At 29.9% G+C, this 52,158-nt stretch carries 44 protein-coding genes and 10 tRNA genes (1 of these 54 cut by a window edge); 47 read left to right on the forward strand and 7 right to left on the reverse strand.

The annotated features are described in order from the left end of the window. Positions 1-96, reverse strand: partial view of a DegV family protein gene (locus MTX53_RS00600; RefSeq protein ID WP_244834258.1) — the beginning only. The gene continues 753 nt to the left of window position 1, outside the view; the window shows 96 of its 849 coding nt (coding positions 1-96); the start codon lies at positions 94-96; its stop codon lies beyond the left edge, outside the window. A 330-nt stretch (positions 97-426) separates the two neighbouring features. Between MTX53_RS00600 and MTX53_RS00605 the strand changes: the two genes are divergently transcribed. From MTX53_RS00605 to nrdG, 4 genes are all read left to right on the forward strand, one after another. Then, a complete protein-coding gene (locus MTX53_RS00605; RefSeq protein ID WP_244834259.1) occupies positions 427-2,538 on the forward strand; it encodes an anaerobic ribonucleoside triphosphate reductase in 2,112 nt (703 codons plus the stop codon). Between the two features lie 324 nt (positions 2,539-2,862). Beyond that, entirely contained in the window at positions 2,863-4,020 is a 1,158-nt protein-coding gene (gene nifV / locus MTX53_RS00610; protein ID WP_244834260.1) for a homocitrate synthase, read from the forward strand. 36 nt (positions 4,021-4,056) lie between these two features. After that, positions 4,057-5,982, forward strand: a complete 1,926-nt coding sequence (locus tag MTX53_RS00615; protein ID WP_244834261.1) for an aconitate hydratase — start codon at positions 4,057-4,059, stop codon at positions 5,980-5,982. Positions 5,983-6,139: 157 nt separating this feature from the next. After that, entirely contained in the window at positions 6,140-6,649 is a 510-nt protein-coding gene (gene nrdG, locus MTX53_RS00620) for an anaerobic ribonucleoside-triphosphate reductase activating protein (protein ID WP_244834262.1), read from the forward strand. 78 nt (positions 6,650-6,727) lie between these two features. On the opposite strand, the gene galE is transcribed toward nrdG, so the two are convergent. Further along, positions 6,728-7,720, reverse strand: coding sequence for a UDP-glucose 4-epimerase GalE (galE, locus tag MTX53_RS00625; RefSeq protein ID WP_244834263.1), 993 nt, complete (start codon positions 7,718-7,720; stop codon positions 6,728-6,730). Positions 7,721-7,898: 178 nt separating this feature from the next. Here galE and MTX53_RS00630 point away from each other — a divergent pair, with 178 nt between their 5' ends. From MTX53_RS00630 to MTX53_RS00640, 3 genes are all read left to right on the forward strand, one after another. Then, a complete protein-coding gene (locus tag MTX53_RS00630) occupies positions 7,899-8,540 on the forward strand; it encodes an NAD(P)H-dependent oxidoreductase (protein ID WP_244834264.1) in 642 nt (213 codons plus the stop codon). A 72-nt stretch (positions 8,541-8,612) separates the two neighbouring features. After that, positions 8,613-9,266: a hypothetical protein gene (locus MTX53_RS00635; protein WP_244834265.1), complete on the forward strand. Its 654-nt coding sequence runs from the start codon at positions 8,613-8,615 to the stop codon at positions 9,264-9,266. Positions 9,267-9,572: 306 nt separating this feature from the next. Beyond that, positions 9,573-9,875, forward strand: a complete 303-nt coding sequence (locus tag MTX53_RS00640; RefSeq protein WP_244834266.1) for an HIRAN domain-containing protein — start codon at positions 9,573-9,575, stop codon at positions 9,873-9,875. 126 nt (positions 9,876-10,001) lie between these two features. Here the strand turns inward: MTX53_RS00640 and asnS are convergent, their stop codons facing one another. Both asnS and MTX53_RS00650 read right to left on the reverse strand, forming a co-directional pair. Next, positions 10,002-11,396: an asparagine--tRNA ligase gene (gene asnS / locus MTX53_RS00645; protein WP_244834267.1), complete on the reverse strand. Its 1,395-nt coding sequence runs from the start codon at positions 11,394-11,396 to the stop codon at positions 10,002-10,004. Between the two features lie 154 nt (positions 11,397-11,550). After that, positions 11,551-12,249, reverse strand: coding sequence for a metallophosphoesterase family protein (locus tag MTX53_RS00650; protein ID WP_244834268.1), 699 nt, complete (start codon positions 12,247-12,249; stop codon positions 11,551-11,553). A 141-nt stretch (positions 12,250-12,390) separates the two neighbouring features. Between MTX53_RS00650 and MTX53_RS00655 the strand changes: the two genes are divergently transcribed. Beyond that, positions 12,391-13,467, forward strand: a complete 1,077-nt coding sequence (locus MTX53_RS00655) for a Xaa-Pro peptidase family protein (RefSeq protein WP_244834269.1) — start codon at positions 12,391-12,393, stop codon at positions 13,465-13,467. Between the two features lie 296 nt (positions 13,468-13,763). On the opposite strand, the gene murC is transcribed toward MTX53_RS00655, so the two are convergent. Next, entirely contained in the window at positions 13,764-15,137 is a 1,374-nt protein-coding gene (gene murC, locus MTX53_RS00660; protein WP_244834270.1) for a UDP-N-acetylmuramate--L-alanine ligase, read from the reverse strand. 191 nt (positions 15,138-15,328) lie between these two features. On the opposite strand from murC, the gene purR reads away from it, so the two are divergent. The 35 genes from purR (at position 15,329) to lysS (ending at position 46,635) form a co-directional block, all read left to right on the forward strand. Further along, positions 15,329-16,144 carry a pur operon repressor gene (gene purR / locus MTX53_RS00665; protein ID WP_244834271.1) on the forward strand — a complete coding sequence of 272 codons (816 nt, stop codon included), beginning with the start codon at positions 15,329-15,331 and terminating at the stop codon, positions 16,142-16,144. A gap of 102 nt (positions 16,145-16,246) precedes the next feature. Continuing rightward, entirely contained in the window at positions 16,247-16,522 is a 276-nt protein-coding gene (gene spoVG, locus MTX53_RS00670) for a septation regulator SpoVG (protein ID WP_244834272.1), read from the forward strand. A 137-nt stretch (positions 16,523-16,659) separates the two neighbouring features. Further along, positions 16,660-18,030, forward strand: coding sequence for a bifunctional UDP-N-acetylglucosamine diphosphorylase/glucosamine-1-phosphate N-acetyltransferase GlmU (glmU, locus tag MTX53_RS00675; protein ID WP_244834273.1), 1,371 nt, complete (start codon positions 16,660-16,662; stop codon positions 18,028-18,030). Between the two features lie 20 nt (positions 18,031-18,050). Continuing rightward, on the forward strand, positions 18,051-19,022 hold the full coding sequence (locus tag MTX53_RS00680; RefSeq protein ID WP_244834274.1) for a ribose-phosphate diphosphokinase: 972 nt from the start codon (positions 18,051-18,053) through the stop codon (positions 19,020-19,022). A 136-nt stretch (positions 19,023-19,158) separates the two neighbouring features. Then, on the forward strand, positions 19,159-19,854 hold the full coding sequence (locus MTX53_RS00685) for a response regulator transcription factor (RefSeq protein ID WP_244834275.1): 696 nt from the start codon (positions 19,159-19,161) through the stop codon (positions 19,852-19,854). Beyond that, positions 19,832-21,268 (forward strand): HAMP domain-containing sensor histidine kinase, encoded by a 1,437-nt coding sequence (locus MTX53_RS00690; RefSeq protein WP_244834276.1) that lies wholly within the window; start codon positions 19,832-19,834, stop codon positions 21,266-21,268. The genes MTX53_RS00685 and MTX53_RS00690 overlap by 23 nt, the downstream gene beginning before the upstream one ends. Positions 21,269-21,271: 3 nt before the next feature. After that, the gene (pth, locus tag MTX53_RS00695; protein ID WP_244834277.1) at positions 21,272-21,844 is read left to right on the forward strand and encodes an aminoacyl-tRNA hydrolase; all 573 of its coding nucleotides are present in this window, start codon (positions 21,272-21,274) and stop codon (positions 21,842-21,844) included. Between the two features lie 25 nt (positions 21,845-21,869). Then, positions 21,870-25,370, forward strand: a complete 3,501-nt coding sequence (mfd, locus tag MTX53_RS00700; RefSeq protein ID WP_244834278.1) for a transcription-repair coupling factor — start codon at positions 21,870-21,872, stop codon at positions 25,368-25,370. Positions 25,371-25,477: 107 nt separating this feature from the next. Next, positions 25,478-26,512, forward strand: coding sequence for a peptidylprolyl isomerase (locus tag MTX53_RS00705; RefSeq protein WP_348521789.1), 1,035 nt, complete (start codon positions 25,478-25,480; stop codon positions 26,510-26,512). Positions 26,513-26,808: 296 nt separating this feature from the next. Continuing rightward, positions 26,809-27,354, forward strand: coding sequence for a stage V sporulation protein T (spoVT, locus tag MTX53_RS00710; protein ID WP_244834280.1), 546 nt, complete (start codon positions 26,809-26,811; stop codon positions 27,352-27,354). A gap of 67 nt (positions 27,355-27,421) precedes the next feature. Next, entirely contained in the window at positions 27,422-28,957 is a 1,536-nt protein-coding gene (locus MTX53_RS00715) for a polysaccharide biosynthesis protein (RefSeq protein ID WP_244834281.1), read from the forward strand. A gap of 13 nt (positions 28,958-28,970) precedes the next feature. Further along, positions 28,971-30,419, forward strand: a complete 1,449-nt coding sequence (gene mazG, locus MTX53_RS00720) for a nucleoside triphosphate pyrophosphohydrolase (protein ID WP_244834282.1) — start codon at positions 28,971-28,973, stop codon at positions 30,417-30,419. Positions 30,420-30,630: 211 nt separating this feature from the next. Further along, the gene (locus MTX53_RS00725) at positions 30,631-30,906 is read left to right on the forward strand and encodes an HU family DNA-binding protein (RefSeq protein ID WP_244834283.1); all 276 of its coding nucleotides are present in this window, start codon (positions 30,631-30,633) and stop codon (positions 30,904-30,906) included. Between the two features lie 88 nt (positions 30,907-30,994). Continuing rightward, a complete protein-coding gene (locus MTX53_RS00730; protein ID WP_244834284.1) occupies positions 30,995-31,258 on the forward strand; it encodes an RNA-binding S4 domain-containing protein in 264 nt (87 codons plus the stop codon). A gap of 62 nt (positions 31,259-31,320) precedes the next feature. Continuing rightward, positions 31,321-31,611 (forward strand): sporulation protein YabP, encoded by a 291-nt coding sequence (gene yabP, locus MTX53_RS00735; protein WP_244834286.1) that lies wholly within the window; start codon positions 31,321-31,323, stop codon positions 31,609-31,611. A 6-nt stretch (positions 31,612-31,617) separates the two neighbouring features. Further along, the gene (yabQ, locus tag MTX53_RS00740) at positions 31,618-32,010 is read left to right on the forward strand and encodes a spore cortex biosynthesis protein YabQ (protein ID WP_244834287.1); all 393 of its coding nucleotides are present in this window, start codon (positions 31,618-31,620) and stop codon (positions 32,008-32,010) included. Between the two features lie 70 nt (positions 32,011-32,080). Further along, positions 32,081-32,371: a septum formation initiator family protein gene (locus MTX53_RS00745; RefSeq protein WP_244834289.1), complete on the forward strand. Its 291-nt coding sequence runs from the start codon at positions 32,081-32,083 to the stop codon at positions 32,369-32,371. An 88-nt stretch (positions 32,372-32,459) separates the two neighbouring features. After that, positions 32,460-32,861 (forward strand): S1 domain-containing RNA-binding protein, encoded by a 402-nt coding sequence (locus MTX53_RS00750; protein WP_244834291.1) that lies wholly within the window; start codon positions 32,460-32,462, stop codon positions 32,859-32,861. A 149-nt stretch (positions 32,862-33,010) separates the two neighbouring features. Further along, positions 33,011-33,099 (forward strand) — tRNA-Leu (locus MTX53_RS00755). Between the two features lie 25 nt (positions 33,100-33,124). Further along, a tRNA-Met gene (locus MTX53_RS00760) sits at positions 33,125-33,200 on the forward strand. Between the two features lie 55 nt (positions 33,201-33,255). Next, a tRNA-Met gene (locus MTX53_RS00765) sits at positions 33,256-33,331 on the forward strand. A 14-nt stretch (positions 33,332-33,345) separates the two neighbouring features. Further along, a tRNA-Met gene (locus tag MTX53_RS00770) sits at positions 33,346-33,422 on the forward strand. Positions 33,423-33,427: 5 nt separating this feature from the next. Next, positions 33,428-33,516 (forward strand) — tRNA-Leu (locus MTX53_RS00775). Positions 33,517-33,544: 28 nt separating this feature from the next. Next, positions 33,545-33,620 (forward strand) — tRNA-Met (locus MTX53_RS00780). 15 nt (positions 33,621-33,635) lie between these two features. Further along, a tRNA-Met gene (locus MTX53_RS00785) sits at positions 33,636-33,712 on the forward strand. 5 nt (positions 33,713-33,717) lie between these two features. Further along, positions 33,718-33,806: transfer RNA gene (locus MTX53_RS00790), tRNA-Leu, on the forward strand. 160 nt (positions 33,807-33,966) lie between these two features. Next, on the forward strand, positions 33,967-36,351 hold the full coding sequence (spoIIE, locus tag MTX53_RS00795) for a stage II sporulation protein E (protein ID WP_244834292.1): 2,385 nt from the start codon (positions 33,967-33,969) through the stop codon (positions 36,349-36,351). An 86-nt stretch (positions 36,352-36,437) separates the two neighbouring features. Continuing rightward, positions 36,438-37,844 carry a tRNA lysidine(34) synthetase TilS gene (gene tilS / locus MTX53_RS00800; RefSeq protein WP_244834294.1) on the forward strand — a complete coding sequence of 469 codons (1,407 nt, stop codon included), beginning with the start codon at positions 36,438-36,440 and terminating at the stop codon, positions 37,842-37,844. Position 37,845: 1 nt separating this feature from the next. Then, complete coding sequence (hpt, locus tag MTX53_RS00805) at positions 37,846-38,385, forward strand: hypoxanthine phosphoribosyltransferase (RefSeq protein WP_244835435.1); 540 nt, start codon at positions 37,846-37,848, stop codon at positions 38,383-38,385. 30 nt (positions 38,386-38,415) lie between these two features. Further along, a complete protein-coding gene (gene ftsH, locus MTX53_RS00810) occupies positions 38,416-40,215 on the forward strand; it encodes an ATP-dependent zinc metalloprotease FtsH (protein ID WP_244834295.1) in 1,800 nt (599 codons plus the stop codon). 702 nt (positions 40,216-40,917) lie between these two features. Continuing rightward, positions 40,918-42,588 carry a formate--tetrahydrofolate ligase gene (locus MTX53_RS00815; protein ID WP_244834296.1) on the forward strand — a complete coding sequence of 557 codons (1,671 nt, stop codon included), beginning with the start codon at positions 40,918-40,920 and terminating at the stop codon, positions 42,586-42,588. A 119-nt stretch (positions 42,589-42,707) separates the two neighbouring features. Further along, positions 42,708-43,487, forward strand: a complete 780-nt coding sequence (locus MTX53_RS00820) for a type III pantothenate kinase (RefSeq protein WP_244834297.1) — start codon at positions 42,708-42,710, stop codon at positions 43,485-43,487. Between the two features lie 6 nt (positions 43,488-43,493). Then, positions 43,494-44,465: a tRNA dihydrouridine synthase DusB gene (gene dusB, locus MTX53_RS00825; protein ID WP_244834299.1), complete on the forward strand. Its 972-nt coding sequence runs from the start codon at positions 43,494-43,496 to the stop codon at positions 44,463-44,465. A gap of 158 nt (positions 44,466-44,623) precedes the next feature. After that, a complete protein-coding gene (gene greA, locus MTX53_RS00830) occupies positions 44,624-45,103 on the forward strand; it encodes a transcription elongation factor GreA (protein WP_244834300.1) in 480 nt (159 codons plus the stop codon). A 20-nt stretch (positions 45,104-45,123) separates the two neighbouring features. Continuing rightward, complete coding sequence (lysS, locus tag MTX53_RS00835) at positions 45,124-46,635, forward strand: lysine--tRNA ligase (RefSeq protein WP_244834302.1); 1,512 nt, start codon at positions 45,124-45,126, stop codon at positions 46,633-46,635. 54 nt (positions 46,636-46,689) lie between these two features. Here the strand turns inward: lysS and MTX53_RS00840 are convergent, their stop codons facing one another. Continuing rightward, entirely contained in the window at positions 46,690-47,019 is a 330-nt protein-coding gene (locus MTX53_RS00840) for a single-stranded DNA-binding protein (RefSeq protein WP_244834303.1), read from the reverse strand. Positions 47,020-47,163: 144 nt separating this feature from the next. On the opposite strand from MTX53_RS00840, the gene MTX53_RS00845 reads away from it, so the two are divergent. The 4 genes from MTX53_RS00845 (at position 47,164) to murD (ending at position 50,691) form a co-directional block, all read left to right on the forward strand. Continuing rightward, positions 47,164-47,238, forward strand: a tRNA-Asn gene (locus MTX53_RS00845). Positions 47,239-47,442: 204 nt separating this feature from the next. Beyond that, a tRNA-Asn gene (locus MTX53_RS00850) sits at positions 47,443-47,517 on the forward strand. A gap of 329 nt (positions 47,518-47,846) precedes the next feature. Then, the gene (locus MTX53_RS00855) at positions 47,847-49,238 is read left to right on the forward strand and encodes a glycine--tRNA ligase (RefSeq protein ID WP_244834305.1); all 1,392 of its coding nucleotides are present in this window, start codon (positions 47,847-47,849) and stop codon (positions 49,236-49,238) included. A 76-nt stretch (positions 49,239-49,314) separates the two neighbouring features. Continuing rightward, a complete protein-coding gene (gene murD, locus MTX53_RS00860; protein WP_244834307.1) occupies positions 49,315-50,691 on the forward strand; it encodes a UDP-N-acetylmuramoyl-L-alanine--D-glutamate ligase in 1,377 nt (458 codons plus the stop codon). A 51-nt stretch (positions 50,692-50,742) separates the two neighbouring features. On the opposite strand, the gene MTX53_RS00865 is transcribed toward murD, so the two are convergent. Beyond that, on the reverse strand, positions 50,743-51,753 hold the full coding sequence (locus MTX53_RS00865) for a DUF5050 domain-containing protein (RefSeq protein ID WP_244834308.1): 1,011 nt from the start codon (positions 51,751-51,753) through the stop codon (positions 50,743-50,745). Positions 51,754-52,158: the final 405 nt, after the last annotated feature.

Raw genomic sequence — 52,158 nt, forward strand, 5'->3', positions numbered from 1 at the left:
TATTATTTTAAATGGTAATATCTCTATATTATGTTCATTTGCGTATTCTCTTTTTAAATCACAGGCACTATCTGTTATTAGTGCTATTTTTTCCATAATAGTATCCTCCTTAAATATTAATATAATAATTATATCATTACTGATAACTATATCAATAGTGATATGATTATTTTTTAAATCTATATTTACATAATTTAAAATATGTGGACAGTAGTATTTACCATACATTAAAAAAGGTGTATTATAGTCAAGCGGTAGAAACATATAAAAATCCGTCAAAAATGAAGAGAATTAGAGGATATAAGATTTAAATATAAAATTTGGCTTTATGCTCAAAAAATAAATTGTTGATTAGGTGAATATATTAAAGTATAATATGTTGGTAGTCAAAAACATACTATATATTGTGTTGTGGAGGTAGTAAGAATGCTATATGTTGTGAAAAGAGATGGCAGGAAAGTAAAATTTAATCCTGAAAAAATAGTTAATGCCATTAATGGTTCAGCGGTTGAAATCGGTTTGAATCTTAAAGAAAGTGAAGTGCTTGATACTGTACAGAAAGTAATTACTTATATAGAAGAAGAAGAAAAAAATGAGGTATCTGTTGAAGAAATTCAGAATCTTGTTGAAAGAGCACTAAAAAAGGAAGGGTATACTAATATTGCGAATGCATATTCCGCATACAGAAGAGAAAGAACAAAAATAAGAGATATAAAATCTGATCTTATGAGAACAATTCAGAAGATTGGAGTTGAAACAGATAGAGACAATGCTAATGTTGGAAATAACTTTAGTTCAAAACTTTTAAGAATTGCATCTGAATCAAATAAATGGCATAATTTAGCTTTAATGCCTAAAAAGCTTGCAAAAGCTCATGAAAATGGAGATTTATATTATCATGATTTAGATAGTTATAATTTAACAGTAAACTGTCTTCATATACCAACTAAAAAAATGCTTGTAAATGGATTTAATACTGGATATGGAACTATAAATAGACCAAGAAGAATAGAAACTGCTGCAGAGCTTTCATGTATTCTTCTTCAGTCAACACAGAATGATATGTTTGGCGGACAGTCTCATCCTGATTTTGATAATGATATGGGAACATTTGTAGAACCTACAAGACAGGAAGTAAGAAAGCAGCTTAAGGAAATTGGAGTTCCTGATGATAAATTAGAAGAACTTGTTTCTAAAAGACTTGTAGAGAGAGTTCATCAGGCTATGCAGGGCGTTGTATACAATTTAAATACAATGCATTCAAGAGCAGGTTCTCAGGTGCCATTTAGTTCTGTAAATATAGGTCTTCCAAAGAGCAAGGATGCAGCACTTGTATGTGAAGCATTTCTTGAAGAATATGAAAAAGGATTAGGAAAAGGTGAGCAGCCGATATTTCCTAATATAATTTTCAGAGTAAAAGATGGAATTAATAGAGAAGAAAATGATCCATATTATTATTTATTTAAGATAGCATGTAGAGTTGCATCTAAGAGAATGAATCCTACATTTATGAATATTGATGCAGACTTTAATAAGAAATATTACGATATGGGATACGTTCCAGCTACAATGGGATGTAGAACTTATATAATGAGCAATATAAATGGAGAGCCAGGATGTGAAGGAAGAGGAAATATAGCACCATCAACTATAAATCTTCCAAGAATAGGTCTTCAAGCTGGTAAGGATTTAGATAAATTCTTTGATATTTTAGATAAGAGATTAGAACTTGCTAAAGACTCATTATTAGATAGATATGATGTCCTTAAACATCTTAGAGTAAAAGACCTTCCATTCGTTGCAGGACAGGGACTTATGAAAGGCTCTGAAGGACTTAAACCAGACGATTCTATTGAACCTATATTAAAACAGGGAACATGGGGAGTTGGATTTATAGGTCTTGCAGAAACTCTAGTTGCACTTACAGGAAAGCATCATGGAGAAGATAAAGTTTCAAGAGAGCTTGGATTAAAGATAATAGGACATATAAGAGAATACTGCGATAAGCTTACAAAAGAACTTAAGCTTAACTGGAGCTGCTATGCTACTCCTGCAGAAGGATTATCTGGAAAGTTTATAAAACAAGATCAAAAAGTATTTGGAAAAATAGATGGAGTAACTGATAAGGAATATTATACAAATAGTTTCCATATACCAGTAGGATTCCCAATTTCAATAAAGGATAAGATTGATATTGAAGCACCATATCATAAGATTTGCAATGGTGGACATATAAGTTATCTTGAAGTTGATGATTGTCCTACAGAAGAAACAATAATGGATATTGTTAGGTATGCATATACTAAAACTAATATAAGCTATATGGGAATTAACTTCCATATAAAATATTGTAAAAACTGTGGAACTTATCTTACTAACAATGAAAGTAAATGCCCTAATTGTGGAAGCACAGACATTCAAGGAATATCAAGAGTTACTGGATATTTAAGTCTTGATGAAAGATTTGGAGCAGGAAAAGCTGCTGAAAGAGAAGATAGACTTACTAATACAAAGACTCATGTTCATAGATATGCTTAAACATTAGAGATAAAAAAGTAAATTAGAAACTGAATATAAAAGGACAGATATAGAAGATTTTAAATAATGGAAAATCTTCTATATCTGTCCTTTATTTTTTAAAAATTAAATATTAAGTAAAATTAGAAAAATGCAACAAGAGCAAAAAAACTTGCAGGAATAACAAAAAAGAGACTTAATTTTATAAAAAAAAGTGCTTTTAGTGAATTGAAAGGTCACTTTTATTGCAAAAACACTTGTATATGTATTATCAGTTATGATATTATATTTATATTGCATCAGAAGGAATAAAGCAAATATAAATATTTTGGGGGGAAGATTTTTATGTCAGTTTTTAATGAAAAAACAGGTCAAAAGGTAACAATTGTAGATACTACATTAAGAGATGGGGAACAGACAGCAGGAGTTGTATTTGCAAATCAAGAAAAAGTTATGATAGCAGAAATGCTGAGTGAACTTGGAGTAGATCAGCTCGAGGTTGGAATTCCAACAATGGGTGGAGATGAAAAACAGGCAATTAAAGAAATTGTAAAGAGAAATTTAAAATCAAGCATTATGGCTTGGAATAGAACAGTAATAGGTGATATAGAGCAGTCAATTGACTGTGGAGTTGATGCAGTTGCAGTTTCAGTTTCAGTTTCAGATATTCATATAAAACATAAACTTCAAAAATCCAGAGGATGGGTTCTTGAAAACATGGTAAAATCTGTAGAATTTGCAAAGAAAAATGGGCTATATGTTTCTGTTAATGGAGAGGATGCATCAAGAGCAGATAGAGATTTCTTAGTTGAATTTATAAATGCAGCTAAGAGTGCAGGAGCAGATAGATTTAGATATTGTGATACAGTTGGAATAATGGAGCCATTTAAATTATGTGAGGATATTAAATATATTCATGACAAAACTCATTTCGATATAGAAATGCATACACATAATGATTTTGGTATGGCAACAGCAAATGCACTTGCAGGAATAAAAGGCGGAGCATCTCATGTAGGAGTAACCGTTAATGGTCTTGGAGAAAGAGCTGGAAATGCTGCACTTGAAGAAGTTCTTATGGCACTTATGATAGTATGTGGATTTAAAGAAGATGGAATCAAGACACATATGTTTAAAGATTTATCTGAATATGTATCAAGAGCATCTGGAAGAGAACTTCCTAAATGGAAAGCTATAGTTGGTTCAAACATGTTTGCACATGAGTCTGGAATACATGCAGATGGTGCTATAAAAGATCCTCATAATTATGAAGCATTTGATCCAAGTATAATAGGACTTCAAAGACAGATTGTAATAGGAAAACATTCTGGAAGAGCCGCTATAAAGAACAAGTTTAAAGAATATAACATAGACCTAACAGATGAAGAATCTAAGGGAATATTAGAAATTGTAAGATCTACATCAGTAAGACTTAAGAGAAGCCTTTTTGATAAAGAACTTGCACAAATTTATAAAGAATATGAATCAAAGAAAAATAATTAAGCGAATGAATAAATAATTTACAGGGGTGATTATAAGTTGGGAGACAATTTAGTTTATAAGATATTAAAAAGTCATTTAGTAGAAGGAGAGCTTAAAATAGGTGAGCCTATAAGTTTAAAAATTGATAAAACTCTTACTCAGGATTCAACAGGAACTATGGCATATCTTCAGCTTGAAGCTATGGGAATTGATAGAGTAAAAACAAAGAAATCAGTTGCATTTATTGATCATAATATGCTTCAGCAAGGGTTTGAAAATGCTGATGATCACAAATTTATTCAGACAGTAGCATCAAAATACGGAGTATATTTTTCAAAACCTGGTAATGGAATATGTCATCAGATATTTCTTGAAAGATTTTCAACTCCAGCAGATACTTTAATAGGTTCAGACAGTCATACTCCAACAGCAGGAGGAGTAGGAATGCTTGCCATGGGAGCTGGTGGACTTGATGTTGCACTTGCCATGGGAGGTGGAGCATACAATATAAATACTCCAAAAGTAGTTAAAGTTAATTTAAAAGGAAAATTAAATAAGATGGTATCTGCAAAAGATATTATTCTTGAAGTATTAAGAAAATTAACAGTAAAAGGCGGAGTAGGGAAAGTATTTGAGTATGCAGGAGAAGGAGTTAAGACTCTTTCAGTTCCAGAAAGAGCCACAATTACAAACATGGGTGCAGAACTTGGAGCTACAACATCTATATTCCCAAGTGATGAAAGAACATTGGAATTCTTTAAAGCACAGAAAAGAGAAGAAGATTTTATAGAGTTTAAACCTGATGAAGATGCTATATATGATGAAGAAATAGAAGTAAATTTAGATGAACTTGAGCCTCTTACAGCAAAACCACATAGCCCTGATAATGTTGTTACAGTAAATGATGCTGGAAAGATTAAAGTTGATCAAGTATTTATAGGAAGCTGTACAAATTCTTCTTATATGGATCTTATGAAAGTTTCAAGAATATTAAAAGGAAAAAAAGTAAACCCTAATGTAAGTTTAGTTATTGGACCAGGTTCAAGACAGGTAATGGAAATGATAGCTAGAAATGGTGCGTTAGCTGATATCATAAGTGCAGGAGCAAGAATTCTTGAAAATTCATGTGGACCATGCATAGGAATGGGTCAGGCGCCAGGAACAAATGGAATTTCACTTAGAACTGTAAATAGAAATTTCTATGGAAGAAGTGGAACTTTATCAGGAAAAATATATATAGTAAGTCCTGAAACTGCAGCAGTTTCTGCAATTAATGGATATTTAACAGATCCAAGAGAAATGTTAGATGTAGATCTTGATATTAAAATGCCAGAGAGATTTATAATAGATGATTCTATGATAATTCCTCCAGCACCAACAAATGCTGAAGTTACAGTAGTAAGAGGACCTAATATAAAGCCATTCCCATTAAATTGTGAATTAACTGATGATATTTCTGGTAAAGTTGTGATTAAAGTAGAGGATAATATTACAACAGATCATATTATGCCTTCAAATTCAAAGCTATTACCATTTAGATCAAATATTCCATATCTTTCTGAATTCTGTTTTAGCACAATAGATAAAGATTTTCCAAAGAGAGCTAAGGAAAATAACGGAGGATTTATTGTTGCAGGAGAAAACTATGGTCAAGGATCAAGCAGAGAACATGCTGCTTTAGCACCACTTTATCTTGGAATAAAAGGTGTTATTGCTAAATCATTTGCAAGAATTCATAAGGCAAACTTAATTAACAATGGAATTGTTCCTATGGTTTTCTTAAAAGCTGAAGATTATGATAATATAAATCTTTTAGATGATTTTGAAATAGACGGAGTTAAAGATGCATTAGACAGTGGAAAAGTTACAGTTATTAATAAAACTAATGGATTGAAGTTTGAAGTCAAAGTTGAACTTACAGAAAAAGAAATAGCTGTAATAAAAGCTGGTGGAAGACTTAATTATGTTAAGAATAACAGATAAAATTATAAAGAAGATTTTCTTATAAAAAATACTTAAAAGAGTTTTTGCTTTATTGCAGAAGCTCTTTTTTAATAAATAATTTTTAGATAAGTGCTATAGTAATGATATAATTAGGTTATAGTTTTTACTAGAGTAGTTATAGAAAGAAGTTGGATACATGGATAAGAATATAAAACTTGCAGGGATAGAGCATGAGACCCTTGTTAATGGACCTGGAATGAGAAGAGCTTTTTTTGCTCAGGGCTGTAGACATAATTGCAAAGGCTGCTTTAATCCTGAAACTCATGATTTTAATGGCGGAGTAGAAAAAGATATGGATGAACTTATAAAAGATGTTTTAGAAAATCCTATGCTTAAAGGTGTTACATTTAGTGGTGGAGATCCTTTAGAGCAGGCAGATAAATTTAGTTATATGGCTAAAGCTTTTAAGAAAGCTAACTTAAATATCTGGAGCTACACAGGATATACTTTTGAATATATACTAGAGCATTTAGATGATAAAAAAGGCTGGAGAGATTTCATTAATATAATAGATGTACTTGTTGATGGAAAATTTCAGGAGGACAAAAAAGAAGAAGGACTTAAATTCAGAGGATCTTCTAATCAGAGAATTATAGATGTTAAAAAGAGTTTAAAAGAAGGAAAAGTTATAACTCTTGATTATTAATTAAAAAATAAACTTTCCACAGGTTATTATAAAAAATATAGATAACTTGTGGAAAGTTCTTTTTTATATGTGGATAACTTATTTTGTTTTATATCCTTCTGGATGATTTTTATGCCATGTCCATGCATCAGCAATAATTTTTTCAATGAAAGTCTTTTTAGGATTCCAATGAAGAATCTTTTTTGCCTTATCAGCACAAGCTATAAGCTTTGCAGGATCTCCACCTCTTCTTGGACCTATTTTAGATGGAATGTTGATTCCTGTTACTTTTCTTGCAGTTTCAACAATTTGTTTAACTGAGAAGCCTTCGCTGCTTCCTAAGTTAAATACATCACTTTTTCCACCGTTTAATAGATACTTCATTGCTAAAATATGTGCATCTATTAAATCTTCAATATGAACATAATCACGAACGCATGTACCATCGTCTGTAGGGTAATCTTCACCGCATATTGTTATACAGTCTCTTTTTCCCATAGCTGCTTGTAAAACTATAGGGATAAGATGTGTTTCAGGATTATGATCTTCTCCTATATTACCGCCTTCTTCAGCACCTGCAACGTTGAAATATCTAAGTGCTACATATTTTATGTCGTATGCCATATCGCACCATTTCATCATTTTTTCCATTATGAGTTTTGTTTCTCCATAAGGATTAGTTGGGCAAGTTTCCATATCTTCTGTTATTGGAATTTTTTTAGGTTCTCCATAAGTTGCAGCAGATGAAGAGAATACTATATTTTTAATTCCTGCTTCTTTCATTGCTTCAAGAACGATTTGAGTTCCGTAAATATTGTTATTAAAATATTTAAGAGGTGCTTTCATTGATTCAGGAACAATTGAATTAGCAGCAAAATGAATTATTCCGTCTATATCTTCTTTAGCAAAAACATCTAAAAGGAATTTCTTGTCTCTTATATCTCCTTCATAAAATTTAGCTTTAATATCTAAAGCTTCTCTATGTCCTGTTTGAAGATTATCAATAACGATAACTTTATTATTTTCTTTTATTAATTTAGATACAGCATGAGAGCCTATGTATCCAGCTCCGCCTAATACTAAAATATTCATAAGTATTCCTCCATTTAATTATTTTTAAAATAAAACCTTTACTTTATTATTATTATTATAGCACTAAGAAATTTAAATAACTACACAAAACAATATGTGAAGCCGTTATTTAAGAATAGATTGCATTAATTTATGACATACTAATTTAGAAAAGTTTAACTTAAGGAGAAATGAATTTATGAAAAAATTATTATATATAACAGTTAATTCAAAACCAGAAAATATGTCATCAAGTAAGACTGTAGGAAGAGCATTTGTAAATAGATTTATAGAAAAAAATAGTGATTATACTGCTGAAGAGGTAGACCTTTATAAATGCCATATACCAAGGCTTGAATACAAATATTTTGAAGGGAGAAATACTCTTTTAAATGCAGAATCAATAGAAACTTTAAGCAAAAAAGATCAAGATGAAGTAAAAACTATGATAAGTCTTACAGAGCAGTTTAAGGAAGCAGATGTTTATGTAATAGCAGCACCTATGTGGAGTCTATCTTTCCCTGCACCCCTTAAAGAATATATTGATTGTATCGTTATGGATGGAAAAACTATATCTATAAAGGAAAAGAAAGTTGAAGGATTACTTAATGATAAATATAGATCAGCAGTATATATTCAGTCATCAGGAGCAGCAATACCATGGGCACTTAGAATGGTTATGAATAAAGGATTAAATTATGTAGAAAATGTGTTTAAAGCTATGGGAATAAAAAAGTTTCAAGAACTTCTTGTAGATAAAACAGGAACTACTGAAGAAGAAAGACAGCAGAGTATTTACGAAGCTATGAAAAAAATAGATTCTATTATTAATGAGATTTAAAACCAAAATTTAACTTTATTTGCAGGATATTATATAATATATTTGAAATATCAAAAAATGGGAGATCAGGATATGATACAGATTTATTTAAAGCTTGACTCAAAAGCTCCCCAGCTTATATGTAATGCCTGCGGTAAATGTAGCAGTGTTATCGGGAGAAATTTAGGACATATAAAAAATAGAGGCTGTTGTTTTTATTTTCCAAAATTCAATTTATACGAAATACATAAAATGGTTAAAAGTGATGAGGGAATGGATAATTTAAAGATGATTATAAAGCGGCCTCAAACAAAAATTTATAACTATTATATTCATGCAGTTGGAGATTTTGATAAAAAAATGTATGATGAACATATGAAAAAAGGTTTTGATAAAGATGAACAAAAGATAAAAGATAAAACTTTATTCTTTAGAACATGCCCATTTGTAAAACCAAAAGTGGGATGCACCATGAAACCTGAGTTTAGAAGTTACGTATGTAACTTATTTTTATGTAATGAAATCATGGAAGCATTTAAAGATTCGGATGAATTTAAAAAATATATAAAAGAAAGGGACAGCTATTCAAGATATGTAGATTGGGAAAATACCTCTATTCAGATGTATCTTGAAGAAAGAGGACTAGATCTTATACACAATTTTGATAAGACAATAGAAGCTCTTAAAAAGATGCCTCTTGAAATATATGAATTCCCTCGTTTAAAACAAATAGAAGCAAAGTTATAAAAATTAAGAACGTAGAAGATTTGCTTATTGAAATCTTTTTACGTTATTTTTTGTTTTAAAGAAAACTATATTTTTCATTCTTAAAAAAAAGAAATATTCTAGTGATAAGCTATTTCCTTCTTTTCGTAGTAGAGTACCAGATAAAAGAAGAAAGGGAATTAATGCTATTCTAAAAAATATGGATTAAATGAATATAATGAATATGAGCTATTAAAGAAAAGTGGAGGGCGTCTGCCGATTGACACTATTGAGTTTATTGATCCTATACTAGATAATGGAGAAGAGCCTGTAGAGAGAAATTTTTATGTGGCTGGTTTTAGGCATCATGCAGGTTGTGATGGAACTTGTTGTAATAATAGTATCACTTTAAATAATGGAGAAAAATTATATTTAGAATTAGAGCCAACTAATAAATATGATTCATGTGCAGTGAAAATAAATAATGAAGATAATATTTTGATTGGATATATTCCAAGATATTACAGCGAAGCAGTGTATGGATTTATTAATAAAGGAGCTAAATATGAATTGAATATTTCTGAAATTAATAAAAATAAAGACAACTGTAATGAATGCGTAAAAGTATTTTTAAAAATAAATAGAAATTAGATATATAATATAAGGAGGTTTAAAAAGCCTCTTTTTTGTATGCATTAAAATGTGCGCGACGTTGATAATAAATCAAAATAAAAAAGGCAGTATAGCATAATCTACTATACTGCCAAAATTAACAAATTAAAATTCGCTGTTTCCTGGTGTTCTAGGGAATGGTATTACGTCTCTTATGTTAGTCATTCCTGTTACATACATGATAAGTCTTTCAAATCCAAGACCAAATCCTGAATGCATAGTTTCTCCATATTTTCTAAGTTCTAAATACCACCAGTAATCTTTTTCGTTAAGATTTAGCTCTTTCATTCTCTTCTTTAATCTATCAAGGCTTTCTTCTCTTTGGCTTCCACCTATGATTTCTCCAATTCCAGGTACTAAAAGATCAGCAGCTGCAACTGTTTTGTTGTCTTTATTCATTTTCATGTAGAATGCTTTTATTTCCTTAGGATAATCAGTTACGAAAACTGGTTTCTTAAAGTGTTCTTCTGTTAAGTATCTTTCATGTTCTGTTTGAAGATCAATTCCCCATGATACTGGGTAATCAAATGGCTTTGAAGCTTTTTCTAATATTTTAACAGCTTCTGTATAAGATACTCTTGCAAAATCAGAGTTTACTACATGGTTAAGTCTGTCAACTAAACCCTTATCAACAAATTTGTTGAAGAATTCTATTTCTTCAGGACAATGTTCCATTACATATTTTATTACGTATTTAAGCATTGCTTCAGCAAGATCCATATCATCAGAAAGATCTGCAAATGCTATTTCTGGTTCAATCATCCAGAATTCAGCAGCATGTCTTGTTGTATTTGAATCTTCCGCTCTGAATGTAGGTCCAAAAGTATAAACATTTCTAAATGCTAAAGCATAAGTTTCAGCGTTTAGCTGTCCTGATACTGTAAGATTTGTTTCTTTTCCGAAGAAATCTTTTGAGAAATCTACTTTACCATCTTTAGTAAGTGGAGGATTTTTAGGATCTAAAGTTGTTACTCTGAACATTTCTCCTGCACCTTCACAGTCACTTCCAGTAATTAAAGGTGTATTTACATATACAAAGTCTTGATCCTGGAAGAATTTATGTATTGCATAAGCTGCTACTGAACGAACACGGAATGTTGCAGAAAATGCGTTACTTCTTGGTCTTAAATGTGCTATAGTTCTTAAGTATTCAAAAGTATGTCTCTTTTTTTGAAGAGGATAATCAGAATTTGACATTCCTTCAATTGAAACTTCTTTTGCATGAATTTCAAAAGGCTGTTTAGCATCTGGTGTTTCAACTAATGTTCCAACAACTTTTATTGATGAGCTTATTGGAAGCTTTGAAATTTCTTTAAAATTATCAAGTTTATCGTCGACTACTACCTGTATATTTTTAAAGAAAGAACCATCATTAACTTCGATGAATCCAAATGCATTTGATGCTCTTAATGTACGAATCCATCCTGTAATTGTTACTTCTTTTGATGCGAAATCACTAGTATTTCTATAGAGATTTCTAATTAATGTTGAGTTTGACATTTATTTACCTCCACAATAAATGATTTATTATTACATGAAAAAAATTTTTCATTCACTTAAATATAAATAAATGAATGAAAATTTATAAAATGATTAACATTATATGCAATAATATAATTTTACAACACTTTAATTTTTAATGCAAGAATCAAGCTTATTCTGTACCAGATTCAATTCCTGCAATTAAAGAGGCTGGGAAATCAAGCATAGTCATATCTTTTACTATTCTTTTAACTTCATAAGAAACTTCTTTTATATGTACTTTCATGCCATATTCTGCTGAAATATCGATTAAAGCATATGTTCCTATAGGTTTTCCTATTTTAGGCTTTCCAATACTTCCTGAATTTATAAATACTTTTTTATTAAATTCTTTCATAGATGGGATATGTGTATGTGCACAGACAAGAACGTCACCATCTAAAGAATCCATAATATCAGATGTGTTTTTATCATTTTCAAATAAGTATTCATTTATTTTTCTAGGACTTCCATGTACAAATACAAATTTTTTATTACATACAGTAAGATTTAACGATGTTGGAAGATTTTCAAGAAAACGTCTATTTTCTTCTCTTAGCTCGTCCACTGTCCATGGAAGAGAAAAACTGTTAATTGAAGTTTCTCTTATATAAGAGTATTCATTATTAACAACAGACTCATCGTAATTACCTTTAATACATAATATATGTCGTCTTCTTATAAGAGCTATAGTTTCATTTGGGTGAGGGCCATAGCCTACAAGATCACCTAGACAGATTATGGTATCTGCTTTTTCATTATCAATATCTTCAAGTGCATTTATAAGCGCATAAACATTTGCGTGTATATCTGAAATAACTGCTATTTTCATATAATAATTCTCCTTATCTAAATAACTAAATATATTATATAGTAGTTATAAAGCACTGTGAAGAGAAATACAAAATTATTAAAAGAAAATATAAATAGTGGTAAAATAATGTTATATATTATTAGAAAATGAGGTCTTTTTATGAAAAATAGAATTGATAAAGTAATAGAAAAAATGAAAGAAAAAAATGTCTATCAGATAATAGTTACATCAAAAGCATCATTATATTATTTGACAGGTATTTTAATTGAATCAGGGGAGAGAATGATAGCATTTTATATAAATACTGATGGTGAGAAAAAACTTATCATAAATAAACTATTTTCTCTGCCAAAGCATATGGACATAGAAACAATATGGTATACAGATAGTGATGATCCTGTTTCATATTTAAATGATATAGTAAAAGAAAATGAAGTTCTTGGAATAGATAAATTCTGGCCTTCATGTTTTCTTCTTCATCTTATGGAATTTAATAAAGTAAAAAAATTTATAAATTCATCAGATATTATAGACGAAATGAGAATGGTTAAAGATGAAAAAGAAAGAGAACTAATGAGAAAATCATCTAAAATAAATGATACTGTTATGGAGAAATTTTTTAATGAATTAAAAGAGGGCATAAGTGAAAAAGCATGTGCAAAAATTCTTCAAGATTTATATGAAACTGAGGGCGCATCAGGTGAATCATTTAGTTCTATTGTAGCATTTGGAGTTAATGCAGCAGATCCTCATCATATGTGCGATGATACAAAATTAGAATATGGGGACAACATAATAATTGATATAGGCGGAATTTATAATAATTACTGTTCTGACATGACACGAACAGTTTTTTATAAAAAAGAGCCTGACTTTGAAAAAAAGAAAATATACGAAATAGTTAAAGAGGCTAACCTTAAAGCAATATCTAAAGTTAAAGAAGGCGTTACTTTTTCTGACATAGATAAAGAAGCAAGAAGCTATATAGAGCAAAAAGGATATGGAAAATTTTTTACTCATAGGACAGGCCATAGTGTCGGAATTGAGATACATGATAAAGGTGATGTAAGTTCATCTAATAATGATACTGTAAAAGAAGGAATGATTTTTTCAATAGAACCTGGTATCTATATTCCAAATGAGTACGGTGTTAGAATAGAGGATCTTGTTATGGTAAAAAAAGATGGCGTTGAAGTTCTTAATGGAGTTTCTAAAGAATTAAAAGTCATAGAATAGTAGAAAAGGACAGTAACAAATGACAAACTTTCAAAGGACAAATTGTTAAATGACAAATGACAAATGTGGTGGAAATTCCACAGGAATTTCATTGTATGGTTTTTTGCGTTTTAGCGCAAAATACTAGAGCTTTCGCCTAAAGCGAAAGCTCATATATTTTAGTTCCTGCGATTTGAGCAGAAATTTCAATAATTATCAATTATACATTAGCACATTATCAATTCTATCAAATTCCAAGTTTTTGCGCTCAAGCAGAAACATCCCCCTTTGTCATTTGTGCTTTGTCATTTGAAATGCTATTTTAAAAATTTATCTGCAACTAAAACTACGTCTCCTGCGCCTACAGTAAGAACTATATCTCCTGATGATGCGTTTGATTTTAAGTACTTTGCTGCTTCATCATGTGAATGAACATTTATACATTTGATGCCTTTTTTTCTTAAAGCATCTCCTAATTCATCAGATGATACAAGACCAGTATCCTTTTCACGTGCTGCGTATATATCCATTAATATAAGCTCATCAGTATCGTTAAAAGCTTCTGTGAATTCTTTAAATAAAGCTTTTGTTCTTGTATATGTGTGTGGCTGGAATACACAGTATATTTTCTTATGCTCTATATGTTTTGCAGTGCTTAATGTTGCTTTTATTTCTGTAGGGTGATGTGCATAGTCATCAATTACTGTGACACCATCTTTTTCACCTTTATATTCAAATCTTTTATGAGCACCTTTGCATACTTTTAAGCCGTCTATTACAGCGGTATCATCTACATTAAATATAGAAGAAACTGCTATTGATGCAAGTGCATTTAAGATATTATGCTTTCCAGGAACATTTAATGTAACTTTAAACGCTACCTTATTATCTTTTACTACATCAAATGATGCACATCCTTTTTTAGAGAAAGTAATGTTTTTAGCTGTAATGTCAGCATCTTCAAAACCGTAACTTATAGTATTGCATTTTGCATTTTTTATAATTTCAGACACTCTACGGTCTCCAGCATATCCAACAAGATAACCATCTTTAGGAATTAGCTTTGAAAAGTCTGAGAATGTATCATAAATTTCATTTATATCCTTATAATAGTCAAGATGATCTGCATCTATATTTAAAATAACACCTACATAAGGGAAGAAGCTTAAAAATGATCTTTTATATTCACATGCTTCTGTTATGAAATATTCACTATTTCCTATTCTGAAATTTCCACCTATAGCATCAAGGTCTCCACCTATTAATATTGTAGGATCAAGCTGTGCAGAAAGAGATATGTTTGAAATCATAGAAGTACATGTTGTTTTTCCGTGTGTTCCTGAAATAGCGACATTGTATTTATGACCTTTCATTATTCTGCCTAAAAATTCTGCTCTTGTCATAAGAGTTATGTTTTGCTCTTTAGCTGCTAATATTTCTGGATTGTCACTAGGTATTGCAGCTGTGTAAACTACTATATCAACATCCTTAATATTATCTTTGCTATGACCAATATAGACCTCTGCACCGAGTTTTCTTAATTTCTTAATTACAGCTGAATCTTTAAAATCTGAACCAGATACTTTAAAACCACTGTTTAAAAGTACAGCTGCAAGTCCGCTCATGCTAACTCCACCGATTCCTATAAAATGAACTTTTTTATCTCTATCTTTAATAAAATCAAAAGACAAGTTACCAACTCCTTTTCAATAATCAAATAATATCGTAATTATAATTATATACATTTTTTATAAAATATACACTATAAAATTTATTTTATATTATATGCAAAAACAAAAAACATTGATATTATTATCAAATTAGAATAAAATATGAATATTAAGAGAAATAAACAAATAATAATTCGTGTAGGTGATATATTTTGAATAAATTTACTAGAAATGAAAGAGTCGTTACAATAACAAAAATATTAATCAATACCCCAAATAAAATAATTGGACTAAATAAGTTTTCTGAACTTTTAAATGCAGCCAAGTCTACAATTAGTGAAGATATAGTTGTAATAAGAGAAATTCTTCAGAAACTTTATATGGGAAAAATAGAGACAATATCAGGTGTTGCTGGTGGAATAAAGTATATTCCATGGTGTGGTTATGAAGAAAAGAAAGCTTTTGCGCTATCTTTATGTAAACATCTTGAAGATAAAGGACGTGTTATGCCTGGAAATATAGTTTATATGACTGATCTTATTTATAATCCTTCCATAATAAATAAGGCAGGCGTTATGTTATCTTCGTGTTTTCAGGATAAAGAAGTCCAGTATGTAATAACAGTTGAAACAAAAGGAATACCTCTTGCTTATGAAGTAGCTAAAAATTTAGGGGTTCAGCTTGTAATAGCAAGAAGAGATAGCAGTATTACTGAAGGACCTACTGTATCAATTAATTATGTTTCAGGTAGTAATGGACGACTTCAGCAGATGTCTTTGTCTAAAAAAGCTATGAAAACTAATAGCAAGTGTATATTCATAGATGATTTTATGAAAGGCGGAGGAACAGCTATTGGAATAAAGAACCTTTTAAATGAATTTGAAAGTGAACTTGTTGGGATAGGCGTTCTTGTTGATAATAAAAAAATAGAGAAAAAACTTGTAGATGAATATGTCTCAGTAGTTGAACTTGAAGAATTTGATAATAATTCTATAATAAAGATGAAACCATCAAATTATTTTTTGTAGAAAAAAATAAGGGAATTTCCAAAAATAAAGAGGAAATTAGTTATTTTTGCAGAAATAATATATATATTAAACATTTGATGCAGCTAAAAGGGGGATAATTAAATGCAGATTACAGATGTCAGAATTAGAAAAATTACATCAGAAGGAAAAATGAAAGCAATAGTTTCTGTTACTTTTGATAACGAATTTGTAGTACATGATATTAAGGTTATTGAGGGACAAGCAGGATTATTTATTGCTATGCCAAGTAGAAAGACACCAGATGGTGAATTTAAGGATATAGCACATCCTATTAATACTCAAGCAAGAGAAAAAATTCAAAGTGCAATATTAGAAGCATATAATAATGCACTTAAAGAAGATAATAGTGAAGAATAAATTTTAAATGGGGGCTGTTACATAATATTATGTAGCAGTCTTGTTTTTTTCTATTACTTGAAATATACATTACTTTAAAATATAATTAACGTAGAATTGATATTTAATGTTTAAAGATAGATTAGGTGGGATAAGAAATGTATAAATGCGCATTAATTTTAGCAGCAGGACAAGGAAAAAGAATAAAATCAGATTTACCTAAAGTTCTGCATAAAGTTTGTGGAAAAGAAATGGTCAAACATGTAATAACTTCAATAAAAAATTCAGGAATAGATGATATTGATGTTATAGTTGGAAAAGGTGCAGAACTTGTTAAAGAAAGGACAGAAGATGATAACGTTTCGTATTCTCTTCAGAATGAACAGCTTGGAACAGGTCATGCTGTAAAGTGTGCTTCTGATTTCTTAAAAGGTAAAGATGGACTTGTAGCAGTTTTTACAGGCGACACCCCTTTAATTGAAGAAAATACAATAAAAAATTTATTAGAATACCATATAGAAAATAAAGATGCTGGAACAGTTTTAACTTCAATAGCAGAAGATCCTAAAGGATATGGAAGAATAAAAAGAGATGAAAATGATGAAGTTTTAAAAATTGTAGAAGATAAGGACTGTAATAGTTCTGAATCTTTAATAGATGAAATAAATGCTGGAATATATGTATTTGATATTAAACTTTTAATTGATTCTTTAGATAAGCTTTCAAATGATAATAAGCAGGGAGAATATTATCTCACTGATATTATAGAAATATTAAAATCAGCTGGAAGAAAAATAGGTGCAGTTAAGACTATATTTGAAGATACAATAGGCGTAAATTCACGTGTACAGCTTGCAGAGGCTGAAGAAATAATGAGAAGAAGAATAAATAGAAAACATATGGAAAACGGTGTTACATTAATAGATCCTAAAACAACATATATAGGACCAGATGTAAAGATTGGAAAAGATACAATATTATATCCTAATAATATATTAGAAGGAAAAACTGAGATAGGAAGCGGTTGCATCCTTTATCAAAATTCGAGAATTGTTGACAGTATAGTAAAAGATGAGGTTACTATTCAGTCTTCAGTTATATTAGAAACAGAAATCGATAATAATACTACGGTAGGACCTTTTGCATACTTAAGACCTGAAACAAAAATAGGTAAGCATACAAGAATTGGTGATTTCGTAGAAATTAAAAAATCAACTATAGCTGATGGTACAAAAGTTTCACACCTTACTTATATAGGAGATGCTGAAGTTGGATCTGAATGTAATTTTGGATGCGGAACAGTTGTAGTAAATTACGATGGAAAAACTAAGAATAAAACTATAATAGGAAATCATAGCTTTATAGGATGTAATACAAATTTAGTATCACCTGTTAAAGTTGAGGACAACACATATATAGCTGCAGGTTCTACAATAACATCTACAGTTAAAGAAGGTGACCTTGCAGTAGCAAGAGCAAGACAAAAGAATATTTCAGGATGGGTTGATAGAAAAGGACTTAGAAAGTAAATTAATGGAGGTTTAAAAGGATGATAACACATGGCAAAAAAATAAAAGTGTTTACTGGTAATTCACATCCAAAGCTTGCTAGAGAAATTGCAGATATTTTAGGAGTACCTATTGGTAAGTCAAAAGTATCCACATTTAGCGATGGAGAAATTTCTGTTGATATAAATGAAACCGTACGAGGAAATGATGTATTTATTGTACAGTCTACATGTTCACCAGTTAATAATAATCTTATGGAACTTTTAATTATGATAGATGCATTTAAAAGAGCATCTGCGGGAAGAATAACAGTTGTAATGCCTTATTATGGATATGCAAGACAGGATAGAAAAGCGAAATCAAGAGATCCTATAACAGCAAAGCTTGTTGCAGATCTTTTAACTGCAGCTGGAGCTCATAGAGTGCTTACAATGGATCTTCATGCAGCTCAGATTCAAGGATATTTTAATATCCCTGTAGACCATCTTTTAGGATCACCTATACTTGCAGAATACTTTATAAAAAAAGGATTTGCAGATTGTAGTGATGTAGTTGTTGTTTCTCCTGATTTAGGAAGTGTAAGAAGAGCAAGAAAGTTTGCAGATAATCTTCATGCACCTATAGCAATTATTGATAAAAGAAGACCAAAGGCTAATGTATCTGAAATAATGAATATTATAGGAGACATAAAGGGAAAAGAATGCATCCTTATTGATGATATGATTGATACAGCAGGAACAATAACAAATGCTGCAAATGCTCTTAAAAAACTTGGAGCAAAAAGCGTATATGCATGCTGTACTCATGGAGTCTTATCAGGCCCTGCTTTAGAGAGAATAGAGAGCTCTGCAATTGAAGAACTTGTTATGCTTAATACAATTCCTTTAAATACAGACAAAACAAATAAAATACATTCTATTTCAGTTGCTCCTCTTTTTGCAGAAGCAATTCAGAGAATATATGATGATGAGCCAATAAGTAAGCTCTTTGAAATGCAGAAAAAGGAAAATTAAAAGAATCTAAAAAATAAGAATATCTAATTAGGGTTGTTACGCTATCATACTGTAACAGCCCTTTAGCTTGTTATAAATTTAAGTAATACTTTTTTATATATGGTATAATAAAGTCCTATAATGGAGGAGTAAATAGATGGATAAATTTAATGGTAAAGTACTTGTTGTAGACGATGATGAAAATATAACAGAAGTGATAAAAATGTATCTTGAAAGCTCTGGATATGGTGTCAGAACTGCTTTAGATGGTAAAAAGGCTAAAGAATTTTATTCAGAATATAATCCAGATATTGTGCTTCTTGATGTTATGATACCATACATAGATGGTGTAGAAGTTTTAAAATGGATAAGAAAACAATCAGATACTCCAGTAATAATGCTTACAGCAAAAGGCGATACATATGATAAGGTACTAGCACTTGAAATTGGTGCAGATGATTATATAGTGAAACCTTTTGAGCCCAAGGAACTTGTGGCAAGAGTTAAAGCTGTACTAAGAAGATATAATAAAGAGCAGACTAAAGAGGATATTATTTACCTTGATAATCTTACAATTGATTCTACATCGTATAAAGTTATCTATAAAGGAAAGAATTTAAAGATGCCTCCTAAAGAATTTGAACTTTTATATTTCCTCTCTTCAAATAAAAATAAAGTTTTTACTAGAGAACAGCTTTTATGTGAGGTATGGGGATATGATTATCCAGGAGATTCTAGAACTGTAGATGTTCATATAAAACGTCTCAGAGAAAAAATAGGAGATGATAATACATGGCAGCTTCAGACAGTATGGGGAGTTGGATATAAATTTGAAATTAAAAAACAAGAGTAGAAGATTAAGTCTTATATATAAACTTATACTTTTATTTTTAATAAATATAGGAATTGTTTTAATCTGTCTTGCAGTATTTCTTTCTCTATATTTTAAAGCAAATTATTTTACTGAAAAAGATCTGCAGTTTGCAAGTGTTGCTTCGCATATAACAGATATTATAGAAAATTATAGTGAACAGGAGCTTAATTATAAATATGAAGAATTAAAGTCTGTAATAGATGTATCCAGTGTATCAACTAATACAGACATATTTTTATATAATAAAAACGATGAGATATATGTATCTTCAAAAAAAGCTAGTGAAATGCGAGATTCAGTTAAGGCACTTAAAGAGAAAAATTTATTTAAAATAAAACAGGGAAAATCAGTAAGAAATATAGATAAATACTATACACTTATTTATCCTATAGGATCTGAAGATGATTATAGAGGGTATCTTATAATGGTGGCACCGTTATCTGTTATATCTGACAGGCTTCATAAAATTTATTTTATAATATGGATACTTTCGATACTAGCTGTTTTTATGGCTTGCGTTACACTTTCTATATTCTGCACAAAAATAATTATAAGTCCGCTTAATCAGATTAATAATATATCAAAGAAATTTGCAAATGGTGAAGTAAATGAAAGGGTAAAGATAAAATCAAATGATGAGATAGGTGAACTTGCATTATCTTTTAATATGATGGCAGAATCGCTTGAAAAAGTTGATAATAATAGAAGAACATTTATATCAAATGTATCACATGAATTAAGATCACCAATAACATCTATAAAAGGATATATTGCAGGAATTCTAGATGGAATAATTCCAAAAGAAAAAGAACATTACTATTTAGATATTGTATATAGAGAAATACGAAGACTTACAAGGCTTATAAATGATCTTTTAGATTTATCTGCAATTGAATCTGGAAGAGTTAAAATTAATAAACAAAAGACTGATATAAATATGCTTTTAAAAGAATGTGCTGTAAAAGCAGAAAGAAAAGCATCAAATAGGGGAATAAAGATAGTAACATGCTTTAACGATAATGAAAAAAAGTTTGTAAGTGCAGATAAAGATAAAATTATACAAGTTATAACTAACCTTATTGATAATGGAATAAAGTACTGTGATAAAAATGGAATTATAAAGATTTCAACTGTTTCAAAATCAGATAAGGTGTTTGTTAACATATATAATAATGGTCCTAAAATCGATGAGAATGAGATAAAACATATATGGGATAGATTCTATAAAATGGATAAAGCTCGTACTAATAAAGTAAGTACAGGTCTTGGGTTATCCATAGTTAGAATGATAATTCTTCAGCATGGAGAAGAAGTATGGGTTGAAAATGATAGTAAAAAAGGAGTTACGTTTATATTTACTCTTACAAAATATGAAAAAAATAAAGGAGAATAGAATATGTTTTTAATAGTTGGACTTGGAAATATAGGAAAAGAATACGAAGGAACAAGGCATAATGTTGGATTTAGAGTTATTGATAATATAGCTTCAAAATATGATATAGATATAAATAAAAAGAAATTTAAAGGTACTTACGGTGAAGGATTTATTGAAAATGAAAAAGTAATACTTTTAAAACCAGATACATTCATGAATTTAAGTGGTGAAAGCGTAAAAGAAGTTCAAAGCTTTTATAAAATAGATTGTGAGAATATAATAGTCATTCATGATGATATAAGTCTTCCTCTTGGCAGAATAAGAATAAGAGGAAAGGGAAGCGCTGGTGGCCATAATGGAATAAAAAATATTATTCAAAATCTTGGTACAGATGTATTCCCAAGAATAAAAGTAGGTGTTGGACAACCAAATGTTGACCTTGTTCATTATGTGTTGGGCAAATTTTCAAAAGATGAAGTTGAGATTTTATCTAAGAGTTCAGACGTTTGTGTACTTTCAGCAGCTGAAATAATTAAAAATAATATTACAGAGGCTATGAATAAATATAATGGATTTAATGCTAATTTAGAATGATGAAAATTTAAGGATGGTGCTCAAAATGAGATTAGAAGGGCTTTTAAAACCACTTAAAGAAAATGAAAAATTTAATAGAATTGTTGAAAATATGGGTTTAGAAAAAGGCCCCATATCTATTTATGATGTTTCTGATTCTGGTAAAAATTATCTTATAGATGCGATATTTGAAAAATCAGGAAAATCGCTTGTGATAATAACAGAAAGCGATATAGAAGCAAAAAATATATATGAAGATTTAAACTTATATACAACAAATGTTTATTATTTTCCAGCTAAAGAAACTGTTTTTTATAACATAGATGCTGTTTCTGGAGATTTAAGATGGGCAAGACTCAAAGTTATAAAAGAAATACTAAATTCCAAAAAAAAGATAGTAGTAACTTCTATTGATGCATTTACAACAAGATATGTTGAACATAAGTTATTTTCAAAATACAGTATAAAAGTAAAAGAAGGACAGGAAATAGATACTAAGGATTTTATAGAAAATCTTGTAAGCTCAGGATATGAAAGAACTGAGGCTGTTGATGGAAAAGGACAGTTCTCAATAAGAGGAGGAATAATAGATATTTATCCTACGTGTTCACTCTATCCATATAGAATAGAATTTTTTGGAGATCAAGTAGACTCCATAAGGACATTTAATACGGTATCACAAAGAAGTATTGAGAAGGTAAAAAGTGCAGATATTTTTCCAGCAAAAGAAATAATAATTTCAGATGAGGATAAAAAATCTGGGTGTCAGAAGCTTTTAGATGAATTTAATGAATTAAAAAAGACTTGTAAAGATAAAGAAAGATTAGACAAACTTGAAACAATTATAAATAAGAATATAGAATCTTTAAATGAAACCGGTTCTTTTGAAAATATAGATAGCTATCTTACTTATTTTTGCGATAAAACAGAAAATCTTTTTGATTATTTAAAAAATTACAAGTTTATATTGTGTAATGTTAAAAGATGTATAGGGAAGATTGACTCTGTTTATCTTGAATTTAATCAAAATTTTGAATCTTTCATGAAAAGAGGAGACATCTTTAAAGGTCAAGGAAATCTTCTTGTAGATAAAGAAGAAGTTTTAGAATTAATGAAAGAAAAAACAGTTATATCCATTGAAAGTCTTCTAGTAAAGGACGATTTCTTAAAACCAATATTTCAAGAATCTATGAAATCGATAACTTTAAATAGCTGTCAGGGAAATGTTGAACTGCTTATATCTTCTATAAAAGAGAAAAAAGATCAAGGATATAAAACAGTAATTTTATCAGGAACAAGACCAAGAGGAGAACGTCTTGTAAATAACTTAATGGAACATGAAATACAAAGTTCATACAAAGACGATATTCAAGATATAAATTTTGGAGAAGTTGTAATAACATTTGGAAATCAGGAAAAAGGTTTTGAATTTCCTGAAGAAAAGGTATGCGTAATTTCGGATATAGAAATATTTGGAGAAGCAAAAAGAAATACTAAAAAGAGAAGAAAAAAGAAAAAAGGAATCGGGAAAATAGGAAGTTTCTCTGAACTTAAACCAGGAGATTATGTTGTTCATTCAAGTCATGGTATAGGAGTATATAAGGGAATAAAGCAGATAGAATCTGCAGGTCATAAAAGAGATTATTTAGATATTGTATATGCTAAAGGTGACAAGCTTTATGTTCCTGTCGAGCAGCTTGATCTTATACAAAAATATATAGGTAGTGAAGGAAAATCTCCAAAAGTAAATAAACTTGGAGGAGCAGAATGGCAAAAAGCAAAGGCAAAAGCCAGAAAATCTATAAATGAGATTGCACAGGATTTAGTTAAACTTTATGCAACAAGAGTGACAGTAAAGGGACATAAGTTTGAAAAAGATACGCCATGGCAGAAACAGTTTGAAGATGAGTTCCCATATGAAGAAACACCAGATCAGATAACTTCACTTGAAGAAATAAAGAAGGATATGGAATCTAATAAACCAATGGAAAGACTTTTATGTGGAGATGTTGGATATGGAAAGACAGAAGTCGCATTAAGGGCTGCATTTAAAGCTGTAATGGATAATAAACAGGTAGCTTTTTTAGTTCCTACAACAATTCTTGCAGAACAACATTATAAGAATATAAAAAGCAGATTCTCAGATTTCCCTGTTAAAATAGACATGATAAGCAGATTTAGAACTGCAAAACAGCAGAAAGAAACTCTAAAGAGGCTTAAAGAAGGAAATGTAGACATTCTTATTGGTACTCATAGGCTTGTTTCAAAAGATATTGAGTTTAAGGACTTAGGTCTTTTAATAGTAGACGAGGAACAGAGATTTGGAGTAAAGCAGAAAGAAAAAATAAAAAATGTCAAGAAAAACGTTGATGTTTTGACATTAAGTGCAACTCCTATTCCAAGAACTCTTAATATGTCATTATCAGGAGTAAGAGATATATCAGTAATAGAAACACCTCCAGAAGAGAGATATCCTATCCAGACTTATGTAGTTGAGCAAAACGATCAGCTTATAAGGGATGCTATTTTAAGAGAAATAGGCAGAGGCGGACAGATATATTTTGTTTATAATAGAGTTGAGAATATAGAAAAAATGGCTGCATATGTTCAAAAACTTGTTCCAGAAGGAAAAGTAGGAATAGCTCATGGACAGATGGCAGAGAGAGAACTTGAAAGTCAGATGATTCAATTTATGAATAATGAGTATAATATACTTGTGTGTACAACAATAATAGAGACAGGTATGGATATAAAAAATGTTAATACAATAATCATATATGAATCAGATAAGATGGGGCTTTCTCAGTTATATCAGCTAAGAGGAAGAGTAGGACGTTCAAATAAAATAGCGTATGCATATCTTCTTTATACAAAAGATAAGGTACTATCAGAAGTCGCAGAAAAAAGACTTAAGGCACTTAAAGATTTTACAGAGCTTGGTTCAGGATTTAAAATTGCGATGAAAGATCTTGAAATAAGAGGTGCAGGAAATATTATGGGTTCATCTCAGCATGGACATATGGCAGCAATAGGATATGATCTTTACTGTAGAATGCTTGAAGATACAGTTAAGCTTATAAAAGGTGAGATAAAGAAAGAACCTGTTGAAACCACAATAGATTTAAAAATTGATGCGTTTATTTCTGAGAATTACATAAAGGATGAAATTCAGAAGATTGAAGTCTATAAAAGAATTGCTGCAATTGAGAATCAAGAAGACTATGATGATATTAAAGATGAACTTAATGATAGATATTCTTCTATACCTGATTCAGTCTTAAATCTTATGAATATAGCTTATATAAAGAGTCTTGCCAAGAATGTATGCATTGAAGAAATAAAAGAAAATAAGGATGAAATAAGATTCATATTCCAAGATGATACATGTGATTATATAAAGATATATAAGTATCTTATTAATAATTATAGAAAGAAAGTAATATTAGAATTTGGAGAAAAGCCTTGTTTTATTATAAAAATGTCCGAAATAAAAAAAGAAGAAGAATTAGAATTTTTAAAAAAATTATTGCATGACATAGTATTGTAACAAATCAAATGTAAAATAGGAAATGTAATATAATAAATTTGAATTATAAATACAAAATTGTTATACTAAATTATATATTTACAGAATAAAAAATAAGTGAGGGAATAATGTTGAAAAAATTAAAAAAATTTATTGTAGCCATAGCAGTATTTGCTTTATCATCATCATTTGTAGGATGTAAAATGGTTCAAAAAACACCCGAAGCAATAAGTAAGACTGTTGTAGCTAAAATCGGAACAGACACAATAACTAAAGGTGACATAGATGATTATCTTACAAAGTCAGGAATTGTTGATTCTCTAAAACAACAATATGGAGAAGATTATGAAAGTAACAGTGAAGCTAAAGAACAGCTTACAAAACAGAAACAGCAGGCTCTTGAAACTTTAGTAGCAGAAAAGATAACATTAAAAAAGAGTGATGAATTAGGTCTTACACCATCAGATGACGAAATAAATCAGCAGATTGATGATTCTTTAGAAAAATTAAAATCAGCATATGGTGATAATTATGAATCAGCACTTGAAAATGCAGGAATTACAGAAGACGAATATAAAGAGCAGCAAAGAAAGAATGTAATAATGACTGCAGTTATTCAAGACATGGTAAAAGATGTTGAAGTAACTGATGACGATGTACAGTCTTATTATGATGAAAATAAAGATACTCAGTTCTCTACAGGAGCTGGTGCAACAGTAGCACATATATTAATAGCTGAAAAAGATGGTGATGGAAATATAGATTATGATGCATCATTAACTAAAGCTAATGAAGTTAAATCAAAACTTAATGCAGGTTCATCTTTTGCTGATATGGCAAAAAAATATGGAACTGATGGAACAAAAGATAATGGTGGAGATTTAGGATTTATTGCTTACAATTCTCAAAATTATGATGCAGATTTTATTGCAGGATTTAAAGATTTAAAAGACGGACAGATTTCAGATCCTGTGAAGACACAGTTTGGATATCATATAATTAAAGTAAGCGGATTAAAAGATGCTCAGGTTACTAAACTTGAAGATGTTAAAGACCAGATTAAATCTCAATTAGAGCAGCAGAAACAACAACAGGCTTATACAGATAAGATGCAGGAATGGAAAGACGAAATCGGAGTAACAACATACGAAGATAAACTTTAATTAGTTTTAACGATATATAATTTAAAAAATCTATAAGATATATAAAAGAACCTATAAAATAGACAGTACGAAAAGACTATTTTATAGGCTCTTTTTTTATTCTTAATTTTCTATTTATGTCTAATTATATACATAATAGTGCATACTATAACATATCTTATACGACTTTTTACAAATAATATTATTGATTATAAAAAAAATTCTATAAAATTTCGTTATATGTGCATAAAATTTCTAAAATTTCAAATAATATTAATGCAAACATAATTAATGTGATTTAAGGAGGTTTATAATCAATGAAGGCAACAGGTATAGTCAGAAGAATTGATGACTTAGGGAGAGTAGTTATTCCAAAAGAAATAAGAAGAACGTTAAGAATAAGAGAGGGAGATCCTCTAGAAATATTTACAGATAGAGATGGAGGAATAATTTTAAAGAAATATTCTCCTATAGAAGAGCTAACTGATTTTTCTAAAGAATATTGTGACAGCCTTCAGCAGGTTATTGGTCATATAGTTTTAATATGTGATAAAGATGCTTTTGTATCAGTAAGCGGTGCAGCTAAGAAAGAATATATAGATAGAAAAGTAAGCAATGAACTTGTTGATGTAATGGATTCCAGAAAGACAGTATTATTTGATAAAGATTCAGTTATACCTTTACATAGCGATGATGAAAAAGATGAATATTCAAGTATGGTAGTTTCACCAATTGTAACATCTGGAGATCAAATTGGAGCTGTTATCATACTTTCAAAAGAAAATGATACAGAATTCGGCGATGCTGAAACAAAACTTGCAGAGGCAGCTGCTGTATTTTTAGGAAAACAGATGGAACAGTGAATTTAGTAATAATACCTCTAGATTTATAATACATATTATTAGTAAAGTATAAATCTGGAGGTGTTTTATGAAAAAGCAGTCTTTAATAAAGGCAAGTGTAGTTCTAGCAGTATCGGGAATAGTATCAAGATTTTTAGGACTATTTTTCAGATGGCCTTTAATTATGCTTATAGGAGATGAAGGAATAGGATATTATCAGATGTCTTATCCACTATATATGTTTTTTATAGCTATGGCATCAGGAGTGCCAATAGCAATTTCTAAAATGATATCAGAAAAAAATGCAATTTATGACGTGGAAGGATGCTTTCAAGTTTTAAAAGAGGCTGCAATATTTATGAGTATCATAGGTATTGGAACTACATTTATTCTTTTAATGGGATCAAAGCAGATAATTTCGTTTCTTAAATGGGATTCTAAAGCATATTATGCTCTTATAGGTATTTCGTTCGCACCTATGGTGATATCATTTATGACAATATTCAGAGGCTTTTTTCAAGGCTTTCAGAATATGACACCTTCTGCTATATCGCAGATAGTAGAACAAATCGGACGTGTAATTTTTGGAGTTGGTCTTGCAGTATTTTTGCTTCCTAAAGGAATTGAATACTCAGCAGGCGGAGCTGCTTTTGGAGCAACAGCTGGAGCTGTTTTTGCATTTGAATATTTATATACTAAATATAGAAAAATAAAGAAATGGTATGGTATAAAGAAGGTAAAAGCAGATTCTAAGATACTGGACAAGCTTTTAAGAATAGCAATCCCGATCTCTCTTGGAGCTACTGTTGGTACAGTAATGAATCTGATTGATTCAATTTTAGTTCCTCAAAATCTTTTAAAGGCTGGATTTACAAGTACGCAGTCAACAGTATTATATGCACAGTTAACAGGAAAAGCTTCTGTAATTATAAATATACCACTTACTTTATCTATGGCATTATGTACATCACTTATACCTGTTATCGCAGAGTGCTTTATATTAAAAAAGAGATCAGAACTTAAGGACAAGGTATATATGTCTATGAAACTTTCAGCAGTAATTGCAATTCCGTGTACTTTTGGATTATATTTTTTTGCAGGACCTATAATGAAATTTATTTTTCCACAAAGATATGGTGGAATAGAAATATTAAAGTATATGTCAGTAACTATTCCGTTTATTATAATAACACAGATAACAACATCTATCCTTCAAGGAGTAGATCATTATATAAGACCAGTAATAAATCTATTAATTGGATGCATAGTTAAAATAATTCTAACATTGACACTTGTTAAGCTTACTAATATAAACATTTATGGAGCTGTTATTGCAAGTTTTAGTGCATATGCTATTTCAACTATTTTAAATATTATCTCCATGAAACAGGTTCTAAAAATTAAACTTAATCTTTATTCAATTTTGATAAAACCATTTTATGCATCAGTAATCATGACACTTGTATCATTAATAGGGTATAATATTATATATAGGAAAACAATGAGTAATATGATATCATGTCCTTGTGCAATATGCATTGCAATAGTAATGTATTTCATATTGATGGTGGTATTTAAGGTCTTTGATATAAAAGATATAAAAAGAAGAATTGGAAAGTTATAAAGGAGAGAAATAAATGATTGAAATAGTAGGTTTAGGACCTGGATCGTATGAATCATTAACAGTAGGCACACTTAATGAATTAAAAAAAGGAAAGAATATTTTTTTAAGAACAGAAAAGCATCCTACAGTAGAATATTTAAAAAAAGAAAATATTAAATTTACTACATATGATTCAATATATAATACAAAAGACAGCTTTGATGATGTCTATAGCAGCATAGCAAAAGATGTTATAGAAAAACATCAAATATATGGAGATGTAATTTATGCTGTACCAGGACATCCTCTTGTAGCAGAAAGATCAGTATCAATTTTAATGGACTTATGTAAAAAAAATAATATAGAGTACAAGATACTTCCAGCAGTAAGTTTTATAGATGCTGTAATGGAAAGTCTTAAGATAGATCCAATAGAAGGACTTAAGATAATAGATGCATTTGATATAAGAAATCAGATACTTGATAAAAGAATAGGAACTATAGTCACACAAGTCTATAGTACATTAATAGCATCAGAAGTAAAGCTTGCGCTTCTTGATCAGTATGATGATGAAACTGAGATCTATTTTGTAAGGGCAGCAGGAATAAAAAATGAAGAAAGTATAAGAAAAATTAAACTTTATGAACTTGATATGCAGCATGATATAGATTATCTTACTTCAATATATATTCCAAAAGATGTTAATAATAAGAAGGATTTTAATGATCTTTTAGAACTTGTTGAAATTCTTCGTGGAGAAAATGGATGCCCTTGGGATAAAAAGCAGACACATGATTCAATAAAAAAAGCTGTAATTGAAGAAAGTTATGAAGTTAAAGATGCTATTGATAATAAAGACTATGATGCACTTATAGAAGAACTTGGAGATGTTCTTTTTCAAGTAGTATTCCATTCATCTATAGGAAAAGAAGATGGATATTTCAATATATCTGATGTAATAAAAGGTATATATGAAAAAATGGTATTAAGACATCCTCATGTATTTGCAAATGAAAAAGATGTAGATTCAGTTAATAAAGTATTAGTAAAATGGGATGAAATAAAAAAGGATGAAAAAGGGTTTAATACACTTAAAGATGAATTAAATGGGGTAGCTAAGGCACTTCCTGCACTTTTAAGAGCATATAAAGTACAAAAAAAGATAAAAAGAGATGGACTTTATCTTGAAAATATAGACAAAATATTAGAAAAAGTAAAAGAAAATTTAAACGAAATATTTGATGAATATAAAATGAATAATATGGATATAATAGAAGATAAAATAGGAAGCTTGTTATTTTTATGTGTTAATCTTTCAGGATTTTTGAATATAGACGCAGAGGAAGTTTTGAATGCTGAAATAGATAGATTCATAGAAAGAGTAGGAGCTGCTGAAGATGAGTGCTCAAAAAAATGTATTAACATGAAAGATATGTCTTCAGAAGAAATAGATAAAATATGGTTATATTCAAAGAAACAGTAAAAAAAATACATAAAATGAAATCCTTTTTTTAATTTATACAGAATTATCAATATATAATTTACATATTTAGTATATATGCTGATAAAAATAGATAAAAATGCATATTTACTATAGACGGTTAAACAAAGAGGAGATATAATATATGTGTATAATTTGAATAATGAAAACAGTTAACTAATTAAAATAACTGGATTTTAAGGAGGATGTTATTGTGAATAAATCAGAGTTAATAGCTAGCATGGCTGAGAAAAGTAGTTTAACTAAAAAGAATGCGGAACTTGCTTTAAAAGCATTTATAGAAAGTATTGAAGAAGCTTTAGAAGAAGGCGAAAAAGTTCAATTAGTTGGATTCGGAACTTTCGAAAAGAGAGAAAGAGCTGCAAGAGAAGGAAGAAATCCTAGAACTAAAGAAGTTATAAATATTCCAGCAACTACAGTTCCAGTATTTAAAGCAGGAAAAGAATTTAAAGAAAAGATTAATAAGTAAAAAAAGCATAATGGGAATGAGGGCTGTTAAAAAGCAGATAACAAAATGCTTTTTAACAGTCTTTGTTTTAGGGGCTTGGAGGCATAATATGAGACTAGATAAATATCTAAAGGTATCAAGAATAATAAAAAGAAGAACAGTTGCTAAAGAAGCATGTGAAAATGGCAGAGTTTCAATTAATGATAAACAGGCAAAACCTTCGACAGAAATAAACGAAGGGGATATTATAAAAATAACATTTGCAAATAGAGTACTTAAAGCAAAGGTTATAAATATAGCTGAACATGTAAGAAAAGACGATGCAAAAGAAATGTATGTTCTTTTTGATGACGATGAAGATTTAGAAAATTAGAATAAAATATAATATAATTTCATAGGAATATATAAGAAAAAAATAAGTGGAGGCACTTTCCTATGGAAAAAAAATCAGAAAATAAAATAGAAAATAAAAAATCGAATCTGACACTTGAAAATAGAAAAAGGATAATTTTAAGTGGAGTTATTGAAGTGATAAGCTTTGATGAAGAAACTATAGAGTTTGTCACAAGTGTTGGCAACTTAACGATTAGTGGAAATGAATTGAAAATGAATAAACTTGATGTTCAAAATGGAGATGTAATTATAACAGGTAATGTAGATTCGATAATATATGGAAAAGAGAATAAGAAAAATAAAGAAAGTATAATAAAGAGATTATTTAGGTAAGTAAATATGCCATTAAGATTAATAATCCAGTTTAATATAATTTTTTTTAGTATTGCTGCAGGATTTATTGCAGGACTTTTATTTGACTTATATAGAATTATAAGAGGATGCTGTAAATTTAAAGCAATAATCATAATTGAAGACATTCTTTTCTTTATATTATTATCTCTTATTTTATTTACATTTTTACTTTATATGGATGGAGTAGTGCTTAATATATATGTGTACTTATCTATAATAATATCAGCTTTATTTTATTTGAAATTTATAAGTAAATATGTTTTTAAATTTTATAAATTAATATTAAGTATTATTCTAAAAATAATAAGAATAGTTATAAAAAACATAATTTATATAATAAAAACAGTATTTTACAGGATTATGGATAAAAATAATTAATAAAATTACTTGAATATTGTAGATTTAGTGTATAAAATATATTTATGATAATTTAAATAGAGGGCTTTAGATGAAGAAAAAGTTAACATTAAAAAAGTTAATAATATTAGTTTTAATAGTAGTATTTGCTATAGCATACATAAGACAGTATATAGTAATGAAAAATATTGAAAGCGAAATAGTAGATAAAGAACATCAGATTTCAGAGTTAAATCAAAAAAATGAGAGGCTTCAAGATGAGGTTAATGAAATAGATAAAGATTCAACTGAATATCTTGAAAAATTAGCTAGAGAGAGACTTGGAATGATTAAGCCTGGGGAAAAAGTAATTAGTTCAGATGCAGATAATGCTGATAAGTAGAATCTGTTTTAAGTAAGATTAAATATTAGAATAGTTAACTATTCTTTAATAAATATTTATTTAAAATTTAAGGAGGAAGTTTTTTAGTATGGCCTTAGAGGTAGGAAACATAGTAGAAGGTACAGTTGTTAACATTACAAATTTTGGAGCATTTGTTGAGATTGAAGGGAAAACAGGTTTGGTTCATATTTCAGAAGTTGCTGATTCTTATGTAAAAGACATAAGAGAATATTTAAAGGAACAGGATAAGGTTAAAGTTAAAGTAATATCCATAGATGATAATGGAAAGATAAGTCTTTCTATTAAGCAGGCTAATGTCAGAAAGAGATCAGTAAAACCTATAGAAATAGATTGGAATAATGACAAGAAACAGTCTGCAGGAAATTTTGAAGATATTATGTCAAAATTCTTAAAAGATAGCGAAGATAGAATGGTTGATGTTAAGAAACATCAAGAGTTCAAAAGCAAAGGAAGCAAGAAAAACTATTAGATAAAATGGAAGGACATTAGATAAAAATGTCCTTTTTTTTATCTTTAATTTAAAAAAAATAGAAAAGTGTAAAATAAATATTGACATATATATAATTGTGAGATATAATTAATTTTGTCGTTGACAGAAGAAACTGTTAACATTGATGTGCCGAAGTGGCGGAACTGGCAGACGCACAGGACTTAAAATCCTGCGGTAGTAACATACCGTACCGGTTCGATTCCGGTCTTCGGCACCAAATTTAATTTAATGATAATTAATATCGCGGGGTGGAGCAGTTGGTAGCTCGTCGGGCTCATAACCCGAAGGTCGTAGGTTCAAGTCCTGCCTCCGCAACCATAAAATATCATACCAATTTTGATATTTGAGATCAGTATTATTAAGTTATTAATATCGCGGGATGGAGCAGTTGGTAGCTCGTCGGGCTCATAACCCGAAGGTCGTAGGTTCAAGTCCTGCTCCCGCAACCATAAAAAGAATACATGGCGGAATAGCTCAGCTGGCTAGAGCATTCGGTTCATACCCGAAGTGTCGTAGGTTCAAGTCCTATTTCCGCTACCAAATGTGCCGAAGTGGCGGAACTGGCAGACGCACAGGACTTAAAATCCTGCGGTAGTAACATACCGTACCGGTTCGATTCCGGTCTTCGGCACCAAATTTATTAATTTAATAATATTTAATATCGCGGGATGGAGCAGTTGGTAGCTCGTCGGGCTCATAACCCGAAGGTCGTAGGTTCAAGTCCTGCTCCCGCAACCATAAAAAAGAATACATGGCGGAATAGCTCAGCTGGCTAGAGCATTCGGTTCATACCCGAAGTGTCGTAGGTTCAAGTCCTATTTCCGCTACCAAATGTGCCGAAGTGGCGGAACTGGCAGACGCACAGGACTTAAAATCCTGCGGTAGTAACATACCGTACCGGTTCGATTCCGGTCTTCGGCACCAAATTGAATTTCAATCTATTACTTTAAGTAATAGATTTTTTTTATGAAAAAAATGAAATAACATGTAAAAATAAAAAAAAGCTGACATGACAATATAAGACAACTATTTTCTAAATAAGGTGCTATAATCAAGTTACATTATTTGGAAGAGGTGGATATAAATGCAACTTGGTATTAATGAAGGGGTATATAGACCAAAAAATAATCAGATGAAAAAGTTATTAACTATGAACAAAAGCTTTGCATATGTATTTTTAATATTGATTTCAGGATTTTTTATTGGAAGAGCAGGTATAGAATTAAATTATTTCGCCACAGCAGAAATTGCACCTTTTGGCATTGCTTATGTTATAGCATGCATGGAAAGGGACAATAAAAAAATAGGCTTAATTTCTGCCATAGCAGTTATAGCTGGTTATTTAACCACTGCTTCTTATTTAGACGATATGTATTTTTATATATTATCTATAGCAGTTTTAAGCATATATTTTCTATTTATTTATAATAAAATCCATAAAATATCATTGTCGTTTATTCTGATTTTTATTATTTCATGCTCTTATGGAATTATGGTAAATCAGTATTCTTATGGAGTAAGCTTTACTCTGTCATTGATTAAAATATTTACTATTATTCCGATATATTATGTTATTAAATATGCACTAAGTTCTCTTTACCAGACTGAAAACAACTACATGTATTCTAGTGAAGAAATAATAAGTATCGTAATATTTATATCTATGCTTTTATCAGGTATAAGAGATATAAACATAGCAAATATTTCATTAAAAAGTATATTATCTTTACTTTTTGTTCTCGCGTTTTCGTATTGTGGGGGTGCTATGTATGGGGCGCTTACTGGAGTTATGGCTGGAATAGTTATAGGAATTTCTTCAGGGGATATGTTTCAAAATATTGCATTTTACTCGATAGGAGGTATTTCAGCTGGAATTTTTAAAGATTCAGGAAAAATCTTTTCTTCTCTTGCATCACTTATTATTTTTTTAGGACTCGGTTTTTATTCAGGAAATGTAACTTTATTATCTTTAATTGAAATTATGTTAAGTTATATATTATTTTTAGTTATTCCACAGAGACTTTATAATAAAATTGAATATGAAATAGATGTGGAGAAAAAATCAAGTATAATCAATAGCCAGTGTATAGAGGGCTTAAAAGAAGAATTCTCTATGAAAATACTGAGGATAAATTCTGCCCTTAAGTATATATCAAAAGTTCTTGGAAGCACAGTTCGTAATGAAAAACTGCTTATAAAAACAACAAGCAGTATTTTAGTTGAAAAACTTGCAGATAGAAATTGTAGTGGGTGCAGTTATAAGAAAAAATGTTGGGGTAGTCAGTTTGTAAATACGTATAGTTTATTTGAAAATATAATTGAAAATGTGCAAAATGGGGATAGAATTCTGCCTATTGAAATAGAAAAGAAATGTATGAGAAATTTTTCTATACTTAAAAATGCGGAGTCTATAGTTAAAAATTATAATATAAACGAGACAGTAAAAACGAGACTATCAGAAAGCAGAAAGATATTATCTGATTATGTTCTTAATATTTCAGATACACTAAATGATCTTCTTTCTAGTTTTAAAAGCGGAACTTCAATTTTGACTGAACTAGAATCTGAAGTAAGATATGCGCTTTCAAAAAATAAGATAAGATATAATAATGTTTTTTGTTATATGGATGAAAATAACCGTAAAAAAATACAGATAGAAATGGATAATATGCATGGATTTGACTTCTGTGAAGAGACTATTGCACCAGTTTTAGGTGACATAATAGATGAAAAAGTAAAGATAGAAGAGGACGGATATATTATTAAGTCAAACAAAAACAGAGTTATAGTCACTTTTGAGCAGTCACCTAAATATTATGTAGTATCATATGGAGCTTCAGCTATAAAAAAAGGTGAAGAAATAAGTGGTGATAGCTACTCATTTACAAATACGAAAAATGGTAAGTATATGATAGCTATAAGTGATGGAATGGGCTCAGGGCCTGATGCTACTTCTGAAAGCAGAGAAACTATTGATTTTGTAGAAAAATTTATAAATGCAGGCTTTGATGAAGATGTTACTGTAAATATGGTAAATTCAATAATGGATATGAAATTTGCAGAATCGGAAAAGTATTCAACACTTGATTTATGCGAAATTGATCTTTATAATGGGCAAAGTATTTTTATAAAAATAGGTTCGGTATGCTCATTTATTAAAAGAGGGAAAAAGGTTAAAGTTATAAATTCAAAAAATCTTCCTTTTGGAATAGTAGATAAAGTTGATGTTGAAAAAATAAATGAGAATTTAATGCCAGGAGATATAATAATTACAGTTACAGATGGAGTGCTTGATATAGATAAAGTTAAAAATCAGAAGTTCTTATGGATAGAAGAATATCTTAAAGGATGTATGGAATCTGATCCAAGAGCTATAGCAGAAGATATTTTAGATAAGTGCAAGATATTAAGTGAAAATAAGATAAATGATGACATGACCATTATTGCATCAAAAATTTATGAGCTTTGACTCAGCGATTAAGGTTTACTTTTAAGTATGTTATAATTAAAATATAATTGCATAACAGATTTTTAAGTGATTTAGGAAGTGGTTAATTGAAAGAAAAAGTAATGTCATACATTTTAGAGAACCATTTAATTGAAAATGGTGACAAAGTTTTAGTTGCATTGTCAGGCGGACCTGATTCGTTATGCCTTTTAAATATATTATATGAATTATCATCTAAGCTTAATATAAAGCTATATGCAGCTCATTTAAATCATATGCTTAGAGGTAAAGATGCTGATAATGATGAAGAATATGTAAAAAAAGTATGCAAAAAACTAGATATTCCATGCTTTGTAAGACGTGTAGATGTAAATAGATATTCAGAAGAAGAGAAACTATCGTCTGAAATGGCTGGAAGAAAAGCAAGATATGATTTTTTTGATGAAGTTGTAGAAAAAGAGAAAATAGATAAGGTTGCTACAGCACATACAAAAAATGATCAAGCAGAGACTGTTCTTTTTAGACTTATGAGAGGAACAGGAATGGAAGGACTTTGCGGAATAAAAGTTAAGAGAGATAAAATAATACGTCCTATCTTATGTCTTACAAGAAGAGAAGTAGAAGAATATATTAGCTTGAAAAATTTAAATCCTAGAATTGATAAAACTAACTTTGAGAAAATATATAATAGAAATAAGATAAGACTTGATATCCTTCCATATATGAAGAATAATTTTAATAAAGATATAATAGAAACCATAAACAGAATGACTGATATTTTAAAGAAAGATAATGCTTATTTAAATAGTATGGCTGATCAAAATTATGAAAAATACTGCAGCGTTTTTCATAGTTATGTTATACTAAAGAAAAAAATGTTCTCTTTAGATGAGGCTATACTTACAAGAATCATAAGAAAAGCAATGTCTAAAGCTTCAGATTCATATTATGATTTTGAAATGAAGCATATATATGAAATTATCAGTCTTTCTGCAAAAAGTTCTGGAAAGTATGTAGACCTTCCAAACAATATATATGCAGAAAATGTTTATGGAGACATTTATATAAAAAAAGAAAGCATGAAAAATAAAAATTCTGATATTAATAATAAAGATATAATTCTTAGTAGAGATGAGTGCACTGAAAAAAGTATAAATTTTGGAAAATATATATTAGATTTTAAAAAAATAGATAGAAATATAGAGCAAAATTTAAATAAGAATGCATTTATCAAATATTTTGATTATGATAAAATAAAGAGTAAAATTGTTGTGAGAACTAGAAAAAATGGAGACAAAATAATTCCATTAGGTATGAAAAATTATAAAAAGGTCAAAGATATTTTTATAGATATGAAAATTGAAAAAGAGAAAAGAAATAACATACCTATTATCTGCTTTGATGAAAATATATCATGGATTGTTGGAGTAAAATTTTCACAGCAGTATAAAGTTACAGAGACAACTAAAAACATATTAGAAATTATAGTAAGAGAGGAAATTTCAAATGAGTAACATGAGACAAGATATTAAAGAAGTATTATTTTCAGAAAGTGAGCTAAAAGAGAAAATTCAGGAACTTGCAGCTAAGATAAGCAAAGATTATGAGAATAAAGATCTTCTTGTTGTTGGAATATTAAAAGGATCAGTAGTTTTTGCAGCAGAACTTATAAAGAATATAACAACATATTGCGAGATTGATTTCATGGCCGTATCAAGTTATGGAAATTCTACAGAAACATCAGGTGTAGTAAGAATTCTTAAAGATTTAGATCATAATGTTGAAGGAAAAGACATCCTTATTGTAGAAGATATAGTAGATACAGGTGTTACATTAAGTTATCTTCTTAAATATTTAAAAGCTAGAAAAGCAAATAGTATAGAAATAGTAGCTCTTTTAAATAAACCTGCAAGAAGATGTGCAGATTTAAATGTAAAATACATAGGTTTTGAAGTACCAGATGCTTTTATAGTAGGATATGGAATTGATTATGCAGAAAAATATAGAAATCTACCTTTTATAGGGATACTAAAACCTGAAGTTTATGAAAAATAATATTACAGTTAGCAGAAAGGGGGAGCTTGAATGAAAAAATATTCAAGTGCAGCTGTTTTTGCTGTAGTAACAGTAATGGTGATACTCGCATCTATGGTGCTATGGCAGAACAATAAGAAATCAGGCGATATAACATATACTTCTTTCCAGGATATGTGGAATAATGATCAGATAGAGAGTATAAAAGTAAATATAGATAGTGATACAATTGAAGGGGTAACAAAAGACAATGAAAAGTTTTCGTCATATATCCCATCAGATGTTATAAACAAGTTAATAACATCTAATCCGAAGAGTGATTTAAACATTGTTTTTACTCCACCATCATCAACAACAAAGTGGATTTCGGCAATAGGACCAAGTATTCTAGTTTTATTAGGATGTTTCTTCCTTATTACAATATTTACTCAGCAAGCTAAAGGCGGCGGAGGTGGAGCTATGAGTTTTGGTAAAAATAAAGCTCAAATGATAACTCCAGATAAGCAGAAATATACTTTTAAAGATGTTGCAGGAGCAGATGAAGAAAAAGAAGAATTTGCAGAGATTGTAGATTTCTTAAAAAAACCTTCAAAGTATAATGAGATGGGTGCTAGAATCCCAAGTGGAGTACTTCTTGTAGGACCTCCAGGAACAGGTAAAACACTCCTTGCAAAAGCTATTGCAGGAGAAGCAGGCGTTCCATTTTTCTCAATATCAGGTTCTGATTTTGTAGAGATGTATGTAGGAGTTGGAGCTTCTAGAGTAAGAAGTCTTTTTGAAGATGCAAAGAAAAATTCTCCATGTATCATTTTTATAGATGAAATTGATGCAGTAGGAAGACAAAGAGGTGCTGGTGTAGGCGGAAGTCATGATGAAAAAGAACAGACTTTAAATCAGCTTCTTGTTGAAATGGACGGTTTTACTAGTAACGAAGGCATAATTGTAGTTGCAGCTACAAATAGACCAGATATACTTGATCCTGCTCTTTTAAGACCAGGAAGATTTGATAGACAGATAACAGTAGGAAGACCAGATGTTAAAGGAAGAGAAGAGATATTAAAAGTTCATACTAAAAATAAACCTCTTGAAGATTCTGTTGATTTAAATGTTCTTGCAAAGATGACATCAGGATTTTCTGGAGCAGAACTTGAAAATCTTGCTAATGAAGCAGCACTTTTAGCTGTTAAGAAGAACGAAAAAAGAGTATCAATGAGAGATTTAGAAGAATCAATTACAAGAGTTATTGCAGGTACAGAAAAGAAGAGCAGAGTTATAACAGAACATGATAAGAGAATCACTGCATATCATGAAGCAGGTCATGCAATTGTTATGAGACTTTTACCAAACTGCGATCCTGTTCATGAAATAAGCATTATACCAAGAGGTATGGCTGGTGGATATACTATGAATATTCCAAAGGAAGATTCTTCGTATGTATCTAAGTCAAAGCTTAGAGATGAAATGGCAGGTCTTTTAGGCGGCAGAGTTGCAGAAAATCTAGTAATTGGAGATATAAGCACTGGTGCTAAAAATGATATTGATAGAGCAAGTAGCATTGCTAAGAAAATGGTAATGCAGTATGGTATGAGTGATGAAATAGGAACTATATCTTACGGTACTGATAGCGATGAAGTTTTCCTTGGAAGAGATCTTGGAAAACAGAGAAACTTCAGTGAAGAGCTTGGTTCTAAGATTGACATGGAAGTTAAGAAATTCATAGATGAAGCTTATGATAGAGCGACTCTTCTTCTTAAACAGAATATGTCAAAGCTTGATGCAGTTGCAAAAGAGCTTATAAATAAAGAAAAAATAGATGGAAAACAATTTGAATCAATTTTTGAAGCAAATTAGTTTTCATAATTAAAAAGACACCTAATACCAGATTATATATTTGATATTAGGTGCTTTTTTTTTACACTACGTTAATATGATTTTAATATGGATTTAATTAAAGCAGTGTATTATTAGATACATAAAGGGCATCGTATATAAATTATTGTGTGAACTGAGAGATGGGGAAATATACGGAATTGTATAAGAATTTATAAGAGAAGAAATATGAGAAAAAAACATTTAGATGAAAAATTTGTATTTGCTATTTAAACAGATGGCTGTACAACTTTTAAAAATGAGAGGAATGGATCACTAATAAATAAATTATATAATTAAGATGATAAGTTTAGAAAAGCTATTTATGGAGAGGGTATTAAAAAAGGTGTACAGTGTATTTACTGTGGTTAGGGGAAACATTAAAAAGGGAGTTCTGATTTAGAAAGATAAACACATTTATGTAAAATGAGCACTTGATAAACTTTTGGGTATACATTTAAACGATGATATATGGGGATTTGATGAATAAAATTTTTAGGTAATTAAAATATAAAGGTCTGGCTTTTTAGCTGGATTTTTTTTATACATTTTATTAAAAATACGAATGATTTTATAAAAATAATTACAAATATTCGAAAAAGCCTTTTAATGCGAATTGTAAAATGATATAATTACAATACGATTTATTTTAATATCAATACATATTATTTGGAGGGATTTCAGATGAAAACTGATATACAGATTGCTCAAGAAGCAGAAATGAAACCAATTAAGGAAATTGCAGCAAAAGCAGGACTTACAGAAGATGATATAGAATATTATGGTAAATATAAATGTAAAATTTCACTAGACGTTTATGATAGACTTAATGATAAAAAAGACGGAAAGCTTGTTTTAGTAACAGCAATAAATCCTACACCAGCAGGAGAAGGTAAATCAACAGTTACTGTAGGACTTGGAGAAGCTTTAAATAAATTAGGAAAGAAAACAATGATAGCTTTAAGAGAACCATCTCTTGGACCAGTATTTGGAATAAAAGGAGGAGCTGCAGGTGGCGGATATGCACAGGTTGTTCCTATGGAAGATATTAATCTTCACTTTACTGGAGATATGCATGCTATTACATCTGCAAATAATCTTTTAGCAGCAGCTATAGATAACCATATTCATCAAGGAAATGTTTTAAGAATAGATTCAAGAAGAATTATTTTTAAAAGAGTAATGGATATGAATGATAGATCTCTTAGAAAAATAGTAGTAGGTATGGGTGGAAAAGTTAATGGTTTTGTAAGAGAAGATGGATTTACAATAACTGTTGCATCTGAAGTTATGGCTATTTTATGCTTAGCAGATAATTTAGAAGACTTAAAAGAAAGAATGGGAAACATATTAGTTGCTTATAATCTTGATGGCGAACCTGTTTATGCGAAAGAACTTAAAGTTCAAGGAGCCATGGCACTTCTTATGAAAGATGCAATAAAGCCAAATTTAGTTCAAACTCTTGAAAATACACCTGCATTAATACATGGAGGACCATTTGCAAATATAGCACATGGATGTAATTCATTAATGGCAACTAAACTTGCACTTAAACTTGGAGATATAGCAATTACAGAAGCAGGATTTGGCGCAGACCTTGGAGCTGAAAAATTCTTTGATATAAAATGCAGATATGGAAATTTAAAACCTGATTGCTGCGTTATAGTAGCAACAATAAGAGCTTTAAAACATCACGGCGGAGTAGCTAAAGATAAATTAAACGAAGAAAATGTTGATGCTTTAAAGAAAGGAATCGCAAATCTTGAAAAGCAGATAGAAAATATAAGAAAATTTAATGTAACTCCTGTAGTTGCAATTAATAAATTTGTTTCTGACAGCGATGAAGAAGTTAAGTTTATTAAAGAATTTTGCAAGAAGATGAACGTAAGAGTTGCTTTATCTGATGTATGGGCAAAAGGAGGAGAAGGAGGAATTGAACTTTCTCATATGGTTCTTGATGCTATAGAAGAAGGAAAATCTGATTTCGCTCCAATTTATGATGAAAAAGCACCTATAAGAGAAAAGATTTTAACTATTGCAAAAGAAATTTATGGAGCTTCTGGAGTATTATATTCTAAGAATGCAAATAAACAGATTGCAGAACTTGAAAAATTTAATCTTGATAAACTTCCAGTATGTATGGCAAAGACTCAGTATTCTTTATCTGATGATCCAACTCTTTTAGCAAAACCTTCTGGATTTGATATCCACGTTGATGAAGTAAGAGTATCAAATGGTGCAGGATTTATAGTAGTTCAGACAGGAAATATTATGACAATGCCAGGACTTCCTAAAGTGCCAGCAGCAAATAGAATGGACATATATAAAAATGGAGAAATAGTAGGATTATTTTAATTAATAGCTTGACAAATATTAATTACTTGTTAAAATTAAAGTGTTATTTTTAAATTGATTTTAAATTAAAGGCAGCTCTAAGGGCTGCTTTTAATTTAATTTTATAAGGTGGTGTTTTTATGATTTTGCTTGTTGACGTTGGAAATACAAATATAGTTTTAGGAGTACATAACGGAAAAGAATATATAGCCTCATGGCGTATATCTAGTGATGCAAATAAAACTTCTGATGAATACGGAATACAGGTTATTGAACTTTTTAGATTAAACGATATAGATCCTTCATCAATAGAAGGAGTTATTGTGTCGTCCGTTGTGCCTAATATAATGCACTCTTTAGAAAATATGCTTAGAAAATGCTTTAAAATTGAACCTATTATTGTAGGTCCAGGAATAAAAACAGGTATAAATATAAAATATGATAATCCAAAAGAAGTTGGAGCTGACAGGATAGTAAATGCAGTAGCAGCACATGAAATTTATAAGTCACCTGTTATAATAATTGATTTTGGGACAGCTACAACATTTTGTTCTGTACTTTCAAATGGTGATTATTTGGGAGGATGTATATGCCCTGGAATAAGAATTTCGGCTGATGCTTTATTTGAAAGAGCAGCAAAACTTCCGAGAGTAGAACTTGAAATGATAGGTCGTGCTATATGTAAGAATACGGTCTCAAGTATGCAGGCGGGTATTATTTTAGGATATATTGGGCAAGTTGAATATATAGTAAAGAAAATGAAATATGAAATGAGTAGAAAGACTAAAAGAAGTCCAATTGTAATAGCTACAGGAGGTCTTGCAAACTTAATTTCTCAAGGAACAAAAGCTATAGACAGAGTAGATTCAAGTCTTACTTTAGAAGGATTAAAAATATTATATGAAAAAAATAAGGAGTAGTTTTCTATGAACATAGGAGAGCTTTCTTTTGATAATAATGTATTTTTAGCACCAATGGCTGGAGTTACAGATATAGCATTTCGAGGATTATGCAAAGAAATGGGATGTGGACTTGTATATACTGAAATGGTTAGTGCTAAAGCATTATATTATGAGAGTGAAAAAACAAAACAGCTTTTAAGGATAGCAGATGAGGAAAAACCTGTTGCAGTTCAGATTTTTGGACATGAACCTGATATGATGGCTGAAGTTTGCGATAAATATTTTAATTGCAATGATGATATATGCATTATAGATATAAATATGGGATGTCCAGCACATAAAATAGTTAAAAACGGGGATGGTTCTGCACTTATGAAAAGCCCATCTACTGCATATGATATTGTTAAATCTATAAAAAAAGTTTCTAAAAAACCAGTTACGGTTAAGTTTAGAAAAGGTTTTACAGATGATAATATTAATTGTGTTGAATTTGCTAAAGCAGTTGAGAGTGCTGGAGTAGATGCAATAACAATACATGGCAGGACAAGAGAGCAGATGTATCAAGGAAAAGCAGATTGGAATGCAGTGCGTATGGTAAAAGAAGCTGTGTCAATACCTGTTATAGGAAATGGAGACGTATTTACTCCTGAAGATGCAATTGAAATGAAAAGATTAACGAATTGTGATGGGATAATGGTTGCAAGAGGAAGTATGGGAAATCCATGGATATTTAAAAATATAAAAGAAGCTCTTGATGGGAAAAAAGTATCAGAAATTACTTATGAAGAAAAAATAAAAATGTGCATAAGGCACTATGAACTTGCAGTAAAATATAACGGAGAATATAAAGCTGTAAGAGAAATGAGAAAACATGCATCATGGTATATTAAAGGAATTCCAGGATGTACTGAAATAAGAAATGAGATAAATACTTTAGATGACAGCAGCAAAGTCATAAATGTATTAAATGAATATAAAAACACATTTAAATATTAGAGAATAGTTTAATCATGTATTTTCGTTAGAAAATTGCATTTTATTGACATAAATCATGTGCTGTTTTATAATAAATGCAATGATTTTGGAAATATACGAATTTTGCAAATGCAATAAAACATAATATATAAAAAAAGGTTTAAAGGGAGAAATCAGATATGAGTCAATCAAAGAAGTATGTAATGACATATGAAGGTGTAAAAAAATTAGAAGCAGAACTTGAATATTTAAAAACAGTTAAAAGAAAAGAGATAACTGAGAAGATAAAAGTAGCATTAGGCTATGGAGATTTAAGTGAAAATTCAGAGTATGATGAAGCAAAAAATGATCAGGCATTTACAGAAGGAAAAATTCTTCAGCTTGAAAACATGCTTAAAAATGCTGAAGTAGCAGATGCTTCAGAAGTTCCAAATGATATTGTATCAGTTGGATCAAAAGTAAAAGTTAAAGATTACGATTTTGATGAAGAGGTTGAATATACAATTGTAGGTTCTACAGAAGCTGATCCTATGGAGTTTAAATTATCAAACGAATCACCAGTTGGGAAAGCACTAGTAGGAAAGAAAATTGGAGATATTGTCGAAGTAGAAGTCCCAGACGGTATTTCTAAATTTGAAATATTATCAATTACCAAATAAAAAATTAGCGGAGGTTTAAAATGTCAAAAGAAGAAAATAATATACAGGATCTTGAAGCACAATTTAGTGAACAGGAAGCTTTAAGAAGACAGAAACTTAAGGAACTTCAAGACACAGGAAAAGATCCATTTGATGTTTATACAGTAGAAAGAACTCATACATCTAGTAAAGTAAAAGAAAATTATGATGAGCTTGAGGGAAAAGAAGTAACAGTAGCAGGAAGAATTATGTCTAAAAGAGGACAGGGAAAAGTAGTTTTTTCTGATATCTATGATAAAGATGGAAAAATTCAATTATTCTTAAAGATAAACAAAGTTGGAGAAGAAAACTTAAAGTTTTACAAGACTCTTGATATAGGAGATTGGATAGTTGCAAGTGGAGAAGTATTTAAGACAAGAACTGAAGAAGTTACTGTAAATGTAAATACTTTTAAACTTACATGTAAATCATTAAAACCTCTTCCAGAAAAATGGCATGGATTAAAAGATCCAGATTTAAGATACAGACAGAGGGAAGTTGATATAATAACTAATCCTGAAGTTAAAGACACATTTATAAAGAGAAGTCTTATTATAAAGACAATGAGAGAATTCTTAGATAATAAAGGATTTTTAGAAGTTGAAACACCTATTCTTTCACCAATAGCAGGTGGAGCAGCAGCAAAACCATTTACTACACATCATAATTCTCTTGATATGGATATGTATTTAAGAATAGCTACAGAATTATATTTAAAGAGATTAATAGTAGCAGGTTTTGAAAAGGTATATGAAATCGGAAGAAACTTTAGAAATGAAGGAATGGACGTAAGACATAATCCAGAATATACTTCTATCGAATTATATGAAGCATATACAGATTATAATGGTATGATGGAAATAACTGAAAACATGGTAGCATATATATGTGAAAAAGTTACAGGATCAACTAAGGTAACATACGAAGGAAGAGAAATCGACTTTAAGCCACCTTGGAAGAGAATGACTATGGTTGACGTTGTAAAAGAATTTGCAGGCGTTGATTTTAATAATATAAAATCAGATGAAGAAGCAAGAGAAATTGCAAAAGAAAAGAATCTTGAATTCCCTAAATCAATAGATAAAGTAACAAAGGGAGAAGTTTTAAATGCTTTATTCGAAGAATTCGGTGAAGCTAATATGATGGATCCAACATTTGTTACAGATTATCCAGTAGAAATCTCACCTTTAACTAAGAAGAAGAGAGGAAATTCTGAATTTACAGAAAGATTTGAAGGATTTATCTATGGAAGAGAATTATGTAATGCTTACTCAGAATTAAATGATCCAGTAGTTCAGAGAGAAAGATTTGAACAACAGGCAAAGGAAAGAGAATTAGGCGATGACGAAGCTTATGTTTTAGATGAGCAGTTCATGAGCGCATTAGAAACAGGAATGCCACCAACAGGCGGTATGGGAATGGGAATTGACAGATTAATAATGCTTCTTACAAATGCATCATCAATAAGAGATGTAATATTATTCCCAACAATGAAACCTCAGAAACAGAACTAGAATTGAATAATATAAAAAAACAGGCTTCGCAAGTAACTTGCGAAACCTGTTTTTTTATATTGCATCAGATTTTTTCTCAAGAAATTTGAAATTTTCAAGTATGACAGCTGTAGAATATTTTTTCTTGTTATTTTGATCAGTATACGCTGATGTTCTAAGCTTACCTTCAACGGAAAGCTGATTACCTTTAGCTATATATTTTGCTAAAAGCTCTGCTTTCTTATCAAATGCCACTATATTTATAAAATTAGCAGTTGATTCTTTTGTTTTTGAATTATATTCATCAACAGCAAGTGTAAAATTAACATAAGATTTATTTTCTTCTCCAAAATGCTGAAGCTCAAGATCTCTTACAGCTCTCCCTATTAAATAGACTCTGTTCATAATACATCCTCCTTTCTGGAATTTATATCATAATTATTAACATATATGTTAGTATTTATACGAAACAAAAAATAAATTAGAAAAAATTATATAAAAGGGTTGCAAAATGAAAAAATGCTGATATAATATAAAGAGTAATGACGTTCCGCGATAGCTCAATGGTGGAGCACTCGGCTGTTAACCGATAGGTTGGAGGTTCGAGCCCTCTTCGCGGAGCCATTTTTTTATTCAAAAAGAAGCATAAAGCTTCTTATTTTTTTGCAAAAAAACAAAATATTAGACTTTCTTTATTTTATTATCTAACAAGCATGATTTTGAAGCAAAATTACATATTGTAACTTAATTTTATAAGGTTGTACTGTTTTTTATATAAAAGGGTTGCAAAATGAAAAAATGCTGATATAATATAAAGAGTAATGACGTTCCGCGATAGCTCAATGGTGGAGCACTCGGCTGTTAACCGATAGGTTGGAGGTTCGAGCCCTCTTCGCGGAGCCATTTTTTTATTCAAAAGAAGCGTAAGGCTTCTTATTTTTTTTGCCCAAAGTATTGACATATAAAATGAGTTTGCTATGATATATTTATTGAAATAATTAAATACACGTGATGACAAAGAAGAGTAATTAAAAAGTTATTAAAGAGAAATGGTGGAAGGTGTGAATCATTATTACTTTTTATATGAAAGGAACTTTAGAGCGTGAGGAATTAAGATGGGCTTTAGCCAAGAAGGGTGGAACCGCGGAAGAATTTTCGTCCCTTTATGGTCAGGGCTTTTTATTTTACCCTGATTTAAAAATACTAAGGTTATATGGAGGTATGAAAAGAAAATGGCAGTAGAAAAAACAATGGATAAGATTACAGCACTTTGCAAAAACAGAGGATTTGTATTCCCAGGATCTGATATATACGGAGGACTTGCAAATTCATGGGATTATGGTCCTTTAGGAGTAGAATTTAAAAACAACGTAAAAAAATTATGGTGGAAGAGATTTGTTCAAGAGAGTCCTTATAATGTTGGACTTGATAGTGCAATACTTATGAATCGTGAGGTATGGGTTGCATCAGGACACGTTGGTGGATTCTCTGATCCATTAATGGATTGTAAGGAATGTAAAGCAAGATTTAGAGCAGATAAATTAGTTGAAGATGACATGACAGCTCATGGAGTAGAAGTAGCATCAGCAGATGGATGGTCAAATGAGCAACTTATGGACTATATAAAATCTCATAATGTTGTATGCCCTAAATGTGGAAAGATGAACTATACAGATATAAGAAAGTTCAATCTTATGTATAAAACATTCCAGGGAGTAACTGAAGATGCTAAATCTGAAATCTATTTAAGACCAGAAACAGCTCAAGGTATATTTATTAATTTCAAAGCTGTACAGAGAAGCACAAGAAAGAAAGTACCATTTGGTATAGCACAGATAGGAAAATCATTCAGAAATGAAATTACTCCTGGAAACTTTACTTTCAGAATAAGAGAATTTGAACAGATGGAACTTGAATTCTTCTGTAAACCAGATACAGATTTAGAATGGCATAAATATTGGAAAGATTATTGCTGGAAGTTCTTACTTGATCTTGGAATAGATGAAAAGAACATAAGAATGAGAGATCATGAAAAAGAAGAATTATCATTCTATTCAAAAGCAACATCTGATATAGAATACTTATTCCCATTTGGCTGGGGAGAACTTTGGGGAATAGCAGATAGAACTGATTATGATTTAACAAAGCATCAGGAACATTCAGGAAAAGATTTATCATATCAGGACCCAACAACACATGAGAAATACATACCATATGTAATAGAACCTTCATTAGGAGCAGATAGAGTTGCTCTTGCATTTTTAGTTGAAGCTTATGATGAAGAAGAACTTGAAAATGGAGATACAAGAATTGTAATGCATCTTCATCCATCACTTGCTCCATATAAGGCAGCAGTTCTTCCATTATCTAAAAAACTTTCAGATAAAGCAATGGATGTATATTCTAAATTAAGCAAAAAGCTAAGCATTGAATATGATGAAGCAGGAAGCATAGGAAAGAGATATAGAAGACAAGATGAAATCGGAACACCATATTGTATAACAATTGATTTTGATACACTTGAAGATGAAGCTGTTACTGTAAGAGACAGAGATACTATGAAACAGGAAAGAATAAAGATATCTGAATTAGAAGAATATATTACAAAGAATATGGAACTTTAATTAAAGATAATAAAACTGCCTTATAAATTAAGGCGGTTTTTTATAAAGTTATAAATAAAAATGGAGGATTATCCTGATGAAAAAAGATTTTAACGAGTTTAAAAAGTTCATTAAGGGGAAAAATACTGCAGTAGTAGGAATAGGCGTAAGCAATATACCTCTTATAAATTTTCTTTTAAAATTAGGTGCTGCTGTTACAGCATTTGATAAGAAGACAGAAGATAAAATGCAAAACATTGCTGATGACTTTAAGAAAAAAGGAGTAAAATTAGAACTTGGGGAAAATTACTTAGATAATCTTAAAGGTTTTGATGTAATATTTAAAACTCCTTCAATGAGAATAGATAGTGAAGCCCTTGTAAAAGCTAAAAATGAAGGCACATATATAACATCGGAGATGGAAGAATTCGTAAAATATACAAAAGGAAAAGTTTATGCAGTAACAGGCAGCGATGGAAAGACAACTACTACAACAATAATTTCAAAGTTACTTGCAAAAGAAGGATTTAAAACATGGGTAGGTGGAAATATAGGAACACCTTTATTTTCAAAGATTGAAGAAATAAAAGATGAAGATAGAGTTGTACTTGAACTTTCAAGCTTTCAGCTTATGACAATGGATGTGCCTGTCGATGTAGCTATATGTACTAATCTGGCTCCAAATCATCTTGACATTCATAAAGACATGCAGGAATATATAGATGCTAAGAAGAACATCTATAAATATCAGAATGAAGATGGAATTCTCATATTAAATAGAGAAAATGATATCACATATTCTTTTAAAGACGAAGCTAAAGGAAAAGTTTTGGAATTTAGTTCAAAGAGAATCATAGAAGATGGCGCATATTATAAAGACGGAATTTTATATCTTGAGGGAAAAGAAGTATGCAGAAAAGATAATATAGTCATAAAAGGAATGCATAATGTTGAAAATTATCTAGCTGCATTTTTAGCAACAAAAGAAGACGTTAAAATAGAGACAATGAAGGAAGTTGCATATACATTTGGTGGCGTTGAGCACAGATGTGAACTTGTACGTGAATTAGATGGAGTAAAGTATTATAATGATTCTATCGCATCAAGCCCTACAAGAACACTTGCAGGATTAAGAGCATTTGATGAAAAAGTAATACTTATTGCTGGAGGATATGATAAACATATTCCTTTTGAGCCTCTTGCAGAGGAAGGATACCCTTATATTAAAGAACTTATTTTGATGGGTAATACTAGAAGCAAGATAGAAGCTGTATTTAAGAAACTCGAAAAGGAAAAAGGAATAAAGATTAATATTGCAGAAGTAAATTCGATGAAAGAAGCAGTTGAAACTGCAAGAAAGATAGCTAAAAAAGGTGATATAGTAACTTTATCACCTGCATGTGCATCATTTGATCTATATCCTAATTTTGAAGTAAGAGGTAATGACTTTAAGAAAATAGTGAAGGCATTATAGTTTAATAAAAATGAAAAGGGATTTTTGCATTTTGGCAAAAATCCCTTTTTATTATTTCTGAAAATAAAGATTGTTTACATTTAAATTTCTTTCATAAAATAATCCTAATTCTGTAGGATAATATTCGTTAATTGAATCTTTTATAACAGATTTAAATTGAGCTTTAAAATTTTGAAGGTCTACTGAAAGTGTATAAAGATTATTTGAGTCAGAACCATTTAAAAAGTATATGCTTTTAGAATCACATTTCAAATCAGAACCATTCATTATAGCGATTCTTTTTGTTTCAAGAGTAGAAGGATCTAAAGAATAAAGATTGTTATTATCAGAAGAGTTAAAAAATAATACTGTATCTTTATATCCGATAAAACTTTCTGGAACATAATCCATAAGCTTCATTCTTCCAGTACCATCAACATTTACTGCATAAAGCTTTCCTTTATCTGAAAGATTTTGATACAAAACATATGATCCGTTTATTATAAATTTTCCGACTTTATCTGTACATATAGCTTTTACTTGATTAGAAGAAGTATCTAATGAACAGATGTTACTTCCGTTAGTTTTATCGATATAAAATAAAGTAGAATCTACTGATATAAGATTATCTACTGAATGATTATTTATTTTTGTATATTTTTTATCTGACATTGTAACAGAAGACAATGCATTTTTGCGGCTAGTATCTGCAAAATATATGGTGTCCTCTAAAAGCGCAATACTATTTGCAGAATACTTTACAAATTCCTGTACATTACTTGTATTTAATATATTACCTGAAGAAAGTGATTGTAATGTAGAAAGATTATTATTATCGTCAGGATTTGCAAATATTATAGAAGAATTATTTGCGATAATAGGACATGAGAAATAATTATTGTCAGAGACAGAAAATACGGGTTGCGCTGCTGCTACTGGTATAGAAGTAGAAGCATTTCCTGAAACGGCAGCATTTGAATCTACGTTATTTGAATTAGTTGAAGAGGACGCTGAACCACATCCTGATAATAGAAACGTATTAAAAACTATTACTAATGAAATAAGTTTTTTATGTTTTATCATTAATATAATCTCCCTTTTTGTATTTTAATACTTTAATATTAAGATAAAAAAAAGAAAGAGTAAAGCATATATAAGTGAAAAATGTAAAAAAATATATGAAAAGTTAAATAAATTAACAATAACTTATCCGGGTGTATCTGCCTACTTATAATTAAGAAAAAATAAGATATATTGAGAATATATAATTTAAATTCAAATAAAACATAAATTTATAATTAATAATTAAGAATAAAGATGGTAAGATAGTATTCGTTGTGAAGTTCACGACAATCAAAAAATAAAACGATTTTTAAAAAAAGTTGTTGACAAGGTTTTGATTGAGTGTTATCATAATAAAGCAGTCGCAAGACTGGATGAGATCTTTGAAAATTGAACAGAATAATATAGAACAAATTAAGTAAACCA

The organism is Clostridium sp. BJN0001, assembly GCF_022869825.1.
Taxonomy (GTDB): Bacteria; Bacillota; Clostridia; order Clostridiales; family Clostridiaceae; genus Clostridium.

What these genes read in the sequence shown, in the direction of transcription:
- MTX53_RS00635 (WP_244834265.1), top strand. Translation starts at nt 8,613, where the DNA reads ATGATACAGATTTATTTAAAGCTTGACTCAAAAGCTCCCCAGCTTATA.
- MTX53_RS00865 (WP_244834308.1), bottom strand. Translation starts at nt 51,753, where the DNA reads ATGATAAAACATAAAAAACTTATTTCATTAGTAATAGTTTTTAATACG.
- MTX53_RS00630 (WP_244834264.1), top strand. Translation starts at nt 7,899, where the DNA reads ATGAAAAAATTATTATATATAACAGTTAATTCAAAACCAGAAAATATG.
- MTX53_RS00815 (WP_244834296.1), top strand. Translation starts at nt 40,918, where the DNA reads ATGAAAACTGATATACAGATTGCTCAAGAAGCAGAAATGAAACCAATT.
- murD (WP_244834307.1), top strand. Translation starts at nt 49,315, where the DNA reads ATGAAAAAAGATTTTAACGAGTTTAAAAAGTTCATTAAGGGGAAAAAT.
- nrdG (WP_244834262.1), top strand. Translation starts at nt 6,140, where the DNA reads ATGGATAAGAATATAAAACTTGCAGGGATAGAGCATGAGACCCTTGTT.
- yabQ (WP_244834287.1), top strand. Translation starts at nt 31,618, where the DNA reads ATGCCATTAAGATTAATAATCCAGTTTAATATAATTTTTTTTAGTATT.
- MTX53_RS00680 (WP_244834274.1), top strand. Translation starts at nt 18,051, where the DNA reads ATGATAACACATGGCAAAAAAATAAAAGTGTTTACTGGTAATTCACAT.
- MTX53_RS00655 (WP_244834269.1), top strand. Translation starts at nt 12,391, where the DNA reads ATGAAAAATAGAATTGATAAAGTAATAGAAAAAATGAAAGAAAAAAAT.
- MTX53_RS00820 (WP_244834297.1), top strand. Translation starts at nt 42,708, where the DNA reads ATGATTTTGCTTGTTGACGTTGGAAATACAAATATAGTTTTAGGAGTA.
- mazG (WP_244834282.1), top strand. Translation starts at nt 28,971, where the DNA reads ATGATTGAAATAGTAGGTTTAGGACCTGGATCGTATGAATCATTAACA.
- asnS (WP_244834267.1), bottom strand. Translation starts at nt 11,396, where the DNA reads ATGTCAAACTCAACATTAATTAGAAATCTCTATAGAAATACTAGTGAT.
- nifV (WP_244834260.1), top strand. Translation starts at nt 2,863, where the DNA reads ATGTCAGTTTTTAATGAAAAAACAGGTCAAAAGGTAACAATTGTAGAT.
- dusB (WP_244834299.1), top strand. Translation starts at nt 43,494, where the DNA reads ATGAACATAGGAGAGCTTTCTTTTGATAATAATGTATTTTTAGCACCA.
- MTX53_RS00840 (WP_244834303.1), bottom strand. Translation starts at nt 47,019, where the DNA reads ATGAACAGAGTCTATTTAATAGGGAGAGCTGTAAGAGATCTTGAGCTT.
- MTX53_RS00855 (WP_244834305.1), top strand. Translation starts at nt 47,847, where the DNA reads ATGGCAGTAGAAAAAACAATGGATAAGATTACAGCACTTTGCAAAAAC.
- MTX53_RS00605 (WP_244834259.1), top strand. Translation starts at nt 427, where the DNA reads ATGCTATATGTTGTGAAAAGAGATGGCAGGAAAGTAAAATTTAATCCT.
- MTX53_RS00730 (WP_244834284.1), top strand. Translation starts at nt 30,995, where the DNA reads ATGAGACTAGATAAATATCTAAAGGTATCAAGAATAATAAAAAGAAGA.
- spoVT (WP_244834280.1), top strand. Translation starts at nt 26,809, where the DNA reads ATGAAGGCAACAGGTATAGTCAGAAGAATTGATGACTTAGGGAGAGTA.
- mfd (WP_244834278.1), top strand. Translation starts at nt 21,870, where the DNA reads ATGAGATTAGAAGGGCTTTTAAAACCACTTAAAGAAAATGAAAAATTT.
- lysS (WP_244834302.1), top strand. Translation starts at nt 45,124, where the DNA reads ATGTCAAAAGAAGAAAATAATATACAGGATCTTGAAGCACAATTTAGT.
- MTX53_RS00745 (WP_244834289.1), top strand. Translation starts at nt 32,081, where the DNA reads ATGAAGAAAAAGTTAACATTAAAAAAGTTAATAATATTAGTTTTAATA.
- hpt (WP_244835435.1), top strand. Translation starts at nt 37,846, where the DNA reads ATGAGACAAGATATTAAAGAAGTATTATTTTCAGAAAGTGAGCTAAAA.
- MTX53_RS00715 (WP_244834281.1), top strand. Translation starts at nt 27,422, where the DNA reads ATGAAAAAGCAGTCTTTAATAAAGGCAAGTGTAGTTCTAGCAGTATCG.
- glmU (WP_244834273.1), top strand. Translation starts at nt 16,660, where the DNA reads ATGTATAAATGCGCATTAATTTTAGCAGCAGGACAAGGAAAAAGAATA.
- galE (WP_244834263.1), bottom strand. Translation starts at nt 7,720, where the DNA reads ATGAATATTTTAGTATTAGGCGGAGCTGGATACATAGGCTCTCATGCT.
- pth (WP_244834277.1), top strand. Translation starts at nt 21,272, where the DNA reads ATGTTTTTAATAGTTGGACTTGGAAATATAGGAAAAGAATACGAAGGA.
- spoVG (WP_244834272.1), top strand. Translation starts at nt 16,247, where the DNA reads ATGCAGATTACAGATGTCAGAATTAGAAAAATTACATCAGAAGGAAAA.
- MTX53_RS00750 (WP_244834291.1), top strand. Translation starts at nt 32,460, where the DNA reads ATGGCCTTAGAGGTAGGAAACATAGTAGAAGGTACAGTTGTTAACATT.
- greA (WP_244834300.1), top strand. Translation starts at nt 44,624, where the DNA reads ATGAGTCAATCAAAGAAGTATGTAATGACATATGAAGGTGTAAAAAAA.
- ftsH (WP_244834295.1), top strand. Translation starts at nt 38,416, where the DNA reads ATGAAAAAATATTCAAGTGCAGCTGTTTTTGCTGTAGTAACAGTAATG.
- MTX53_RS00685 (WP_244834275.1), top strand. Translation starts at nt 19,159, where the DNA reads ATGGATAAATTTAATGGTAAAGTACTTGTTGTAGACGATGATGAAAAT.
- MTX53_RS00705 (WP_348521789.1), top strand. Translation starts at nt 25,478, where the DNA reads ATGTTGAAAAAATTAAAAAAATTTATTGTAGCCATAGCAGTATTTGCT.
- yabP (WP_244834286.1), top strand. Translation starts at nt 31,321, where the DNA reads ATGGAAAAAAAATCAGAAAATAAAATAGAAAATAAAAAATCGAATCTG.
- MTX53_RS00650 (WP_244834268.1), bottom strand. Translation starts at nt 12,249, where the DNA reads ATGAAAATAGCAGTTATTTCAGATATACACGCAAATGTTTATGCGCTT.
- spoIIE (WP_244834292.1), top strand. Translation starts at nt 33,967, where the DNA reads ATGCAACTTGGTATTAATGAAGGGGTATATAGACCAAAAAATAATCAG.